This is a genomic window from Niallia oryzisoli (assembly GCF_036670025.1).
Classification (GTDB): Bacteria; Bacillota; Bacilli; order Bacillales; family Cytobacillaceae; genus Bacillus_BD; species Bacillus_BD oryzisoli.
On record NZ_CP137640.1, the window covers coordinates 455001 to 512671 of the forward strand.

A 57671-nucleotide genomic window follows, 5' to 3' on the forward strand; every position below is an offset into this window, starting at 1 on the left:
CTGAAAGCATCTAAGCATGAAGCCCCCTCGAGATGAGATTTCCCATAGCGTCAAGCTAGTAAGACCCCTGAAAGATGATCAGGTTGATAGGTTTGGGGTGGAAGCGTGGTGACACGTGGAGCTGACAAATACTAATCGGTCGAGGACTTAACCTAATTGAAATGCGGAGGCGCCTTGCCCAGGAGCGACAAGCTTAAGACGGGGCGGCGAGAAGGTTGTTCTTTAACCTTCTTGACGGCACGGCTTAAGACTCGAGCTCCTAGGCGCCGCAGCTGGACAGAACAATGTTTATTACTCAGTCTTTTCTTCAGCATTATCTAGTTTTGAGGGAACAATTCTTCAGACCAAATAGTTTGGTGACGATAGCGAGAAGGTCACACCCGTTCCCATCCCGAACACGGAAGTTAAGCTTCTCAGCGTCGATGGTAGTTGGGGCCTTGCCCCTGTGAGAGTAGGACGTCGCCAAGCAGATAAAAAGAGTATCCAAAAAGGGTACTCTTTTTTGTTATTTTAACGTCCGAAAGCGGTAATTATAAAAAATGGTTCTTTAAAATGCAAAATATAAAATGTAATTGAAATCTATCGCAAATAAGGCTGATTGGAGCTCGAAAAGGAGCAATCTGCAAAAAAAACTATCACCAATAAGCCCTATTGAAGCCCGAAAAAGAGGATACCCCAAAAAATCATTCACCAATAAGCCCTATTGAAGCCCGAAAAAGAGGGTACCCCAAAAAAAGTTCACCAATAAGCCCTATTGAAGCCCGAAAAAGAGGGTACCCCAAAAAATCATTCACCAATAAGATGTTAAAATACTGAAGACAGCTGAATAAACAAATCAAGTATTCAGTTTGATAGTGTTTACAGCAATCCTCCAGCGCACCGTCCTTCCATCAAGAACCAATTGAAAATATTTTTTCTTTCACCTTGTTCGTCTTCATTCATCTTATCAGTGATATACTTGAGATATAGGGGTAACATACAATAATTTATTAACCCCGGAACAAAGTTCAATCTGTAAGTCATCTCGAACTTCCGCAAGGCATCAAAAGAAGTTGCCCCGACTAAAAATAGAAGGGAATGACCGCCGTGAACCCGATAAAAAGGCTTTTGAACAGGTTTAGAGGTTTGGCCGATGCTATTGCCCGCTATCCGTTGACGTCCATATTTCTTTCGTTAGCTGCTATCGTGAATGCGGTAGATATCAGTTCGGAAAAGGATTATTCAAAGCTTCTATTAACATTCGTGGTGGGAGCATTTATTAGTGCGGTTTTACAGATCACCTATGAAAGATTTTTTTTAAGACAATCCAGCCGCCTCCTATTAATAAGTGCCGCCTCCGTTTTAACAGCTGGATATTATTTAATTATCAAACCAGCCCCACAATTAAGCATGGAGATTAACATTAGAACTTCAGTTGCACTGTTTGCCCTTCTTATCGCCTTTATTTGGGTACCTGTCATAAAAAACAGGGTAACTTTTAACAAAAGCTTTATGATTGCATTTAAATCCTTTTTTCACTCTTTGTTTTTCTCTGGAATCTTATTTGCCGGAATTTCTATTATTATAACTGCGATTGACCAGCTGATTTTTCAGCTTGAATATACGGCCTATTCTCATTCGGCAAATATTGTCTTTATCCTTTTTGCACCGATGTTTTTTCTATCGCTGATCCCTGTTTATCCAGGTGCAGCAAACACCGAGGAGAATATGGAGGATCAGGAGAAAATCATTAACAAGGCAGCCCATTGTCCAAAATTTTTAGAGGTTCTCTTATCTTATATAATTATTCCACTAATAGCGGTGTTTACAGTTATCATGCTTACTTACATCCTTAAAAATATTACAGGCGAGTTTTGGACGGATAATCTATTAGAGCCAATGCTGGTATCCTACTCAATTACCGTCATTGTTGTTTATATATTAGTCAGTGAAATTGAAAATAAATTCACCTTATGGTTTCGACGAATTTTTCCTAAAGTACTGGTGCCAATCGTACTTTTCCAGATTGTCGCCTCTATAATGAGCGTGTCGGAAACCGGGATTATGCATACCCGCTATTATGTAATTTTATTTGGTATTTTTGCTGCAGCAGCAGGCATTCTGCTTAGTTTTATAAATGTACGTAGAAACGGGATCATTGCCCCGATCTTAATCATCTGTGCTGTTATTTCAATCGTACCGCCAGTGGATGCCTTTACAATCAGCCGCAGCAGTCAGGTAAGTCTTTTGGAAGAGGTTTTATTGAAGAACAATATGTTAGAAAATAATAAGGTTAAGCCAAACGCAGCTATCTCTGATCAGGATAAAGAGGTAGTTACGAAAGCGATGAATTATCTGCTTATGATGAACTATCAGAAGGATGTCGAATGGCTGTCTAAAGATTATAATTATGATGACTTTTATCCTACATTTGGATTCTATGAGTATTATGAACCTGGGGATAACAAGGAGATGTACCTTGCTCTCTCACTACAAGAGAAAAGTACTGTTGATATCGCTGGGTATGATTCTTTTATCCAATACCATCTAATCATGGAAAATGACAATAATGAAAAGATCGCTGATTTTGTAAAAGAGGGGAAAAACTACTCTCTTATAACAAAAGGGAATAATGATCAAGTAGATATGATCCTTACAGGTGAAAATAACGAAGAACTGCTGAGCATTGAGGCAAATGAAATTTTTAAAAAGTTTTATGGTTATCAATCAAGCAAATATACCATAACACCTGAGGAAGCAACTTTCTCAAAGGAAAATGACAAGGCTAAAATGACATTTGTAGTACAGCAAGTTAATATTCAAAAAGATCATGAGGAGTATAACAGTGCAGTACTCTTTATCTTTGTTAAAATAAAATAGCAGGAATGACTAATCAGTCTAAACTTAAACAAACGAGCAATGCCTCGTTTGTTTTTCTCTGCTTTTGTTCATTATGAATATAATAGATGCTTTTGCTCTGCAGGGTAAAATCATGTAAACTGTTAAAAGGATAATAGGAATAATTGGATCGTTTGCGTGTTGTTGAATCTTTATGATGGCTGAACGATGCAAACAGTAAGGTGATATACATGAGTGAATATGAAATGATTTCAACTAAATTAGAGGATACACAGAATTTTTCCAAACGCTTGGCCTCCTTTCTTCGGCCAGGGGATGTGATAACGCTTGAAGGGGACTTAGGTGCGGGAAAGACTGCTTTTACAAAAGGATTGGCTATTGGTTTAGGTATCCAAAGAAATGTGAACAGCCCAACATTTACGATTATCAAAGAGTACCAAGGAACCATGCCATTGTATCATATGGATGTATACCGTTTGGAGGATGCATACGAGGACCTGGGTTTTGAAGAGTATTTCAGCGGAAACGGAGTTACAGTAGTTGAATGGGCTCATTTAGTAGAAGAGCAACTGCCGCATGACCGTTTAGATATTTATATCTATCATCAGGGAAACGATACCCGAAAATTGGTGATTAAACCGATTGGTGAACGATATGAGCAATTATGTAAGGAGATATTTTCATGAACGTTTTAGCAATAGATACATCAAATTATGCATTAGGCATTGCTCTCATGAATGAGGAAGGCGTGATTGGCGAGTACATCACCAACATGAAAAAAAATCATTCCATTCGCGTAATGCCCGCCATCGAAAAGCTGTTGTTTGATTGTGAAATGAAACCTGCTGATTTAGATAAAATTGTCGTTGCAAAAGGACCAGGCTCTTATACCGGAGTTCGAATCGGGGTAACCATCGCTAAGACGCTGGCTTGGACACTTTCAATCCCGTTGGTAGGGATCTCAAGTCTCGAAGTACTGGCTGCAGGTGTAGGACGTTATTTTAACGGCTGTGTTTCTCCTTTATTTGATGCCAGAAGAGGGCAGATTTATACAGGTCTTTATCAGTATCAGAATGGAAAGCTGGAATCGCGAATAAATGATCAACTGATTTTATCAAAAAACTGGGCAGACGAATTAAGCCAGTATAATGAGAAAATATTATTTATTGGTTCGGATATTAAGCTTCATCAGGATGTTTTGCAGCAGGTGTTGGGCGAAAAAGCCATTCTGGCTGCAATAACAGAGCATAATCCACGTCCATCCGAGCTGGCATTATTAGGATATGATAAACCGGGAGAGGACATTCATTCCTTTGTACCCAATTATATTCGATTGGCAGAAGCTGAAGCAAAATGGTTAGAAGCGCAAAAGGAATTGAAATAGAGTCAGAAGAAAGATAGGAAGTTGTCAAAATGGAAAGTACATATTCTTTTCGAATGATGAATATTGAGGATCTTGATCAAATAATGGAGATTGAGCATAAATCGTTTACGGTTCCTTGGAGCAGGGAGGCCTTTTACAATGAGCTCACACAAAACCAGTTTGCTGTTTATCTTGTTATTGAAGCGGATAACAGGATTGTCGGTTATTGTGGGGTGTGGATTGTTGTAGACGAGGCTCATGTAACGAATATTGCAATTCTTCCCGAATATCGCGGCATGAAGCTGGGGGAAGCTTTAATGAAGAAAATGATTGAAACAGCAAAAGAATACGGGGCACTTACGATGACCCTTGAAGTAAGAGTATCTAACATGGTTGCTCAATCCCTCTATCGAAAATTTGGTTTTCAAGGGGGAGCCATTCGAAAGAATTATTATACAGATAATCAAGAAGATGCGTTAGTGATGTGGGTGAATTTATGAAAAAAGATCTATTAGTGATGGGGATAGAAACGAGTTGCGATGAAACAGCTGTTTCTATTGTAAAAAATGGTAGAGAAATTGTATCCAATATTGTGGCTTCACAAATTGACAGTCATAAACGTTTTGGTGGAGTTGTTCCGGAGATTGCATCTCGTCACCATGTCGAGCAAATCACGATCGTACTGGAAGAGGCCTTAAAAGAAGCAAATGTTTCGTATGAAGATATCGATGCTGTAGCAGTAACAGAAGGACCTGGCCTGGTGGGAGCTTTACTGATCGGCGTAAATGCAGCAAAGGCTGTTGCTTTTGCACATGGAATCCCGCTTGTTGCCGTTCACCATATTGCCGGCCATATTTATGCAAACCGTCTGGTTACGGAAATGAATTTTCCATTGTTAGCCTTAGTTGTATCCGGAGGGCATACAGAGCTGGTTTATATGAAGGAACACGGGCATTTTGAGGTAATTGGTGAAACGAGAGATGATGCGGCAGGAGAAGCTTATGATAAAGTGGCAAGGACACTGCATCTCCCATATCCGGGCGGACCGCAAATTGACCGACTGGCCCATGAAGGGGAAGCTGTTATTGATTTACCAAGAGCTTGGCTTGAAGAGGGCTCCTATGATTTTAGCTTCAGCGGATTAAAATCTGCAGTTATTAACACTGTCCACAATGCTGAACAGCGCGGGGAAACGATAAAACCGGAGGATCTTGCGGCAAGTTTTCAAGCAAGTGTTATTGATGTATTAGTAACCAAAACGCTGAAGGCTGTCAAGGAATATGACGTGAAGCAAGTGTTACTGGCCGGCGGTGTCGCCGCAAATAAAGGCTTACGATCCAAGTTGACCGCAGCTTTTACTGAAATGGAGGACATAGAGCTTGTCATCCCTCCGTTACAGTTATGCACAGATAATGCGGCCATGATTGCGGCTGCAGGAAGTGTTATGTTTGAAAAAGGACAACGGGCAAGTCTCGCATTGAATGCAAATCCTGGTCTCGATATATCTATCCACAATTAAGTATAAGACTCTCTGATTTTTCAGGAGTCTTTTTGTCATTTTATCACCAATTGTTGATAAAATAGCAGAGATATGAACAATCGTTAATCATTACAAGGGTAATATAAACTGAAAATTTCTAAAAATGTGGATAAGTTTGTGGATAATGTTGATAATGTGGATAATTAAATGGTTGAATTGTGGATAATGTGGAAAACCTTGTGGAAAGTTGAAATAATGGGTATCCAGCTGTGGTTAAAAATGTGGAAAAACGAAGCATAAAAAGGTTATGCTTCGTTTTTTTGTGGATAACTTAATTGACGCTAATTTTATTCTTCTGCTAACAAAGTCCATTCATCCATCAGCTGCTCCAGCTCTTGTTTGAACCTTTCTACTTCCTCATGAATTTGAAGAGACCTTTCGTGATCCTGAAAAACCTCCGGATCGCAGAGAAGCTGCTCATTGGCTTCAATCTTTTGCTCAAGGTCCTCTATTTTTCCTTCAATTTCTTCGATTCTGCGAAGGCGTTGTCTTTCTAATTTTTTTGCTTCTTTATCCTGTTGATAACTTGTCTTTTCCTGCTTGACCGGCTGGGCGGCCTCCTTTTTTTGTTCATCCAGCTCTCTTAATTCTTCCTGCTCGAGTTTCTTTTCAACATAATAATTATAGTCGCCTAAGTACTCGGTAGAACCGTCTTTCGAAAGCTCTACCACTTTTGAAGCAATCCGATTGATAAAATAACGGTCATGGGACACAAATAGAATGGTTCCCGGATAATCGACTAATGCATTTTCCAGAATCTCTTTACTATCTAAATCAAGATGGTTTGTCGGCTCGTCCAATATCAATAAGTTCGCTTTTTGCATCATTAATTTGGCCAGTGCCAAGCGCGCCTTTTCACCGCCGCTTAATGTGGATACGATTTTTAATACATCGTCACCTGAGAATAAAAAGTTTCCAAGAACGGTTCTGATTTCTTTTTCACTTTTTAAAGGATAGTCATCCCAAAGCTCATTAAGTACTTTTTTATTTGAGGTTAGTTCTGCTTGTTCTTGATCGTAGTAACCAATTGTTACATTTGTACCGTATTGAATCTCTCCTTTCAGTGGAGAAAGCTTCTTCATGAAAGTCTTTAACAAGGTGGATTTACCGATTCCATTTGGTCCGACAAGGGCGATGCTCTCCCCTCTAGTGAGACGGATATCTATGTTTTGTGAAACGGCTTCATCGCTATAGCCGATAGACAGCGAATGAACATGTAAAACTTCATTACCAGATTGTTTTTCAATGTCAAAAGAGAAGGAAGCTGATTTTTCACTGCCTAAAGGACGGTCCATCAATTCCATTCTTTCCAACTGTTTACGGCGGCTCTGGGCTCTTTTCGTCGTCGATGCACGGGCAAGATTACGTTGAATAAAGTCCTGCAGCTTGCTGACTTCGTCCTGCTGTTTTTCATATTGCTTCATTTCCCGCTCATAATTCTCGGCCTTCTTATCTAAATAAGAACTATAGTTTCCTATATATTTGGTTATTTGCTGTCTTGAAATTTCATACACTTGATTAACAACCTTATCAAGAAAATAACGGTCATGGGATACAATGAGGATAGCGCCTTCATAGCCCTGCAAATATTGCTCAAGCCAGGATAATGTATCAATATCAAGGTGGTTTGTCGGTTCGTCGAGGATTAAAATGTCAGGCTTTGATAAAAGCAATTTACCAAGGGCGAGTCTTGTTTTTTGCCCTCCGCTTAAAGACGATATTTTTGTATCATAATCAAAGGATTGAAAATTTAGTCCATGCAAAACAGAGCGGATATCTGCTTCAAATTGATAGCCGCCTTTTTCCTTAAACTCGACCTGCAGGACATCATATTCCTTTAACACTTTTTCATATTCAGTCTCATTTTGGAGGACAGCCGGATCAGACATTTTAGTTTCTAAACTGCGCAGCTTTTTTTCCTGTTGTCTTAGCTCGGAAAAAACGGACAGCATTTCTTCCCAAATCGACAAATTTGATTCAAGACCCGTATCCTGTGCTAAGTAGCCAATTTTGACTTCCTTTGGTTTAATGATATCTCCTGAATCGTAGGACAGGTGACCTGCAATTATTTTTAATAAGGTGGATTTTCCTGCACCGTTTCTGCCTACTAAAGCAATTCGATCGCGTGTTTGAACTTCTAACTTTATATTTGACAAAATAATATCTGCACCATAGTATTTACATAATTGATTAATTTGTAATAGAATCATGTTTGTTCACCTCTATACTAATAGATTAACCGATAAAGGTTTGAACAGCAATACATAGCGAAATGGGCTTCTATAGACATAATCACTGGATGTTGTATATTTTATTAAAATAGGAAACACTATTTGTGAAGGAGATTACAAACTAAAGACAAATACCTATAAAATAGTGTATCATTTATAAAGAGGGGTTTTTTTATGCCAGAGTTTACTCATTTTAATGAAGAAGGCAGAGCAAAGATGGTAGATGTAAGTGAAAAGCCTGAGTCCTTTCGAACGGCAATTGCGATGTCAAGTATTACAGTAAATCATGTAATTTATGATAAAATAACAAATAACCAAATGAAAAAAGGAGACGTTTTAGCGGTGGCGCAAGTTGCTGGGATTATGGCCGCAAAAAAGACGTGGGATATTATTCCTATGTGTCATCCCCTTTCATTAACTGGTGTTGATATCACATTTTCATGGGAAATAAAGAATGAAGATTATGAATTGTTTATCAAGGCGTTCGTCAAAACAAAGGGAAGCACAGGAGTAGAAATGGAAGCCCTTACTGCGGCGTCTGTATGTGCTTTAACGGTCTATGATATGTGTAAGGCGATTGATAAAGGAATGGTGATAGGCGAGACATATTTAGTGGAAAAAACAGGCGGGAAAAACGGGGATTTTAAAAGGAACGATAAATGAAAGTGTTTACAAGCAAATGCTAATCATAAGCTGCCCTTTTATGTAAAAAAATAAAAGAATAATGAAGGGAATGGGGGATTCGAATGGCAAATGAAACGACCAAGATACCACAAGCCACAGCAAAGAGATTGCCTTTATATTATCGCTTTTTAACAAATTTACATGCGTCTGGAAAACAAAGAGTATCCTCAGCAGAACTAAGTGAGGCTGTGAAGGTAGACTCAGCAACAATCCGAAGAGATTTTTCTTATTTTGGTGCATTAGGTAAAAAAGGTTATGGATATAATGTTCAGTATTTGCTCTCCTTTTTCCGCAAAACATTGGACCAGGATGAATTAACTAAAGTTGCTTTAATTGGAGTCGGAAATCTTGGTACGGCCTTTTTAAATTATAATTTCTTGAAAAATAATAATACAAAAATTGCCGTTGCGTTTGATGTACAAACGGAAAAAGTGGATCAGAAGATTGGAAATGTACCTGTCTATCATATGGATGATCTTGAAAAAGTCATCGAGGAGCAGGGAATCGAGGTAGCCATCCTAACTATTCCAGCACCTGTTGCCCAATTTGTGACAGATCGTCTTTTAAAGGCGAATATTAGAGGAATTCTAAACTTTACTCCTGCGCGGTTAACAGTGCCTCCGCATGTTCGTGTACACCATATCGATCTGGCGGTGGAGCTTCAATCACTTGTATACTTTTTAAAGCATTATTCAGTAGATGAAGAAATAGAAGAATAATACAAAAAAATGAGCCTTTCTAAAAGGGCTCATTTTTTTGTTTGTTGTTTTTTTAGTTGAAAGTGTAACAGTATCATCCGAATGCCGGATCCAAAGTCAAAGGTAGCAAGGATAACGAGCAGAATGGTAAAGAATCCCCAGCCTCCATCCTCATTAATGTTTCGAATGGCAAAAAAGGTAAATAACGAGCCAAGAAATATATAAATGATACCCGAAAAAAACGGTGATTGTCTCAAAGCTAATCCTCCAGTGATAATTTCTTATAATTGTTGAATCAAATCCTGATTAAGCTGCATCAGCACGACGATGGTATTCATCGAAACATGAGCAAAAATCGGGACAAGAATTCTGTTTGTTTTTACATATAAAAAAGCAAAAGTGAACCCCATCGCTGCATACAAAAGGATGTGTTCCGGTTCCCCGTGGGCAAGGGAAAAAACAAGTGAGCTGATCAGTCCGGCGAGAAAGAAATTTAACCGCTTGTATAAGGCGCCGAAAAGGATTTTTCGAAAGACAATTTCCTCCAGTATCGGTCCAAGAATAGAAGTAACAAGAATGACTATTGGAGCTGTTTTAATCAGATTAACAATTTGCTCTGTATTCTCAGAACCCATTTCAATGCCAAGCCAATATTCAATATTGGCTGCGGCAATTTGAGCAAAGAATGCCAAAAAAATTCCCCCAACGGCCCAATAGATTGACTCCCTTGGTAACAAGGCCTTCTCGCTGCGAACAGGTTTTATCCATTCTTTCCGCAGCAGAATCAGACTGATGATAAAGGTAAGAGAGAAGCTGATGACAATCCATAAAGAAACGGATAATTCGGCCATCTCATGATAGCTTTTCCCAAATAAACCGCCAATATAGATGAGAAGCGGCACCCCGACAAGGCTGGAAAGCTGCATGGCTATATATGCAATTAAAATAAACCAATATTCTTTTTTCAAAATGTTAGTTCTCCTTTATTATGTATCAACAAGTACATCTATCCCATTTTATCAGTAATTATCTAAAACCATCAAATGATAACCCTCTATAGAAGGAACATGGTATAAGCATAAGGGTTCATGGTAATAAATAGTATTTGTTGGAAAAAACATGTCAGCTGGACTATTTACCGAACTGTTAAAATTTTTAATGAAAATTTACATGTTGTTACTTGCAAAAGGAAATCAAATTTATTAATATAATAGATGTGTTAGCACTCGATGGAGATGAGTGCTAATAAAAAAACTTACATATTATTTGAGGAGGTTGTTTCAATTGTTAAAGCCACTAGGTGATCGCATTATCATTGAACCTGTTGCATCAGAGGAAAAAACTGCAAGCGGTATCGTATTACCGGACACTGCAAAAGAAAAACCACAAGAAGGTAAGGTAGTCGCTGTAGGTACTGGTCGCATTCTTGAAAATGGTGAGCGTGTTGCTCTTGAAGTATCTGCTGGCGATCGCATTATCTTCTCAAAATACGCTGGAACTGAAGTGAAATACGAAGGCACAGAATATTTAATCATTCGTGAAAATGATATCCTTGCTGTAATTGGATAATGATATTTTCCTGAGTCTGGTTTCAAGGCTCATGGCTTGTGCCTGCCACCGATAGGCAGACACCCTATATTTTTTATTTTAGTATACACAATTTCAAGGAGGTAATTCATAATGGCAAAAGAAATTATGTTTAGTGAAGATGCCCGCCGCGCTATGCTTCGTGGGGTTGATGCTCTTGCAAATGCAGTTAAAGTAACTCTTGGACCTAAAGGACGTAACGTGGTTCTTGAGAAAAAATTTGGTTCACCACTTATCACAAATGACGGTGTAACCATTGCAAAAGAAATCGAACTTGAAGATGCTTTTGAAAACATGGGTGCGAAATTAGTTGCTGAAGTAGCAAGCAAAACAAATGATGTTGCTGGGGACGGTACTACTACTGCAACAGTTCTTGCTCAAGCAATGATCCGTGAAGGTCTTAAAAACGTAACAGCTGGTGCAAACCCAATGGGTATCCGTAAGGGTATGGAAAAAGCAATTGCAACAGCTCTTGAAGAATTAAAAGCTATCTCAAAACCAATCGAAGGAAAAGAGTCTATTGCACAAGTTGCTGCCATTTCTTCTGCTGATGAAGAAGTAGGTAAGTTAATTGCTGAAGCAATGGAACGCGTTGGTAATGACGGTGTTATCACAATTGAAGAATCAAAAGGATTCTCAACTGAGCTAGATGTGGTTGAAGGTATGCAATTTGACCGCGGATATGCTTCACCATACATGGTAACAAATTCAGATAAAATGGAAGCTGTTCTTGACAATCCATATATCTTAATTACAGATAAGAAGATCACTAGCATTCAAGAGATCCTTCCTGTTCTTGAGCAGGTTGTTCAACAAGGCAAGCCATTATTATTGATTGCTGAAGATGTTGAAGGCGAAGCACTTGCAACAATCGTTCTTAATAAGCTTCGTGGAACATTCAATGCAGTAGCTGTTAAAGCTCCTGGATTCGGCGATCGTCGTAAAGCGATGCTTGAAGATATCGCTATCTTAACTGGCGGTCAAGTAATCACAGAAGATCTTGGACTTGATCTTAAATCAGCACAAATCGGTCAATTAGGACGTGCAGTTAAAGTTGTAGTTACAAAAGAAACAACTACAATCGTTGAAGGCGCAGGAGATAGCGCGCAAATCGCTGGCCGCGTTAACCAAATCCGTACTCAATTAGAAGAAACTACTTCTGATTTTGACCGTGAAAAATTACAAGAACGTCTAGCTAAGTTAGCTGGCGGTGTAGCGGTAATCAAAGTTGGTGCTGCTACTGAAACAGAATTAAAAGAACGTAAATTACGTATTGAAGATGCATTAAACTCTACTCGCGCAGCTGTTGAAGAAGGTATCGTAGCTGGCGGTGGTACTGCATTAGTTAATATCTACAATAAAGTAGCTTCTATCCAAGCTGAAGGCGACGAACAAACTGGTATTAACATCGTATTACGTGCGATCGAAGAGCCAGTCCGTCAAATCGCTCACAACGCTGGACTTGAAGGTTCTGTTATCGTTGAGCGCTTAAAGAATGAGGCAGTAGGTGTTGGTTTCAACGCTGCAACTGGCGAATGGGTAAACATGGTTGATGCTGGTATCGTTGACCCTACTAAAGTAACTCGTTCTGCACTTCAAAACGCAGGATCTGTAGCTGCAATGTTCTTAACAACTGAAGCAGTTGTTGCTGACAAGCCAGAAGAAGGCGGCGGCGGTATGCCTGACATGGGCGGAATGGGCGGAATGGGCGGCATGATGTAATTTAACCACTCTTAACTGAGAACTGGTTAAGTACAATTTCCGACCAAACTGAGAACTGGTCACGTAAATAACTTTTTTCTAAAGTATAGACTACCTCCTAAAAATAAGGAGGTAGTCTTTTTATGTTGTTGAAATTTACTTATCAAGATTTCTTGGAGGACAGACGGTTTAAAAATACAACAAAGACCAATATCAAAAAATATGAAATACTCTTAGGTAAATTTATGGACTATTGTATCGAGAATGAAATTGTAAACGTGGAGGACACTAATTACAGTGGAATACGGAAGATTGCGACAAATCGCTTTACTCCCATGGTTCAGAAAATGAATGGATAGTACTTATATAATTAGAAAGTGTTAATAGTTTAAAGGGTAGCTACTAACTAGTTTTATCCTTTTAAATCTTCCATAAATTGAATAAAGGCAATAAACGGGCAAGTACTACACAGGCCCGTTTATTTTGTTGTTGCCACTTACCAATTTACTCTTTGTTTCCCTTCTTGTATATAAACATGTTCAATCTTTCTAGGATTTAATAATATTATACTGCCTTTTTTATAAGCATTAACAGAAATTAACTTGATTGTATTAAACTCATCGTTTACCAAATCAGAAACAGTTTGCATACTATCTGACTTTACATAACGGGTAAATTTCCTCTGATCCATGCTCCAATCTTCCATGCCCCCACCTTCTACAACTGTTGTAAAATAAGTTATTGTAAACCACTTTTCCTCCATTAATGTCACCTCTTCTATGTATTTGTACTTTTAGAATATATGAGGTTTTATTTATTAATATGTTAGACTTGAAGGTGATAATCACAAGGATGATTTATGAAATTCAACTATATTTTTCCACCTGAATAACGGGCAAGCATTACACAAGCACAATTATTTTACTACTGATCCAAGTAGAAAGCATATAACATTAGATGAACGGACAGAAGAAGCGATTTTATCAAGTGTTAGTCTATTATTTGAAGCTATTAAGCAAGATATTAATTCAAGTGATCCCAATTTATCTAATGTCCTTTCCATTATTCTGCAAAAAAATGCATTCTCAAGATATCACAGTTCTTTGAAAAACAATTTCAAGTTCTGTTACAGTCTAATTGGTTACAGATGAAAGATGGTCGTATAATAGTTCCGAAAGATTATATAAAAAGGTCCAGTTTTTTGGATGATGCTGAGTGGAATTGGATACGTCAACATACGCCATTAAAATATTCTTGGCCAAAAGTACATGAGGAAGCATTGAATATTTTAGATAGTTTTATAAGACAATATGCGAAAGAATCTTACTCAATTAATAAATGGATTACTATGCTATCCGATGGAGTGTTTGTAGTTAAATTACCAGACTCGATTTTAATTAAGTTGTACGCAAACTTAATTAAGCAGATCCGTAATAAAACTATAATCACACATGAAGAATTTAATATGAGTAGCTGTTACTTCAAAAAAAAATAATGTTCTGATTCGCATATCTGATGCTCCTAAAGAAGAGTTATACATGCTGTTATTAGAAATTAAATCACAGTTAACTTATAGTGAGATTGAATGGTTTTTAAAAATTTATAACCTTTAAAATATTGAGGGTAAAGATTCAATTAAATCAGGTGTATCTTTATCTGATTTTGGAAGAAGTAAAACTACATTTAATTTTTCAGAAACTGAAAATGTACAATCAAACCGCTATTCGGAACAGCTAAATGAAATATCCCGAATTAAAAAATCTATTACACGTTGGCGAGCAGCAGAAAACCAATGTGAGAGTTTGAAGAAATGGAAGGTAATAAAGCTAAAGATGTTAGTAAGCAAAACTTAGGCTCCGATGTTGTTAGCGTAACACCAGATAATCAGGAAAGATATATAGAGGTAAAATCTGAGAAAAGTCGTGGAGATAAAATTTCAATGACGAATAACGAATATACTGCTGCTCATATTAATGGTGACAATTATTTTCTTTGTATTATATAATATCGTTAAAGATATTACACACTCTCATCTTACGGGCGGCAGGATGTAATAAACATCATTGAACCCTTATATATCAAGGTGTTAAAGGTCACGAGTTGTGCTCGTGACCTTTTTTGACCTTATTTATCAATTTCCAAAACTCTTATCATTGGATTTTCATACTTTTCAGCATCTCTTTTATAGACAGCATCGGTTGTGTGTAAATATACTTGTTCTAATTATTATAGACTAAAATCTATACACGCATTAATGCACCATTAGGCTCTGGTAGCTCTTCTTCCCTGATCTGATTCATTCTACAAAAATATTCAAAAAAGTTCTGTGCTAGTTCTCGTTCCTGTATGTCACTTTTCAAAGAAACAATATCAAGTAGCATTTGAGCCATCCATATATTATCAAAATAACGATATTTACCAGTATTCCAAGTCATTTTGTGAGGAGATTTTTCATTTAAATAATATTTCCAAAAAAACATCCTATCAGATTCCTGTTCTGTAAGTTGTAGTCTGTATTCTGAATGAGCAGGAATATATCCATCTTCACAAAACTTACCGATAAAATCCTCATTCACCATATAAACACCTAAGATACGTCTGTCTTTTTCAGGCATACTGGAATCTCTTGCTGTTAAAAGGCAAACACTGTTTGGGTATATGCGGGTAGGTTTGTTTGGCTTTCCTTTGTTATTACCGTTTTTTATTACGCCAGTAAAAACTTTCCACTCTGTAAATATCTTACTTAGTTCTTCGACGTCACACCAAAAAACGATTTGTGATGCGGGATGCAGTTTATGATTCTTCATTAGTTTTTCGTATTCCAAGCGAAGTTGCTGCTCTTTACGTTGTCGGTCTTTCTCTTCTTCCTTTTCCTGTTCTGCCTTCTCCCGTTCTAATTCCTGTTTTTGTATAATCTTTTCAAGTGAATTGGCAGCACTTTTATCCTGTAGCTTTAGGTGTTCTCCAAATGCATCGGGAAAAACAAACTTTTTATTTTCCGTTGCGAAATGTATTTCTATGAAAGAATCATTATGTTTCACAACACTTCCTTTGCCAAAACGCTTGTGTGTTACTTCTTTATTGATTAGATTCATTATTTTTGTCCTCCTTGTAATACTAATACTTGGTTCACTCTATTAGAGTCTCTTGTTAGTCCCATTCAACTAACTTGCATTTCGAGATAAACTCTCTTATTGATTGAAGCCGAGGTTTCTGCAGTGCCTTCTCCTATCTAGTTGTGGTGACTTTCAATATTTAAACTATTAGTTCCATTACAACTTTCATTTTTCTTTAGTTGCTTCGATTTGAAGAAGGATAAAAAAAACGCACCCATATTCTATCTGCAAAAAAATTACATAAGAATTTGAAATGCGATTTAAAAAATAAATGTAATATTATTGTAACATTTTTTGGAGAATATTACAAGTTTTATATTGACAACATAATTTATTGTGGTGTAAAATAAAATTTTATTTTATTTTTGCGTTTATGTTTTCCTTCATATTCGAGTAACAGGTTTAAAAAACATATACATTAGTAGAGGTAGATAAGAAGTTAAAAGAAATGGAGAAAGTAGTAGGAGAAGGGTTGAAATCTTACTTACCTATACTGCACTTTTTGCATCTATTGTTAAAGATATTTCATACTCTCATCTTATGGGTGGCATGATGTAATAACGCCTTTACCCCCTTGATATGAGCGGGTTTTTGAGTAAGATGAGAGTGAAATGCTAACGTTTTGCTAACATATAGGATATTAACGGAGGCTTCTCATGAGTTCATTGAACTTTTGAGAGGCTTCTTTTTTCATTTCTTGAGTGACGTGGAGGTGCAAATTTTTTGTAATTTGATCATTAGTATGACCTAAACGATCCATGATTTGTTCGAGAGTGACACCTGCCTCGGCAAGAAGTGACGTGTGCTTCTTTTTTCATCGATAATATCTAGGAAGTGTCCAAGTTCCTCCAATTCAAGGAACTTTGGAATTATCTTGTGTTTTTAAAGTCTTAGATAAAATTCTAAAGATCGTGGGGTGATGAAGTAATCTTATGGGCCATGTTACTTGGGACACTGATATTCCTATTTCTGGGTTTTATGCATTCATCGGTCATTTTATCGAAAAAACCGAAAATGGATCAAAATAAAAAAATACGGAATGATGAGTTTATTCCGTATACAACACTTTGGGTTAGTGCTTGTTATTGTGATTATTTTACAAGCAGCACACGCCTCTTATTACAGCTATTGCTATATCTTTGTACAGGAAATCCATGCACCAAAGTACTTGATTGGACTAATTCTTAACATTGCAGTATTTGCAGAGATCATATTCTTTTCCATTGTCGACAAGCACTTCCGGGGGTTTTCAGTTGGCTCCTTGTTGGCACTGGTGGCACTAGGAATTCATTGGCAGAATAGGACCACTTACTTTAGCCTTTGCATTATTAGCTAAAGTGAAGAAAAAACTTCCTAATAAATATGCGGAAGAAAAAATTATGATTGGTTAAAAAGTTCTCCTTAAGAATTAATTCTCAGTTTCTTCGTATTTAATATATAAATAAAAAAAGTAAGAAATACGCATAAAAATGGTTAAAATGGATAAAAAGGTTAGAGGGGAAACACCCCTCCAAATGCTCATAATATTGCTCATATATTTTTTTTCTTCTATTTTAAAATATTAAATGTAATTTGAAACTCATTAAATCAATGATTCTATAAATCTATTTTATTACTTGGTGAATGGGCAGCATGATGTAATTATGGCTTTAAAACCCTGTTATATCACCGTTTTAAATGATATTATTCTTTTCTTGCCCTCGGATTTGTCCTCGTGTTCCAAAAACACGAACAACCGATGATAAAGAAAGCTAACTATAAGAGAAGGTCTTTCAAAAGTTACTGAACTGGTGCGAAACCCTTTTCTTCCATTTTGGCTGTCACATGAGTATAGTAATTTAGTCATCCTCTTGAGTTAATTTAGTTTCCATCTTTTTAATCTGTCTGCTGTTTTTCCATGAATTTATAAGGTGTGAGAATGCACTGCGGAAAAATGGGAGCGGGTCATCCCAGGCAAAAAGGGCATATTCTTTTTTACCTTTCAAACTTCTTAACCATTGATACCAAGTCAGCTTTTCTCTTTTTCTTTTTTCCCTTGAGGATAAATAGTGGCGAACAAGATAAATCCATTTAATTCCTTCTGTTTGCGTAAGTTTTGGTTCCGGATTTTGTTTTGTGAGCAATAAATAATATAAATAGGATAAATCAACTCCGCAGCGACCTGATAAGCTGTGCCACAGCCACGTTCTTGCATTGATTTCAATAAACTTTAACTGACCGTCACGCGGATCCCGTTTAAACTCTGCCACTGATATCCCTTTAAAGCCAAGTGCTTTTAAAAAGGATACTCCCTTTTCAATAACCTCCTCATTTCTTACGCTTTTTACAAGCGCACCAGCACCGAAATAAGCAGGAAATTGATTTAGCTTTTGTCCCATAAATAAGCCTATTAATTGTAAGTTATCATCAAATAATGTGCCTACCTGATATATTCGTTCCTCTTGACCTGGAATCAATTCCTGTAGAAGTAATTCACCAAATTGCTGATAGAAAGGAAACTCCTTTCTAAGTTGGTCAGCATTTTCCATTATGATCGCCTTTTTGCTTAATTTTTTACGGAACTCATGTCCAAATACTGGCTTTAAAATGCAGGGAAAGCTCATATTATGAATAAGTTGATCAAGTTCAGCTTCATTGTTGACAATGAAAGTTTTTGGACTTGGGATTTGATGTTTTTCCGCTAATTTTGCTGTTAACCGTTTATCCAATACAGCCTCAATTAAATCATGTTCAGGTAGGAGAAAATGATAGTAATTTGAAAGCTCATGACGGTGCTTTGAGATGAAATATACAAACTCGTCCGATCCTGCAAAGAGAACCGGCTTCTTTGGCAAGCTCTCACTTAATTGTATGAGTAGCGCTAGTAAATCCGACTCTCCCGTTTTAGGATCGGGACAAATACCACAATTTGCATAACGAGTTTTCCCAATTTTGTACTTCCTTTCCGTATCAAAAGCATAGAGGGGTATTCCTCGTCGTCCTAAACTGCGGATGATGCCAATTCCATTTGCACTTAAATCTAAAACAACAGCTACGGTATCATGATTCATGCTACTCCCCTTCCTTGAAAAGATTTGAAAACTTCAAGAACCTTCGTTACCATTCTTTTTGTTGTCAAATGTTTATATGCATATTCCTTTGCATGATCTTATTTTGGTTTATAGTATTTAAAAGTTTCGCTTAACCCGGCTTGCAAATCAAAGGAAGGCTGCCAGCCTAGAATAGATGCAGCTTTAGTATTATCCAATTGACTATACCGGATATCTCCCTCCCGTGCAGGCATGTAGACAGCTGGAATATCTTTAGCAATTGTTGTTATCATCTTGTAGAGGTCGTTAATGCTTGTTTTAGTATTACTGCCAATATTAAAGATTTCATTTGCGCCGTTATTAATGGCTAATACATTAGCCAAAGCAACATCTTTTACATACACGAAATCTCTGGTCTGTTCTCCATCTCCAAAAATAAATGGAGATTTGTCATTAATTACTTTCTTGAAAAATATCGATATGACTCCTCCCTCACCTTTTGGGGTTTGGCGAGGACCATAAACATTGGCATATCTTAGAATGGTGAATGGGACTTGATGTAGGTTATTAAAGGCTTGGATATACATTTCTGAAGAAAATTTCGAAATACCATAATAAGATAGAGGCTGAATGGGGGATGTCTCCTTAATACTTATATCATCTTTTTCACCGTATACAGCACAAGACGAGGAAAAAATAAATTTTTTCACGTTGTACTTATGGCTGCAGGTCAGTAAGCGAATCGTACCAAGAATATTTTGATATGCATCCCATACAGGGTCTTTTATGGAGCGGGAAACATCCACTTGAGCAGCGAGATGGATGACAACATCCGGTTTTTCCTTCTTAAATACATCTGATATTTGTGAAGATGTGATGTCAACTTCATATAGCCGGATATTTGGTGGAACAAGTTCCCTTTGACCCGAGAGAAAATTATCTACTATAACCGTTTCATAACCGGTTTGAGATAGTAAATCGACAACATGAGAACCAATGAATCCAGCTCCCCCTGTAACGAGTACCTTCATAGGTTCTCACACCCTTTATGACTATCAGAGAAAGACCATAGCTTCTTTCTCATCATTGCAAAAGGAGCCTCTACTTTTTCTCCGATAAACTTTTTAACCATTCTCTAAATGTCATCTCCTCATCTCTTTGTTTTTGATGAAATAAAAGAAAATCACGAACCTAATAAACCCATGTGAGGAGGAAATTGATCTGTAGTGAAGTTAGATCGTTCATTTCCTCTTTTTCATTTCCAAACCTTCCTAATAATTTCGAAGGACTCTGCATATTCCACTCCTACTGTCATTCCTCTTACACGTGCTAAATATTTTACTCCATCATACGAACGTGGATGTGGAAATGGTCTCATCTCAACATCATAAGCCTTGAGTGACTCAATTTTTTCATCTATGGTGTCGGAAATATCAACAAAATAATTTGGTTTAAATTCTTTATCATTTGTATGTTGACTCCAATCACTAGAAGAAACCGTTTCAAAACAAAGGATTTCAACCGGCCTTTTACCGGGGAGCGGACGCGCTGCTGTTAATACCGCTTGAAATAGTATTTGGTGATCACGGTTGATATCCCCATAATGATGTGTAAAAATCATGGATGGCTCATTTTTGATTAGCAGATCTTCAATTTTTTTATTGATTTCAACAAGAGGGACTTTTTCCAATAAAAGATTAGGATATTCCCAAAAAACTATATTTTTAATCCCTAGGTTCTCATTTGACTTTAAAATACACTGCTTAATGTGTTGCTCTTCTTCCTTTCGTCCCTTGGCCGCTATAACAGTCGTAACTTCATATCCCTGATTTATTAATTTTTTAATTGTTCCGCCACATCCTAGAATTTCATCGTCGGGATGTGCAGCGATTACTAGTACATTCTTATTCATAAATCTCTCCTCCAAAAAAATAGTTTCGTACATGGACAAGATATGAAAAAGACTTTAAGAGGAAACGGCATTTGTTGAAATTGTGTTCATTAAGGATTAAATAGGCTACATTTAGTTGAACATCCGAGCAACTTTTTTTGACAATCATAATATACTCTTGTAGAGAGGGGTAATGGGATACAAGTAGGTCTAACTTGCCTTTTGTGACCCATTAACCCGTAGGTGATTACAACCCTGATTCAACATCAAAAGCAAGCCTATAGGCTCTCCAGGAGGAATGAGAAATACATGGAAATTGAAGTTACAATCATCATGCCCTCATATAACCGCTATCCCCTTAATCTGCTTAGCCTTTATGCGTTGGAGAAACAGAACTTTGATTTATCCAAAATGGAAGTGATATTGATTGATGATGCTTCTACCGACCAGACCCCAAAAATTAAGGAGTACCGTCCACCCTACCATTTTCAATATATTCGCAATAGCACCAATGTTGGGGTTGCTACTTCAAGAAATATCGGACTTAGGCATGCGAGGGGAGAGATTATTATCCTTTTCGATGCAGAAACGATCGTTCCCCCTAACTATGTTGCCCTTAACTATCAGCATCATCTAACTCAGGAGAAAGCAGTTGTTTTTGCTGGAAGCAAGCGCGGCCGTGTGTATACTTTTTTATTCCCGGATTTTACTGATAATCAAATCAAAGCGATTTATGAGTGGAAAGAAGAAAAATCCCTCCTCAATCAACGCCTTAAAGAGGTGGTATCGCAGGAACTGACACTTTATACCCTAACGAATCATATTAGGCATTTACAAGAACCCCAACAAGTGATTAAGAGGGAGGATATTGACGATATTGAAAAATTACGTTCGATCGGAAAATACAGGAGTTATGCCGATCATTTATTAAAATACCTTAGGGTACACGAACATTCTGATAGCAGTCCATTGCGTTGGATGGCTTGTTTAGGTTTTCTTTCTATTAGAAGAAGTTTTATGGAGCAAGTGGGCGGTTACGATGAGAATTTCAAAGGGTGGGGACCAGAGGATGCTGAATTTGCATATAGATTATATAAGGCAAATGCTAACTTTATTATCGAAAATGATTTAGAATCGTATCATCAAGAACATCCACTGTTGCCAACAATAGAGGAAGATAAGCACAGAAATCGTCTGTTGTTTGAACAAAAGCACCTGGTTTTTGATGTATGCATTAGAGCTCTGCACTCTATTCAACAGACGGATTATGAACTCATGGAAAAGATTGTTTTAGAACATCAATCCCTTACTGCAAGCTTTCCCAATGAGTTTCATGAATTTAACCGTGCTATCATAACCTTACTTCATCAAATTCGTATCAATTTTGCAGAAAACCGGCCCCCTGTTAACCTAATTCAAAATACCGAGTTCGGCAATGATCCAGCTGCAATGGAACGTATCCTGGCTGAGAAAGATCAAATAAAATCCTATGGCAAATACAATCATCTTGTATGGTTGTTCGATAAACTAAGTACGACTTAAAGATGGTGGCAGCCATATAGGTATCGGAGAGACCGCTGCGGTCCGCCTTATTGGCGAACTAAGTGATATTCGGAGGTTCAAAAATCATAAACAGTTAAATGCCTATGTAGGAATTGATATTATGCGGTATCAATCAGGGCAAACCCTTTTATAAAGATTAAATTAATAACGATGAATGGAAGGTATGATGTAAAAGGCCGCTTCATCCCTTGATATATAAGGGTTTTATGTAAAATGAGAGTGAAATGCTTACATTGAGGATATAAACGGAGGCTTCTCATTTGAGAAGCCTCTTTTGTGATTTCTTTAGTTACAAGAAGATATACATATCTAATCATACAGTAAGACATTTCGTTCTACTGTCTCATATTCATTTGCTCCTTAATAAAGGTAAGGTACAGCAGCGAAAAGAGCCGCCAGATTTAATAATTTCTGTAATGTCGACTTCAATGACTTCAAAATTCCGTTTTCGTAGTTCAGCGTTTACTTTTTTATTTACTGGCAAACTCAAAATACGGTTATTCCCAATTGACAACACGTTTGTACCAAGCGTAAATTGTTCTTCTTCTGTTACCTCAATTAATTCATACCGAGACTGAAACATTTCAATGTCTTCTTTTTTTAATGCTTCTGGATAACATAAGGCAACTTTTTCAGAGACGATGTTAAAAATGCAATCCAGGTGCAAAAATTTCTCTTGAAAATCAATTGGTGTGACTTTAAATTGTTTATCCAACAGATCAGATAAATGATTGATCGCTTCCATATTTGTGCGGTTGCTTAGGCCTATATAAATGGTATCCCGGTCGATAATGACATCTCCGCCTTCAATCATAACGCCAATGATGTTGTAATAAGAAATCCCTTCATCCTCAAGCCATTGCTTTAATACATTTTCTTCTCCTTTTCGAACGTCATGTGCCATATCAGCTACAAAAATGGTTTCACCAAGTGTAAATCCAATATCCCTTGTAAAAACCTGTTCGGGAAATTTCTTGTGATATGGCAGTAAATAGACTTCTACCCCATTTTCACGTAACGTTTTGACGAAATGATCGTGTTGTTCCAAAGCAACTTCAATATGTATCCCTTCATCTTTGAAATGTTTCTGAGTTTCATTTATGACGTCCCTAATCGTCATATATTGAGGCTGACATAAAATGACTTTCTTTAAAGAATCATATTCATTAAAACAACTTATATTTGTATGACTTTGACTTTGTTGAGTATTTTGCATATTTGTCTCCTTATTTTTACTTATATTATCTGCAAACAAATGGTGGAATATGTTGATTTTTATGAACCTCCACCAAAGCCATGAGAAAACTTGAAAAAGAAGCTAGCCATAAGTTGTTGTGTACTCGTTTTTACATTTTTTGAAGCGGGTTCAGAGAACTAGCCAAACACTTTTTTTTATTACAAAAAGTGTCCTGCCGGTTACAGATGCTATAATAAAACTTGGACAAATTTCACAACTGAAGTGGAAGTGTATTTGGAGGGACCTCTTTGATTATCACACTTACTATGTTCTTATTGGGTATTTTATTAGGGTTTATTGGTGCAGGAGGATCCGGTTTTATCATTGCTCTTTTAACCGTTATTTTTGGGGTGCCAATTCACACAGCGTTAGGAACTTCTCTTGCTGCTATGGTGTTTACCACTTTGTCCGGAGCTTACAGCCATTACCGTCAGGGAAATATTGATATAAAAACAGGAATAACAGTAGGCGCATTTGGGGCGATTATGTCTTTTGTTGGTTCCAAGATTGCGGTATGGATTCCGGTAAATTCACTGCATTGGCTCACTGCGGGAATGCTGTTCCTATCCGCGGTTATGCTGTTGATCCGCCTTTTTATTGTGAATAGGCTAAAAGAGACAAATAAAAGGGAAACGAAATTTACTGCCAGCTTTCTAGTTAAAGCGGCATCTGTCGGTATTGTGACTGGTGTTTTATCTGGTACGTTTGGTATTGGATCGGCTCCATTCATCCAGCTTGGGTTGATGATGGTGTTGGGCCTTTCTGTACAAGAATCAGTCGGCACGACCATGCTGGTTATTCTACCTATTGCAATGACTGGAGGGACTGGCTACTATTTTGAGGGCTACTTCAACGTCTTGCTTCTGATCCAGGTACTGGTTGGAACGATGATTGGTTCTTATATTGGAGCTAAATTCACCAACAATGTTCCGCTGCCAATTTTAAAAAGTGCTATGGTTCTCACTCCAATAATGGCGGGTGCCATTTTGCTAATTCAATGAATGATAATAGAGGCTGCTTAAACTCTTCTTATGAGCTTAGCGGTCTTTTGTCATTTAATGGTAGTATTTGCGGTAGACGATAATGGTACATCCACTCGATATATAGTAAAAAGTCCTGCTCAATTGAGAAGGACTTATTTTGTTATTCAGTTGGATTTAATACTAACAGCAAATTAAAACGCATAAAGTTTTATAATACATTGCTAAATCAAATCCATTTAGATATAGGAGGGAGTTTATGTTTAAATACTTTTTCTTTAAAAAAAAACAAAAAGAAAAACACATAAACTCTTTGGTTTTAACGAAATTGGATCGAATTATTGAGTTATTAGAACAGAAAGAAAAGGGAAGTGCAGCAAAAACAATTCAGATTGAGCATGTTCAAATTGATCATTTAGAAAACCTTACCTTTCGGTTAGATAATCTTGATATTGACGAGTTAAGCGGAAAGCTGATGATTGGAAATAACATTATGAGTAAGGAGAATTTGTCTGAATCACTTAATTTAAAGGTTAACAGTGATTTGTTGAAAAAAGATTCTTTGTCAGAAACATCCGCCCACCAAGAAAAGATTGTGAAAACCTCTAAAGGATATCGCTTCCGAAACGATCTTTAGGTGAATGATTTGCAAACTTCAATGATTGTCACATTGGTTCGTTATGTTCAATGTTTGTAATTTTTATATCTTGGTCATTAATATTTCCATCCATCACATCCTGGTCATATACGAAATTTACATTATGTTTAATCTGATTTTCATGCCCAAATAGATTACCTATAGAATAATTTATTTTGTCATTAGCATCTATTCCATTTATATGTCCTTTTCCAATACTAATGGTGTTACTATGTGTCATGGTATTAACATTTACACTTTCAAGGGTAAGATTGGTTGTATGATGGTCATTTGGTTGTTCAACGTGCAGATTTATATCACGGTCATCAATGGGGGTATCTACAATATCAGGATCATTTAAAATTAACATATTATTAAGGAGCAGATTCGACTGTCCACTGATACTTCCAATTACACGATTCTCTTTTCCATGGGTACTCCAGCCGATCGCTGAGTTCCGCTCTCCAATAAATATGCCTGATTGCCTTTGCATCGTTTGTACTTGTATATCGCCGGTAAATTCAATATGTTTGGATCTTATCATCTAAGGTTCACCACGTTTGATCGATTTTCTAATTCACTTATTGTACTGTATGTTTAAGAAATTAGAATGTTGATATGGTCCGAAAAAAAGAGAGTGACAATCCACTAGTAATTTGAATATCCTACATAAGAAAAGTGGGCGAAAACCGTTATATGAAAAGATTCCAGTTTCAAATGCTGCCGTGCAATCAGGATCTATATAACCTTCAAGTAAAAGGAGTAAAAAATCAAATGATCAAATTAAAGCTGGGGAACATTACAGTAACGAGTCTCGGTGATTCTTCTGGTTTTTTCATAGGTGAAACGAATACACATAAAAATTTTTGTTCAAATAAAGTGATTACTGATATTGTTGGGGACATATCTGGAAAGGAAAATACAGTGATAAACAACAAATGGGTTAAAGATAATCTAGAATGGAAGGAAGAATAAATTCATGAAATCAGCTACTTTATCTCCAACTTTCCAGATTGGTACGATTAATATTGGAGTCATTGAAAGTGCCTCATGCTTTAGCATCGGTAATAATTTTATTGAAGACTTTCAAAATAGTAAACAGCATTACCAGGGACTTGGAAATATTCATGGTGATAAAAATAACCTTGCTCATATGAAAGCATCGCTATCCAAATCTGAGCAAAGCCCGACATCAAAAAAACAACAGGAACAAAAGATAAACCCAAACCCGAACCCTCATAAAAATATAAAAAAACAACAAACCCTTGGTTGATGAGAGGGTTTGTTGTTTTTTAGATTCGATGAATAAATGTATATTTCATACAGCTTAGATATTTCCTCCAAAATTAGGTTTAATATCTTGGTCAAAGATTACTCCGTCCATTGCTTCAAAGCTATCTGAAATATTATTGAGATTTCCAATGGTGTTATTGGCAATTCCATACATACCACCAAGGTTTAGATTTTGTTTTCTGTTGGCATCCATACCATTAACGACTAGTTCACCAACTTGCACGACTGCATTTGGCTGGGGAGAATTGACATTGAACACTCCTAAATTAATGACTGAAGGCACATTTTTTCCTCCCATTCTTTCCATCCTTCTTATAAGCCATCTTATGTAAGGATAAATATCTTGTGACGACCTTAGTAGAAAGGGCTAGGAACATGGGACCCGCGGTTCACACTTTGAGAAGCCTTTTTTTATTCTTTGAGTTACTCTGGAATGATTTCATATGCCATCTTCAATATTACATCTTTATGTTGAGGATATTTTAACAAAAGTTCGTTTTGCGTAAATAATTCAAAATCCTTATATTCAAAACCTGGAGAAACCATACACCCAACTAAAGAGAATGTATCTTCATCCATAACAGATGATCCAAAAATAGAATTTTTTGGAACAAACGCTTGAGGGACTTCCCCTTTATCCAAATTCAATCCTAACTTAATTTCTTTATAATCTCCATTTTCATCAATGATATGAATCGTTAGAGGGCTTCCTGCATGATAATACCATAATTCATCGGATTTCAAACGATGAAAATGGGAAATGTCATTGGAAGTTAAGAGAAAGTAAATACTCGTATAAAGCTTGCGCTTCCCTTCGAAATTCACGCTTAATTCCTGATCAGAAGTCATTTCTGTAGATTGAAAGGTTTCTTTATAATATCCACCCTCTTGATGTGGAGTTAGTCCAAGTTTTGTTACATAATATTGTGGGTCATTTTTATACAAAGTGAAATACCTCCGATGATATAAGTAAAGTGTTTTTAAGGGTTAAAAAAATTTAATTCCACCCCTAAACTAGTAAAGCCACTTCATTGTACAAATTAGTTAAAGATGCTACAACTTTTCATAAAGTTTGTTTTGTTTTTATCATTAAGACGTGAAGATTGGGATACACTATGTATAAGTAAGTACATGTAGGTTCTTATTTTGGTCAATAATACGGACTTTACGCATAATTTCCGAACATTAAAGATTATTTTTAAAAAGGGATTCGTATTACATTGACAGTGGTAACCTCTGATGTTAGTATGAAGCAGTAAAAATAAATACTGTTCTCGTATAATCCTGGGAATATGGCCCAAAAGTTTCTACCAAGCTACCTTAAATAGCCTGACTACGAGGTTGTGTACATAAATATGGAAATAAACTCATACTTTATTTCCGGTATCTACTACCTAAAGTCAAGCTCCGGTGCATCTCGGGGCTTTTCCTGTTTTTTACAAGAAACAATTTCATCATGATTATCATAGGAGGATTATTTAATGAAAAAAAGTACTAAGAAAATAGTAATGATCTTATTCATTGCTTTAATGACTGTTGTTATGGCAGCATGCGGTGGAAATGACTCAGCTAAAGAAAATGATGCTAAGTCAGATACAGGTAAAGATGGATTAAAAATTGCTATTGTAACAAGCCCTTCAGGCGTTGATGATGGCAACTTTAATGAAGATAACTATAACGGTATATTAAAATTTATTGAAAATCATCCAACAGCGACAGTAAAAGCTATTAGAGAAGAAACGGGTGATCCTGCTGCAGCTGTACAGGCTGTTGCTGATATTGTTGCAGATTATGATGTTATTGTAACACCTGGGTTTCAATTTGCTGGAGTTTCTAGTATTGCTGTAGAAAACCCTGATAAAAAATTTATTATCAATGACTCTGAGCCAGCTCCTGTAGGTGACCAAAAAGAATTTGATAATATATATGCCATGAATTTCGCTGAACAAGAAAGTGGCTTTTTTGCAGGAATGGCTGCAGCGCTTGAAACAAAATCAAATAAAGTAGCGGTTGTAAATGGTATAGCTTATCCTTCAAATGTAAATTATCAATACGGCTTTGAATCCGGTGTGAATTATGCTAATAAAGTTTATGGGAAAAAGGTTGAAGTTGTAGAATTATCAGGTTATGCAGGAACGGATGTAAATGGCGCCGATGTGGGCGGTAACTATGCAGGATCTTTTGCAGATGCAGCAACGGGTAAGGTTATTGCGAATGCATTAATTGATAAAGGTGTTGATATTATCTTCCCAGCAGCAGGTGGTACTGGAAATGGTGTATTCACAGCAGCTAAGGAAGCGAAAGGCGACGTAAAAGTAATTGGTGTGGATGTTGACCAATTTGATGATGGTGTAAATGGTTCTGAAAATATCGTATTAACATCTGCGGTAAAATTCATGAGTATGAATATTGAAAAGGCATTAAATTCTGTTGTTGATGGAAGCTTTAAAGGTGGAAACGTTGTTCTTCACGCAGATACAGATTCAACTGGTTTTATTAAAGAAGAAGGCCGTCATCAATTATCAGAAGACACATTGAAAAAGCTTAATGATGCATATCAATTGGTTAAGGAAGGAAAAATTGTACCTGCATCTAATTTTAATGGCCATACTCCAGAAAAGTTTCCAGGGTTATAATATATAGATAGAACAAAATTAAAATGAACCATTAGAAGTTTATCATTTCCCAAATTAAGAAAAACTAGGGAATGATGAACTTCTTTTAAATTTTTCCCTATTATTAGGATAAAGGAGACGAAAGATGTCTGATTATATTGTAGAAATGAAACATATAACCAAACGATTTCCTGGAATAGTGGCAAATGATGATGTATCCATTGGTATTAAAAAAGGAGAAATTTTTGCCTTACTTGGAGAAAATGGTGCGGGTAAATCAACTTTAATGAGTATTCTTGGTGGTATGTACGAACCGGATGAAGGGGAAATTTATATTCGGGGAGAAAAAGTGCAAATAAGTTCACCCAATCATGCGGCAAAGCTTAACATTGGAATGGTTCATCAGCATTTTAAGCTCGTCGCTGATTACACAATTACAGAGAATATTATATTAGGTATAGAGCCAATCAAAAAATTTGCAGGTCTCTTCCCATACGTCGATATTCGAAATGCTAACCGAAAAATTGAAGAACTTTCTAGAAACTTTGGTTTAGAAGTGGATCCTACGAAAAAAATATCCGATCTCACTGTTTCGATGCAGCAACGGGTGGAAATTTTAAAGGTGCTTTATCGTGAGGCGGAAATCCTTATTTTTGATGAACCAACGGCTGTCTTAACGCCGCAGGAAATTGAATTCTTGCTCGGTATTATCGAAGGCCTGCGAAACGGTGGAAAAACAATCATTTTAATTACACATAAGCTGGAAGAAATTAAGAAAGTAGCCGATCGATGTGCTGTATTGAACAAAGGTAAATTAGTAGATGTGTTGGATGTAAAGTCAACATCGGTTAAACATATGGCTCAATTAATGGTGGGTAGAGAGGTAAACTTCGAATCTGAAAAAGCGGTTGCTCAATTTAAAGAGGAAGTATTAAAGGTAGAACATTTAACCGTTAAAAATGAAGATGGATTTGAAGTAGTCAATGATGTATCCTTTACCATCCATAGTGGTGAAATATTTGCTATCGCTGGAGTTGCAGATAATGGCCAAGTTGAAATAGCTGATGCTATTGCTGGATTAACAAAGGTTAGTGGTGGGAAAGTGCTTCTCCAGGGTATGGACATTACGAATGAAAGTATAAGAAAAAGAACTGAAATGGGAATATCTTATATACCTGAAGATAGACAAAGTTTTGGACTCGTATTGGATTTTGATTTATCCACTAATTTAGCATTGAAGCAGTATTATAGGGAGCCCTTTTCTAGAAAGGGAATCTTAAATAAAGAGGAATTTGAGCAGTTTGGCAGTAAGATGATTGATAAATATGATATTAGAAGTGGACAAGGTATTAAGACGCAAGTTCGTTCGATGAGTGGTGGTAATCAACAAAAAGCCATTATAGCTCGTGAAATTGAATTACAATCGCCGCTTATGATTTTTGTACAGCCAACACGGGGAGTAGATATTGGTGCGATTGAAAATATTCATAAAATGATGATTCATGAACGAGATCAAGGAAAAGCGATCTTACTTGTTTCATTGGAGTTAGATGAAATTATGAATGTAGCGGATACCATTGGAGTGATATATAATGGCCAACTTCAAAAAATTGCAAGTAGTGAATCATTAACGACCAATGAAGTCGGCGAATATATGATGGGGGCAAAGCATGAGTAAAGATAATAAGAAAAATATCTTAAGTAATAGTCTTATTCGACCAATTAGTAATGAGAAATGGCAGCCGATCTCGATTCCATTATTCTCGATAGTAATAAGTTTTATTGCTGCGGCTATTGTCATACTTTTAATTGGCAAAAATCCTTTACAGGCATTTTATAACTTATTTCAAGGAGCAGGAATCTTGCCTAAGCCTACTTATGCTGGCTATAAGAGCATACTTACTGATTTTTTGAGTTTGCTAAATGCCATGACACCGCTTGTGTTTGCCAGCTTGGCAGTTGCAGTTGCTTTTAAAGCGGGTCTATTTAATATTGGGGTTTCCGGTCAAATGCTCGTCTCCGGTTTTTTAGCGACGATTATTGTTGGTTACAGTGGATTAGATGCCGTAGTTGCAAAGCCGCTTGTTTTGTTAATCGGAATTGTTGCTGGAGGATTAATGGGAGGATTAGTTGGGTGGTTAAAATATAGATTTAATATTAATGAAGTAGTATCTACGATTATGTTAAATTATATTGCTCAGTATGTCATAAGCTTTTTTATTCAAATGTATTATATTGATCCTGTTTCAAGACAATCCAAATATATAGCAGAAGCATCAAGATTAACTTTAGTAAATGTCGAAATAACCAACTTGAAAATGGATATTCCACTTGGCTTTATATTAGCTATCATTATCGCTATTATAATAAAGTTTGTTATGGACAAAACAGTGGTTGGCTTTGAAATTAAAGCGGTAGGGAACAACCGTAATGCAGCAAAATATGCCGGAATTAACGTTGGAAGAAATACAGTCTCAGCCATGGTTATTTCAGGAGGTTTAGCTGGTCTTGCTGGTGTCACTTATTATTTAGGTTATTTTTCTTCCATCCAACCAAAAGTATTATCAAGTATCGGTTTTGATTCCATTGCTGTATCACTATTAGGAAACTCGCATCCAATTGGTGTTATTTTTTCATCATTTTTAGTATCTATTATTGATCAGGGAAGCACGTATATGAGTTCACAAGCTGGAATTAGACAAGAAATATCTTCTGTTATCATCGGGTTAATCTTATTGTTTAGCGCATGTGGCGAGTACTTAAAACATAAGGTCAGTCAGGTGAAGGAAAAAGAAGTGGATCGAAAGGAGAGTGAAGCATAATGGAAACAATTATTATTGATGGATTATCCTTTGCTCTGCCTCTTTTTATTTTGGCAATTGGTGGGATTTATAGTGAAAAGAGTGGGATTATAAATCTAGCGCTTGAAGGCTTTCAAGGTTTTGGAGCTTTCGTCGGAGCGCTATCAGCTGTTTTAATCGCAAATGCCTCTGGCACAGATATTCAAGATTTATTTTACGTGGCATTAATATTTTCGATGCTTGGCGGGATGATTTTTTCCATTTTGCATGCTGTATTAAGTATTAAATTTAAGGCAAATCAAGTGATCAGTGGTGTCGTGATAAATATTTTGGCTTTAGCGCTAACCACGTTCTTAACGACGCAAATAAATTCGCTTGTGTTTGGTACGGCTTCGGACAAGTTTCAATTAGGTGTATCGGAGCGGTTTACGATTGAAGGTTTAGCCAATATACCAGTGATTGGTGCGGTCTTTACGAATGTGTATCCGTTCGAAGTAATTATCATCGTTATTGCCTTTTTTGCTTGGTATCTTTTATATAAAACAAAATTTGGCATGCGCTTAAGAGCGAGCGGGGAAAATCCTCATTCGGTTGATGCAGCAGGTGTAAATGTATCGAAAATTAGATTCTCTGCAGTTCTAATATCGGGTCTATTATCAGGTCTAGGCGGCATGTGTTTTGCCTATTCCATTTCAGCTAACTTTTCTTCAAGTATTTATATGGGATATGGATTCTTAGCCATTGCTGCATTAATTTTTGGTAATTGGAGGATTCTCCCTACTTTTGCGGCCTGTCTTTTATTTGGTTTCGCGAAATCTGGAGGAACGTTTATTGCACAGTTAATGGAATTGCCAAGTAGTTTCACCGATTTGTTCATGACTTTACCGTATGTATTAACGTTATTGTTATTAATCTTTTTCTCTAAGTCAAATCGTGCTCCGAGAGCATTAGGTGAAATTTATGATAAAGGAAAGAGATAGGTGAATTTTCACCCTTATTAAAGATAAAACAAAAAGCTAACTCTAATTTAAGATCATTAGAGTTAGCTTTTTGTTATCATTATTCCTTTACGACAGTATCTAAAGCAACCTCGATCATTTGGTTAAAGGTTGTTTGTCTTTCTTCAGCTGAAGTCGCTTCGCCTGTTAAAAGATGGTCACTTACAGTTAGGATGGACAATGCTTTTCTTCCATATTTGGCTGCTAATGTATAGAGGGCAGCTGTTTCCATTTCTACAGCTAAAATACCATATTGGGCCCATTTTTCGTGTTCTGCATATTCATCGTAGAAAATGTCTGCACTAAATACATTTCCAACCTTTAAACTAAGTCCTTTTTCAGTGCCGATGTCATAAGCCTTTTTCAATAATTCAAAATTAGCTGTTGGGGCATAATCCATCGTTCCAAAGATTTTTCGGTTCATTTGTGAGTCGGTTGAAGCACTCATTGCGATAATGACATCGCGGATCTTGACACTCTTTTCAAAAGCTCCGCAAGTGCCTACGCGAATTAAATTTTGAACGTTATAATCTTTCATTAATTCTGTTGCATAAATGGAGATGGATGGAATCCCCATACCTGATCCTTGCACTGAAACCTTTTTACCTTTATATGTACCTGTAAATCCAAGCATATTTCGAATTTCATTATAGCAAACGACATTCTCTAAAAAAGTTTCAGCAATATACTTTGCCCGTAAAGGGTCACCTGGAAGTAAAATCGTTTCGGCGATATCGCCTGATTTTGCTCCAATATGTGTACTCATAAATAACACTTCCTTATTTTATGTTTTTGAATTTAAAAAGAAACGAGAGAGGAATATTTCGATGTTCACTTAGTAGTTTTAGGAAACAGTGAAAAAAATATTACATATTTTTTAATGCCGACATATGTTAGCTGTCTTTGGTCAATTCAATTCTCTTTTCTTCCCTGTGTTATTTTTCTAAAAGGAAATAATATCATGTAAGTGAACGTTTGTAAAAGAAATTGAAATTATTTTCGTTCACAAAAATTTAATAATTTAGGCTTATATTACTTAATATCTTGAATTAAGGGTTTTCTACTATAATTGTTATAGTAAAATTATATGATAAAAACAAAATGTTCTATTTGTATAAAACAATATGTAAATGATAGGAGCATTGAAAAGTGAATTTTTATAAATCAAGATCCCCAAAACAAACAAAATGGATCCATCTGTCAAACGATCAGGACGTCTTATTGTCAATATCCGATAGTAATATTTCTAACCAGTTTAAGGCACTTGGCTTGTCTTTAGAAGAAATGAAGATTGCTAAAACCATTCATGAACTTGTCAAAAACCATTCGCAAAATATTGCAGGTGATTTTTATCATGCTATGTGTAATATTCCAGAATATAAGCACATTGTAAATACTTACTCAAATAAAGACAGATGGATCCAAGTTCATGCTGCTTTTATCGTTATTATTTTTGAGGGCCGGTATGATGATGCTTATATAAAGAGACTTCAAACAATCACAAAAGGGCATCAATCGTTAGGAGTCTTGCCTCAATGGTATGTGGCTAGTTTTCAAATAATACTCCAGAATATTCTAAGCTGCTTATATCACTCAAATTGCGAGTTAGAGGAATTCTTTAAGATATCAAATAGTGTTTCAAAAATATTAAATTTTCATCAACAAATAATCATTGAGTCATTAGAGAAAGTTAACATCGAGAAAAAACAAGAAGAATTTCAAAAGATAAAAGAGGAATTAAAAAATAAAATATTTGAGACAAGCAGGTCATTAGTTGCCATTACTGAAGAAACAAGTGCTGGTGTGGAGGAACTGCTTCAAAAAAGCAGATTGGTAAGTATTCAAGGGCAACAAACAGCAGATAAATCAAGGGCGACACAGCTGCTGGCGGAAAATGGCCAAGAACAACTACAATCATTAGGGGATCAAATTCAATATATCTATCAAAGTACAATGGCCATGAGAGAGGCTGTAGGCTCGCTTAATGAATTATCGTCAAAAATAATAGAAGTGGTTGAAATGGTGAAACGTATTTCAAATCAAACCAACTTACTTTCATTGAATGCAACAATTGAAGCTGCTCATGCTGGTGAGCATGGAAAAGGCTTTGCGGTGGTAGCAAATGAGGTAAGAAAGCTATCAGAACAAACGAAAGAATCAGTGGAGTCCATTCAAACACTCACCGAACAAATAACGAAACAAAAAGACAATGTCAGCTTAAGCTTACAGGAGGTTGAGGAGCTTATTGAAAAAGGAAAAGATAAATCAGCTATGACGAGAGAAGCCTTTGATCGTATTGTTAGCGCAGCAAACGAAAATCTGGACACTGTCCAACAAACAGAATCTGATATAAAGAATCTCGTTGAAATCATTACGGAGATTGGAAATGATACACAAAAAATTGTTGAATCCACGGAAAGGTTAAATGAAGCAGCACATCTTGCATAGGAACCTGTCCCTTCGACCCGCTTTTGCAATAATATACTATAAGTCAATTAACTATAAGATGTATATTTATATGAGAAAATCTTGAAAGGGGCTTTTCTTATGAATATTACATCTTTTTTAATATATTGTTTTATTGTTACCTTTACACCAGGACCTACTAATATTGTGATCTTATCCACAGTACATAATTTTGGGACAAAAAAAGCTATGCACTATACGTATGGAGCAACGATTGCTTTTGGATTATAACTTATTATTTCTGCGATGTTGAATACAGTGCTTATAACAATCATACCTAAAATTTTAATGGTGATGCAGATAGTCGGTAGCATATATATATTTTATCTCGCTTATCAAATCTATAAAATGGATACATCAAAGCCAACTGTAAATCAAACGGGAACCTTTATGTCCGGATTCCTTATGCAGTTTTTAAATCCAAAAGTTGTACTATTTACAATGACTGTCATTCCTAGCTTCATTTTACCCTACTATACCGCGATGCCTGCAGTGACAATTAGTGTGGCAGCTATAACAGTTATTGGATTTTTAGCATTTATTACATGGGTACTTTTCGGTACGATATTTAAAGAGCTTTTACAGAAGCATGAAAGAATCGTAAATGTAGTAATGGCGTTATGTTTAGCCTATTCTGGTATAATGATATGGTTATAAGGTAGCTAAAAGAGGTGAATGTAATGGATAGATTTATCTATAAAAAATCAGCAGGTATTACGGCTTTATCTGCCAGTATTACTGATTTTGCATATAAAAAGCACTGTCACCAGGAGTATGCGATAGGTGTAACGCTACGTGGTATTCAACATTATAACTTGGACGGCAATTTACAATTATCCTATCAAAATGGTGTTATGCTTTTCAATCCAGAACAGGCACACGACGGAATGGCACATGATGCGGCTGGGCTTGATTATGTTATGCTTTATATAGAGCCGCAATTGCTTTTAGAGGTTATGGAGAAAAAGGATATCATACGTTTTTCAACTCCTGTTGTGTATGATGATGGACTTGAACAAAGTATCTTAAATCTTTCTCATGCCATTTTAAACGAAAAAGATGAGGCTTTGTGTAGTGAATTACTCATATCTCTTACAGATAGCCTTATTGAAACGGATTTTTCAATAGAATATAAGAAAGATAACGTGCTTATTGGAAAAGCAAAGGATATGATACATGCCAATTTAGAAAAGGTGCTTAAACTTGATGAGATATGTAACGAACTCAATTTATCTAAATTTCAGTTTATTAGATTATTTAAGGCTAATACCGGGATTTCACCATATCAATACTTTCTTAACTGCAAGGTAGAACGGGCAAAGCAGTTAATTGAAAAAAGTGGAGATATTTATTCAGCTGTTTCTGAATGTGGTTTTGTTGATTTAACCCATTTAAATAAACACTTTAAAAGCGTATATGGAACAACTGCATTTGAGTATATATCACATTTAAATTAAACATGGGGAAAGGTTCATCGACCCAATTAAAAAATTGAAAAGCATAAAGACATGGTGCAATTTAAAAACAAAAAAGAAAAGTTCTGCGAGGATTCAACTTTCTCACAGAGCTTTCCTTCACTTTTCCTACCGGGATCTGTCACTCTGTAGGAATTCTCTTTTCCGTATTTTTATCAAAGAAATGTAATTTGTTAATATCCAGCGCAAGTTCTAATTTGCTTCCTGGTGCGATATGTGCACGTGAAGCAATGCGGGCAACAAGCGGCTGGCCTTCCAGAGTGGAGTAAATCATCATTTCTGCCCCTGTCAATTCTGATACATCAACATTTATGGTGATCGTTGTATTTTTGTGAGTATCGATATATATTTGTTTATCATGGAAATCTTCTGGCCGAATGCCAAGAACGACCTCTTTTCCAGCATACCCTTCCTCGCGAAGCACCTTCATTTTTCCTTTAGGAATCATAATGTTTTTGTTTCCAATTAAAAACTTTCCATTTTCAGCTGTTCCATTAAAGAAGTTCATGGCAGGGGAGCCGATAAAGCCGCCGACAAATATATTTTCCGGTTTTTCATATACCTCTTTCGGTGAACCTACTTGTTGGATGATGCCATCCTTCATTACAACTAGGCGGGATGCCATCGTCATTGCCTCTGTTTGGTCGTGCGTCACATAAATCGTTGTTGTATTCAAACGGCGGTGAAGTTTGATGATTTCTGTACGCATTTGTACACGAAGCTTTGCGTCAAGATTGGATAACGGTTCGTCCATTAAGAAAACCTTGGCATCACGTACAATTGCACGGCCTAAAGCTACACGCTGTCGCTGCCCGCCAGAAAGAGCCTTTGGCTTGCGCTTTAAGTATTCCCCTAGCCCTAGTATTTTTGCTGCTTCCTTCACACGGTGGTCAATTTCACCCTTTGGAAATTTACGGAGTTTTAAGCCGAAAGCCATGTTATCATAAACTGTCATATGTGGGTAAAGAGCATAGTTCTGGAAGACCATTGCAATGTCACGATCCTTAGGAGCTATATCGTTCACACGTTGACTGTCAATGTAGAAATCCCCCTTGGAAATATCCTCAAGGCCGGCAATCATTCGAAGAGTCGTTGACTTTCCACACCCGGATGGACCGACAAAAACGATGAATTCCTTATCTTGAATATGAAGGTTGAAATCATTTACAGCTGTTACTTTATCGTTGTATATTTTAAAAATATGTTCTAGCTTTAGCTCTGCCAAATTAAATGAACCCCCTAAATGTAAAAGGTTTATAATAACAATTTAACAGTTAAAGGCTATTTACGCATTTAAAAAAGCTAATGAATAAAAGGTAGCGCCCATTTTCATTAGCTTTCTATCACTTTTTCAACTCTATTCACTTTGTGCATTTAAAACATATAAAATCTCATTTTCGCCGTTTTCATTGACTACAAGATTTCCTTGAAGCAGTTCACCTTTTTCACCGTAGGTCTCATAAATATAAGGAAAGCTGTTAGAATCAGAAAGAAGATATTAGTAAATTTGCAGCTGGTGAAAAAGTAACCGGACTTATTACATTTGCTCTTACAAATGAAGAATATCAGTCGTTAACGACCGTAAATCCGAAATTTGTGATCGCGGGCGGAGCAGCCGATAATGATTCATTCGAGGGATCATTTAAGGGTGATGCCGCTTATGATTTCATATACAGTGATGAACAGAAAGAAAAATTAGCAGGTCAGCCTGATTTCTATCAGGATAAACTGTTGACGCAAGATATGGCCGAGAAAAAGATGATTTTTGAGAAAAAAGATATTGGCCAAACACAAGTGCTTGTTGATGTGAATATTACGCTTGATGGAATTCAATATACAGAAGTGATTCCAACAGAAGCATACAAAGAAGCGTTTGTTGATTTTGGTGATAGCGGTATTGTGGCGATTACCATGAAGTTTATTATCGACAATACATCACAAGAGTCACTAAGTGCATACTGGACATCCTCAAAATTAATCGTTGATGATACAAGAGCAACGTACTTAAATACTGGTCAGTTAGAGCCTGAGCTTGTCGATGAAATTAAACCGGGCGAAAAAGGTGAAAAACTGGTAGTATACTTGTTGCGTAAGGATGAATTTGGAATCTATAAGAAGTTTGACCTGGAATTTGGACCGCTACGCAGCATGGATAACCAAGACCTTGCAAAAGGCTACACCGTAACATTTGAATTACCAAAAGAATAGAATCATAGATTCGTCTTCACCTTCGATGTGAGTGAAGACATAGTAGATAAGGCTTCTCAAGTGTTCATTGAACAGTTTGGGAGGCCTTTTTATATGGGCTATTGTATCATCCGCAAAATACAGGTTATTTTCTATTATTTTAAAAAAGTTATATTATTTATCGAAATTTCCAAAAGTTATCCCAATACTTATTGACATTGAGAATCATTCTCCATATAATCAAAATTGTAAATGAAAATCAATATCAATTAAGTAATTATTTATTCTATTATTTTTTAACACAGAAGAGGGGTAACAGGATGAAAAAGAGAGAATTAAAAGGTATTTTTGCCTCCTTTATAATGGCTTCAGCTGTATTAACAGCCTGTGGGGAACAAGAAACAGCAGAAAAGCCAAAAGAGGAGAAACAAGAAACAGTAGAAACTGAGAAAAAGTCTGAAGTGAAGGAAGAAGTAAAAGTTGATGTTGCTTCAGTTTATAAGGAAGCAATTACAGAATTAGATAAGGCTAAAGAAGATAAAGAAGTAGATTTTGGTTTGGTTACCGATATTTATACGAAAAATCTGCAAAGTCTTGTACAAGAAAGAGATGCAGAGTTTGAAGCACAAAATGATCAACATATTTCAGCGGCACTACAAGCTGGTCAAGAAGGTTCAATGGATCCTGTCGTTGTGAGACAAATCTTTGATAAGTTAATGCAAAAGGTTTTCTATACAACGATTAAACATGAATTTACTGAAATTGATGAAAACTGGGGTAATAAGGACGAAGTAAAAGAAGAAGTTAATGAAGCAAAGCAATATTATGCAATCCTTCAAACAACTGTCGAAAAACGTGATACGGCAAATGGTACTAATATGGTTTCCGTCATTGCCGGAGGATTTGAAGAGATTGAAAAAGCTATCGAGTCAGATGATAAGCTAGCATTCCAATTAGGTAAACAAGTCGTGGATAAAACATTAATGAAGACGTTCTATCTAGCTACTGGAGCGATTCCAAATGGATATGCAACAAAAGCTGCTGCTGAAGCAAAAGAAAACCCAGAAGTGGCTAAAATCGAACAAGCAGAAGGCTGGGCATTTTATCAATCTATTTTCAGCTACTTAGATAAACATTCCGCAGAGGAAGCCGCTTTTATTGAAAGTCAGTTTAATTTAGAAACGGATGTTGCAACCCTTGATCCTGCAGCGGTCAATAAAGCATTTGTACGTGGTTTCTCTAAAATTGCTTTAGATGAATATGCGGAAAGTATCGAAGCATGGGGAGAGGACAAGTCGCCTATTACCGCTTTAGAAGGTGCGTTGTTTATCGATGTTATTGGTAATGATATTAAAGCAATCATTGGTGAACAAGAGTATCAAACATTAACTGAACAGGCTCAGAAATACCTTGAAGCAGCAAAAGCTAAGGATAAGGAAGCAGGAGAGCCAATCTTAGCAGAAATCCAAGCTACATTGCAAAATGTGATCGAACAAGCGAAATAAGCAATTTACTCTAATGGGAGAAACCTTGTCATCAAACAAGGTTTTTCCTTTTGGATAAAACGTCTATAATTGGAATGATGAAGTCCAATTAAATAGATAGAGGTGTTATGTTGAAGATTATCATTACGGGTGGTGCAGGCTTTATTGGCAGCCATCTAGCAAGAAGACTGATGTTAGAAAATCATGAAGTATTGATCGTCGATAGTCTGCATCCATATTATTCAATTGAAAGAAAAAGGCAGCAATTGAGTACCATTGATTTATTAAGAAATGATCAATTTTTTTCATTAGATCTTTTAAATAGGGAAGAAACGATTTCTCTTTTTCAATCCATTTCACCTGACGCTGTGATCCACCTAGCGGCCTTACCTGGTGTGGCTTACTCAATTGAAAGACCACTAGAGTATGTGGATTATGATATTAAAGCTACTATCAATGTGTTGGAGGCCTGTGGGCAAAGTAACGCAAGTCAAATCATTTTTGCTTCTTCCTCATCTGTTTATGGAAACCAAGAGGGACCATTAAAGGAAGAGATGGCTAACGGAAACGTAATTTCGCCGTATGCAGCATCCAAATATTCCGCAGAGTCCTTTTGTCATGTCTATAGACATTTATATGGATTTGAGACTAAAGTTTTAAGGTTTTTTACCGTGTATGGACCATGGGTTCGTCCAGACATGGCCATAGGCATTTTTCTAAAAAGGCTGCTTAAGAACCAAGAAATCATCCTCTTTGGTGAAGACCGAGTTAGGGATTTTACGTTTATCGATGATATTGTCGATGGGATTTATTTATCGTTAACACAATTACATACAAGCGAAGTAATCAATATTGGTTCAGGTAAGCCCATATCGATGCTCTTCTTATTGGATGAATTTAAAAAATACTTTCCTGAAATAAAAATAAGGAAGGAAAAATCTCGCACAGGGGATGTTTTACAAACATGGGCTGATATTCGAAAAGCAAGAGATTTATTCGGTTATTGGCCGAAAATAAGTTTTGAGAGAGGCTTAGCTGAAACTGTAAAGTGGGCGAGGGAAAATGAAGCTTTCCTTTAAAATGATTAAGTTTTTATGTTCCCTTATGATTATGATTTTCTTTTTCTATCTAACATTTTATTATTTTGATGGGAGATGGATTTTAAACGGGATAGTAGCCATTATTCAATCACCAGTCAACCTTATGACTATGTTAACGGTATATTTATTATCTTTTTGTCTGAAGGCCCTTGCCTGGAAATGGTATTTACATGGCCGAACTAGGTTTTCAACTTGCTTATTGGGAGTTTTATATAGTTTATTTGTTAATCATTTATTACCCATTAAAGCGGGAGACCTTGTCAGAATGAAAATTATGAGCACCAGGGATGGTATAAGCGGTGAGGATGCGGCCCATTCTGTCATTGTTCTCAGACTTATTGACATGATTTGTTTAATTGTTTTTTCAATAGTTGGTTTTTGCGTCCTAGGAATAGATTTTCAAATACCTGTTCTACTCATCATGATTGGATGTATTATATTTGTTCTTTCAATGGTCGTAGTAGTACAGTTTTTTCCAGCCTTTTTAAAGAGACAGTTGGAATTATGTAAAAGAGCGTTTAGTGGGAGAAATGGCAGGCTGATCTTTATTGCTGTAGCGTTCAGTTGGATTTTAGAATGTGCTGTCCTTTATGGAACGGTTATCATCTATAATGGAAACTTATCGATTTTGGAGGCTGTTTTTGCTAACAGTGTTACCGTTTCAGGACAAATTTTTCAAGTAACACCGGGGGGAATTGCCAACTATGAAAGTTTTCTTGTCTTTGCCCTAGGATTGTTTGGATTTTCCATTCAAGAAGGTTACACAATTGCTATTGTAACTCATGCTGTCAAATTCTTTTTTTCCTATGCAGCAGGGGTCATGGCTATATTCATATATCCCATCCCATTTAAGACATTATTGAGTTGGAGCAGAGTGAGAGGAGTGAGGGAAAAATGAAAAGTGCATCAAAGTTTGAAAAGGTAGCTGCACGCTGTTGGAATTTATTAAATGAGGGGAAACCTTTTACACCAATCTTTGTCGTCGGCACCATGCTGTTATTTCACATTAATGTTTTGAGCGATTGGGATTCTGCGTTAGCATTATTACAAGCGTTTTTGTATGTAATCCCATTATTAGCTCTATATTATGTTTTTGATTTTCCGCTTTTTTTACGGAATTATCTTTGGGTCCCGTTTGTGGTCTATTTAATCATTTGGAATTATACAAATATAGGTCTTTTATTTTTTTCAATCGGGCTGTATTTCTTTTTTACCGTATTCTTTTGGGGAACGCTTTATTATCATTTGAGAATTGGGACATCATGGTTAAACTTCACTCGTTTCTGGAAGTTAGTGATGAAAAATAGTGATTCAACTAGCGGAAACGCTCAAGAACAAATTCCTAAGTTTTTGCTTGTGTTGTCGCTTTGGGAATTCTTTTTTGTCAAATTAGACTCTGGCACATCGATAGAAATAGTATCAACTGTTATCTTTTATCTATTTGTGCTTGTTTTTGCTTATATTCTTCATCGTAATCTATTTGATTGGAAGCCAAAAATGTATAGCGGCTTTACAAGAGATCATTTTGCCAAGCCGGAAAAAAGCATTTCTGATAAAGCGATTGTGATTGTCATTGATGGTATGCGCAAGGAACGTTTTTATGAAGCGGATACCCCATTTCTTGATTATTTGAAGGATAATGGTACAGAATACATGAACATGGAAACCGTCTATCCAGCGAGAACCGTTGTCTGTTTTTCTTCGATGTTTACTGGAACCTATCCGATGGAGCATGGAATTCACTCCAATATGGTTTGGAAGCTGGGGATTAAAGTAGAGAGTATTTTTGATTCGTTGCGGAAGGTTGGCAAAAAAGGGAGGTTGTTCGGATGTGCCCATCTGGTTGACTCGATGGGGAGCGACGTTGAAACCTTTACGGCAGTTATGCATAATGACCAGGTAGATTCTGCTATTATGGAACGGGCAAAGAAAATTATGAAGGAACAGGATCCGGATTTATTTATTGTCCAAATGATTGCGACGGACCAAACAGGTCATAGTCGTGGTGTGCTCTACGATGAATACCTGCAAAAAATTCACGAAGCAGACCGTCTCATTAAAGACTTTGTTGATTGGCTTACAGAAGAGGGGAAAATGGACAATACGACTCTTTTTATTTGTGCAGATCACGGTCAGGCGGATGGGATCGGTGGTCATGGCCATTTAGATGAAGGAGAAAGATATGTCCCCTTCTTTATTCATGGGCCGAATATTGCAAAAGGAAAGAAAGTGGAGGAAAAACACAGCCTTGTCTCTTTAGCTCCTACATTAGCTCATTTGCTGGGCGCGCCTTTTCCTAGTCACAGTAGAGGAAAGGTTTTAATAAATGCCATTGAAAAGAAGGATGAGATTTGATTATGGATAAACTTAAAGTGATTGTGTTTTTACCTGCCTATAACGAAGAGAAATCTATCGGTAACGTGATTAGAAAAATTCCGAGAGATTTTCATCACAAAGTTAGTGTGAAAGTATTAGTCATCAATGACGGTTCAAGTGATCGAACCGTTGAAGTTTCAAAAAAAGCTGGTGCAGACTATATTGTCAGTTTTACGAAAAACCAGGGACTTGGTGCAGCGGTTCGGGCTGGGTTACATGAGTGCTTCCAAAGGGGTGCAGACATTGGGGTAATGATTGATGCAGATGGCGAATATCCTGCTGATCACATTCCTAGACTATTGCAGCCCATTTTCCAAGGTGAGGCCGACTATACAATGGGGTCTCGTTTTTTGGGTACGATAAAGGGGATGAAACTTCATCGCCGTTTAGGAAACTATTGTTTCACCTTTCTTCAGAGCTTGTTGCTCAGGAAATGGATTTATGACGGACAATCTGGAATGAGGGCTTTTACTAAACAAGCCCTTCAGCATGCTGAGATTATTCATGACTATAACTATGCACAGGTTCTGACGTTAAACCTCGTTAGAAAAGGGTTTCGAGTGAAGGAAGTACCCATTCCATATCAAGTCCGTTCAACTGGGACATCTTTTATCACGTTTAGAGGATATCTATCGTCAGTACTTCCCGCAATATGGAAGGAGTGGAATCGAAAGGTTAACAAAATTGATATTAAAAAAAATGTATGCAACCCAGAAATGTTAGATAAGTCTGATTTAAGTGAAAATACTTACAAAAAAGAGCTTCTTATGGCAAAATAACATTGACATGAATAATGATAATCATTATCATTGACGATAGGAGGAGTAATTTATGAAAAAACAAATGCTTTTATCTTTAACAGTCATATTTCTGTTTACTCATTTGTTTTCTATTACAGCTAATGCTTATACATATGGTGATCCAAATAAGGAAGAATTAGCTGAAGCATACAAAGAAATGTTAATTGAATTAGATAAAAATCCTCCAGACTTTAGTACAGCACGAAAACATTATGAAACCGTAAAAGAAGAAGTAGACATGCATATGGGACCAGATCCATCTAACATTATTCTCCAAAATATAGAGGATAAAGATAAGGAACAAACGATTGAAAATATGGATGAGCTTCTAGTATTAAATATTGCTCGGCGTTTAGAAAACGTCGAAAATAATTTTTCGGAGTTTGATACGAGTAAGAGATTGTTGGCAAAGGGGTTTGCCACCTATGAAGCACTGTCTCCAAAAGTTGAAGCAAAGAACCCAGATCTTGATAAAGAAATCAAAGCAGAATTTGATAAAGCTTTAGAATCATTGGGAAATCCTGGACTTTTTGGTGTGGGGCAAAAAGAAGCAGACTTAGAGGGATTTAAGGCAAGTAAAGAGACAATTCTTTCAAGGCTTCAAGCGGAATTTAATATAAAAAGTTTAGAAGTAGGTCATTTTTCTGAAAGTGCCACAGAAAAGGAAAAAGCTACAGGTAATAAAGATTGGACCGATTTATCTAATCTTCGAAATTGGATACCAATCATTATCATAGTCGCCGTTATTATAGCTGTCGTTTTTGTAGCATTACGAAAAAGGAAAGCAAAGAAATAAAGTTTTTTTTTTCAATAGGGGAGAGGTGAAATTTAATGGAAATACAAGCACTGTTAATTACATTTCGTGAGGTACTAGAAGCATTACTGATTGTAGGAATTATCACGACTTATTTGAAAAGAACCAATAACAAGAAATACACAAAATACGTTTGGCTAGGTGCCGGACTTGCCGTGTTGGCAAGTGTAGGAGCTGCCATGTTATTTCAGCTTGTGTTCACAGGCTTTGCGGCCATGGTCAGCGAAATGTACTTAAAAATAGGTATTATGATTATTTCTGCTCTCCTATTGACGCAAATGGTATTTTGGATGGCAAGTCATAGCAGGGACTTAAAAGGAAATACGGAAGACAAAATGAGTAAATTCATTTCAACAGGAAATGTTGTTGGAATGGTCATTCACTCTTTCTTAGTTGTCCTTAGGGAAGGGATTGAAACCGTCTTTTTCTTTGCTGCGATTACGGGTGGAAATATTGGTGCTGCGATGCAAGGATGGGGAGCCATTACCGGTGTCATCATTGCGGTGATTGTCTCTTACCTATTCTTTAAAGGAACAATGAAAATATCACTTAAGACTTTTTTCAGAGTCACTGGGGCGTTTATCATTTTAATTGCTGCTGGTTTATTGGTACAAGCCATCTCCATGATGCAAGATTTAGAGATTATCGGGAGTATCATACCGCATCTATACGATTTGACTTGGTTCCTTCCGGAGCATCCGATTGATTATGATCATTATCTGCGTGATCATGGTACCGCACCTCTCTTATCAGGGGAAATTGGAATCTTTTTAAAAGCATTGTTTGGCTACGCATCAATGCCATCTATAGAGGAAGTCATTGCCTATCTTGGCTATTTTGCCGGAATCTATTTATTAACTTCCTTCCGAACATCTGACAATCAAAAACAAAGCAGTAAAGAAGAGATGAAAGATTTAAAAACTGTAGTAAGCAATCAAAAAAGATAAGTATATATATGAAAAGTACAAGGAATTTCCTTGTACTTTTTTCGTAGAAAATAAATATGGAGTGGTCTAGCTTCAAAGCGTAGAATGGTGGTCATATGGAGAGTAAACATAGACATAAAATAGTTAATTGGTATCACAAAATTATTATCTTAACAAGTATGGCGTCCATATTCATTTTATTGTTATCCCAATTAAGGCATATTAATGCATTTGCAGCCACTTGGGATCAAGTTGATTATTCACTGGCTCTTGAACGATTCGATATCTTGTCCATGCAGCCTCATTTTCCCGGCTACCCTTACTTTATTCTTGGGGGATTATTTATTCATCAATTTCTAGGTGATAAAACGGCTGCATTAACCGTATTTAATATCCTTTTTTATTTTAGTTCCGTCTTTCCAATCTATAAGCTAGCGAGAGGGTATATTCCAAAGACATTCAGTTTCTTAATCACTGCCATTATATACTCCTCCTCTTATGTGCTTATAACCGTAAACCAACCGATGTCTGAAGGCGCAGGCTTAGCTGCCTTATGGTGGTATTTTTGGAGCATTGAGAGGGCCCTTCAAAAAAATGGCCTTCGCGAGGATTTGCTGCCACTCGTTCTTTTTAGTGTGCTACTGGGAATTCGTCTGTCCTATTTACCATTTGGTGTCGGACTTATTTATTTGTTCTGGAAAAAGTGGAATCAAAAAGAATATACACTAAGGCAGCTCAGTATGCGAATTGTGATGGCAATACTTTTTCAACTCATATGGGTAGGCGGCCTTATTTTTTCAGAAGGAAGTATTCAAGGATTTGTGAAGCTTGCGCTTGCTTTCACAAGCGGCCATTTCAATGATTGGGGGAATACAGCAGTCTCAAGCAATCAATCTGTTTTTGATCGGTTGTTCACATTGCTTTTCAAAAATCTTTTTTTTCATGGACTTTCATCGTTATCCATTTTGATTGCTGTTATCATGATTGTATTTATTCTACTAAGTTTATCTAAATTTAAATGGAGCTTAAAAACCCTTTCTCTCGCTTATGTAATGGCCCTAAGTTATTTTATTTGGGCTCTTTTGGCGCAAAATATAGAGAAGCCTCGGCATATTGTTCCTGTTGTCTTGTTTATTCTTTTTATTGTATTCGTGACAATCCTAAAGAAATTTTCTCATACAATTATAACCATTGTCTGTGTAGTTTTGCTTATTTCTTATTCGAATAAATCGATTCAAATGATTAATGAGCAAGCTACGCATCTACCTGCTAGTTATCAATTGGCACAATACACACAAAAAATGGAGAAAAACTCTATTCTTTATACCTGGGAAGAAACAAGGGTTTTAGACTACCTTAATGTTTCAATTCCTCATAAAAGGATTATGACATACGAGGTTTTCTTGCATGATATGACTTACTACGAAAACCATCAAATCTATGTGACAAATAAGGTAGTTGAAGGATTTTTGGAACAAGGGATTGATCTTTCAGACAAAATAAAAAAAGTTAAAACGTTTCAATCCAATCCGATTTATGATCCTGTTTATCATGAGATTACGTTGTATGAATGGGTAGAATAACTTAAAAAACTGGGAACAAGAAAGAGAAATTTATGGACTTCATGTTGAGTTTGGTATCTAAAAAGTTTGACCTTGAACTTGGACCGCTACGCAATATGGATTACTAAGACCTTGTAAAAGGCTACACAGTTACATTTGAATTACCAAAATAATAGAACCATAGATAAGTTTTTGCACCTGGTTTTGAGTGCAGACTAACGGAATAAGGCTTCTCAAGTGTTTTCGGAACAACTTGGGAGGCCTTTTTTATTTGCTATTTTGAGAGGATATTGTTTTATTACTTGTTATAATGGCCGTTAGCAGCAAGAGGGATGGATGAAGGGGATGCCTATATAAAAGCTGTGAATAAAATCCTGCCTTCAAAGGTTAGCGGTCATCCATTTTTAAAAAAAGAATTGAAAAATAGTCTTGGCTTATCTAGCTCTGATGTACCATATCTTTTTTCTTCGGCCGTACTGGAGACGATTGATAGCAATCAGGCAAGAACGGAAAAGACGGAAATAGAACTTTCTAGAGAAGATTGGCGTGTTGAAGTAAAGTCAGTTGTTCAGTTTGAATCGATTTCAAGATCAAAAATTTATCACTACATTTTTAAGTGATATTCCGCAAATCGGCTATGGCCCGACGCTTGCTTATTTAGAAAATGTTTACAATTGATTCAAAAGACGACATTAATCTGGTCGAAATATTAAATTTTTCTGTCAATTATGCAATTAATTTAAGCAAATGACTCGATAATGTAATATTCCTGTAATCAAAAGACCCCCTTTCGTATGTTATAAATAATAATAAGAAAGGGGTTGTCTTATGCGTTTCTTTAAAAAAATCGTTGCCGCATCATTAACAAGTGTTATCTTACTTTCGACAACGATTATGGCAAATGCAGAAACAAGTCAATTACATAACAGTGAGGCTCAATTACAAGAGAATGCTGAATTAATTGAGCAAAAACAAGCTGAAAAAGAAACTCTATTAACAGAGGTTCATAACCTTCAAAGTGAGTTACAAGCTTTAGAGAATGATATTGCAAGTAATAAAGAAGAAATGACTGGCATAGAACAAAAAATTTCTGAAATAGAACAAACGATTGAAAAGAAAAAAGAAGAAATTGTTGTATTAGAGGATAAAGTGCTTGCGCGAAAAGGGGTTATGGAAGAACGCCTTGTTTCCATGCAGCATAATGATCAAGCGAGCTTAGTAATTGAAATTCTTGTAAACTCTGACTCGTTGTCAGAGCTTGTCCAACGTGCTACAGCCGTTACGACGATTTTAAGTGCAGATAAAAGTTTACTTGAGCAGCAGAAGGCTGACTTAAAGAAGATTGAAGATGAAAAGGCTGCGATCGATGAACAAGAGAAGTTGCTGCAGGAACAATATAAAACGCTTTCAAACAATCAAGCTGCTTTAGAGGGAAATATGCAAAAAAGACAAGAGGTTCTGACGGCAGCACAAGAAAAGTATGATTCAGTTGTTAGTGAGATTACACTGGCTGAAGAGGAAAATGCAGCGATTCAAGAACAAATAAAGCAAGCCCAGGCAAGCCTGGCAAAGGATCAACAGGAAGCGGCAGCGAGAGCGGCGACTATTACACAGCAAGCTGAAGCAGTTCCGGCACCGGCACCAGCACCAGCACCAGCACCAGCTCCTAGTACAGGTTCAACAAGCAATACAAAAAGCAATACTACCAGCACTACGAACAGTGGAAAAGAGATTTATGTCTCAGCAACTGCATATAGTCATGAAGGGTCTGCAACAGGTCTAACAGCGACAGGTATTAATATCAAAGCAAATCCTAATATGAAATTAATTGCGGTTGATCCTTCTGTTATTCCGCTAGGATCAAGAGTATGGGTAGAAGGCTATGGTGAAGCCATTGCAGGTGACACTGGCGGAGCGATAAAAGGACACAAAATAGATGTACTGATGCCATCAAATGCTGCATGCATCGCATGGGGACGGAAGACGGTAAGGGTAGTCATCTTAGATTAATACAGTGAAGGCTTGAATCACAGTACACAACAGTGTTGTGATTCAAGCCTTTTTTATTTTAGAAAGATAAATGAAACCATTGATAAGAATAATAGTCAGTAGTTAAGTGGTGCATGTCTCTTTAGTAGTTTATAATAAAGCGAAAAAGAGACAGCACCATTTTTTTGCAATTATTTTACAAGAATATTAAACTATGGATAGGTATAATTTACAGAATAGAGCGAATTTATTAAATAGAGCATAATTATAAGGGAACATTTATCGATGGGGAAAAGTTTGCATCATCATTTAGACAATGGTGGGAGGAGAGAACGTGACAAATCATGTCATGAATCCAATTGTAGAGAGGATTTTATACAATATTGAAAAAGTAATGATTGGAAAGCGGAATGTAGCTGAATTAGGTTTGGTTGCACTGCTGGCAGAGGGTCATGTGCTGCTTGAGGATGTTCCGGGAGTAGGAAAAACAATGATGGTAAGGGCTTTGGCGAAATCAGTTGGGGCCAATTTCAAGCGGATTCAATTTACGCCTGATTTATTGCCTTCAGATGTTACGGGGGTATCCATTTATAATCCAAAGGAAATGGAATTTCAATTCATTCCAGGGCCTCTGATGGCCAATATTATTTTGGCTGATGAAATCAACCGAACCTCTCCAAAAACGCAGTCTGCCCTCTTAGAGGCAATGGAGGAAGCGAGTATTACGATTGACGGGATAACACACCGATTAGAAAAACCGTTCTTTGTTATGGCTACACAAAATCCAACCGAATATGAAGGAACCTATCCGCTTCCGGAGGCCCAGCTAGATCGGTTTCTTTTAAAAATGCGCATGGGGTATCCTGATCAGGATGAAGAAATCGAAGTCTTAAACCGGGTGCAGCAGAAACCGCCGATTGAGGACATAAATCCTGTGATTAGCTTGCAGGAATTAAGGAAACTGCAAAGTCAAATCAAGTATGTTCACGTTGATGAAACAATGAAGCGATATATTGTTGAGATTGCCAATCAAACGAGAAACCATGAAAAGATTTTTATGGGGGTCAGCCCCCGCGGATCGATTGCTTTAATGAAAGCAGCCCAAGCCTATGCATATATGTATGACAGGGATTATGTTTTACCTGACGATATTCAATTCCTTGTGCCATCCGTATTTTCTCACAGGATCATCCTTAAATCTGAGGCTAAATATACAGGTATTTCAGCCGAGGAACTATTACAGGAAATTATCGAGAATGTTGCGGTTCCCGTTCAGAGGGTGATGTGAAATGGGTGAAATCTTCCAGCAGGTCAAGTATTTCTGGAAGCTCTTTATGTTGCTCTTATTCATGATTATGACGTTTTCGTATGCCATGTTTCAAGGGGGATTTGTCAGCTGGTTTTTATTTTACAGTTTTCTCCCCTGTTCCTTCTATGCCTTATGTCTAGCATTTTATTCTTTAGATGATTTTATAGTTGAAAGAAGTCTGACAAGGTGGGAATATCATGCTGATGACGGCCTGACGGTGAAAATAACATTAAAAAGAAAGAGGTTCTTTCCTCTTTTATTTGTAATAGTAGAAGACTGCTTAAGTGAATCGTTGGAAAAGGCAATGCCTAATCGAAAACATAAAGCGTTTCTTTTTCCCGGATTTAATAAGGAAATTTCATATTCGTACAGAATCGAAAAACTGCCAAGGGGAGAGCATGATTTACAGGCTGTAAGAATTTTTACAAGCGACTTGCTTGGCTTAATGGAAAAAGAGAAAACGATCGAGTTGAATGAAAGTATATTGGTACACCCTGCCTATGAAAAATTAATGTTTGAATCAGGAAATTTTTATGAGCAAGGAATAAGGACCTCAAATAACCGAATCCAAAGAGAAGCCTCTATCGTAGTCGGGATTCGAGAATATCAACCGGGTGACCGGTTTTCTTGGATTAACTGGAAAGCGTCAGCAAGGCGCAATGGATTAGTTACAAAGGAATTTGAACAGCTTCAGTCCGATGACATGATGATCATAATGGATTGTTCAAAAGATCATCGGTTTGAAACGATTGTTTCGTTTACAGCATCGCTTGGACAGGCGATCTTTCAAACAGATTCACATGTTGGTTTTTTAGCTATGGGAACGGAGAGAGCAGCGATTCCGTTACATGGCGGTGCAGTCGGCAGGCAGCTGCTGTTTTACTATTTGGCCAAAGCTAAGGATGATTCTCCTATTCCATTCGATCGAGTACTGTGTACGGACAGCTTTTTACAGCAGCATAAGCTCAGCTACGTGCTTGTGACAGCTCAGCTAACAACTTCACTTATTGAGGCAGCCAGTAAATTTGCAGTAAGAAGGTGCCCAGTGACAATTTTTGTCATAAAGGACTTGGGAGAAGCCATTACTTCAGGCGAACAAGCAATCAAAGCAAAAGCACAAAAACATGGTATGAGAGTTGCCTTTGTCTATAAAGAACACTTCTCTGCCGGCCTGATGGAGGTGAACAGAGGATGAGGCAATGGAGAAATATTCCTTCTGTATTACTATATGTTTTGAGCTTTCTTTTATTGCTGGAATGGATTTGGCCGATAAAAGTCCTGTCGGAAACAGCGGATATCAGCGTATTTCTTTTGTTTATTCTTATCTGTTTCCTGATAAGTTTTTTACGAGTTCCCTTATATGTCAGTATTTTTATAAAAGGGGCCGTTATTGTTTACTTTCTTCATTCTCTTTATTTTGAAGGAAGTATTTTTCAAATCGATTGGATCCCCACTTTTATGGATGATATCAAATCGAATATGATTGATGTATTCAGTGCTAATTTTCTGGAATTATCACATTTATATCGAAGTTTAGCCTTTTTTATTATTCTTTGGATGATAGTCTATCTCCTTGAATTTTGGCTCTTTAAGCGAAAACAAATATTTTCATTTTTCTTTATGACACTTGTTTATGTCACCTTCCTGGATACTTTTACACCCTATAATGCTAGTGGGGCCATTGTACGTATTGTTTTAGTCGGTTTTTTGACTGTGGGTATTCTTACGTTTCTACGTCATTTAAACAAAGAAAAGATCAAAGCAGAGCATACAGCTTTTAGAAAATGGGTGTTTTTTTTATCGAGTTGGGTTTTACTCAGTGCTTTTCTTGGGTATATACTGCCGAAGGCTAATCCAATTTGGCCAGATCCGGTACCATATCTGAAGGTATTCAATGTAAATGGAACAATGAAAAAGGTCGGCTATGGTGAAGATGATACGCAATTAGGCGGCTCCATTGCCGGAGATTCTTCAGTAGTTTTTCAAACAATTGTGGCATCTCCTCATTACTGGAAGGTTGAGACGAAGGATGTGTACACCGGTAAAGGGTGGATTCAGTCTGAGGATGAATTAAGGAATATTGAATTTAGAGGTAATGATCATATCCCTATTACTTCGTTTGTTAAAGGGAGCAATTATGAACAATCTGTTCCGCAAACAAGTACTGTCCTCCAAATAAAAGGATACCCCCATCTCTTGTATCCTTTGGGTGTAACAAGTATTCAATCAGATAGAAGTTATTCCTTTGAACTGGATCCGTCCACTGAAAAAATATACTCCTTTAAAGGCGCAGAGTCCTTGCCGTTGGATAATTATTCTTTAACATATGAAGTTCCTTACTATACCGCTGATATGCTAAGAACCAATGGTAGTGTCAATAAGGCTGATTTAAATGGATCTATTATGTCACGTTACACACAATTGCCGGATAATCTTCCATCTCGAGTAAAAAGATTAGCTGCTAATATCACAAAGGAGAAAACGAATTGGTATGATAAAGCGAAAGCGGTAGAAGAATACTTTAAAACAGGCAACTATTCCTATTCCTTGAATGATGTAGCAACTCCTGATGAAGATGAGGATTATGTCGACCAATTTTTGTTTGAGACGTTGCAGGGCTATTGTGATAACTTCTCTACATCAATGGTTGTGTTATTGCGGTCACTTGATATCCCGTCAAGGTGGGTAAAGGGATACACGGAAGGGAAATATATAGGAATGGAAGGTGATCTGTACAAGTATGAGATCACTAATAATAATGCTCATTCCTGGGTTGAAGTGTATTTTCCACAGGTAGGCTGGGTTCCGTTTGAACCTACACCTGGATTTACCAATGAAGATGCAGCCAATACTGAAGAAGACGATGAAAGAATAGAAACAGAATCGTCTGTGCAGCCGGAACAGCAGGAGGAAAAGGAGATAAATGAGTCAAACCAGGCTATTAACAATGAGAAGAAGGAAAATAAGAATCATTCCGCTAGCAATAGAGGGAATATCGTGGAAGGCATGTTTTCACAGGGATGGATCTGGCAGCTTTTACTCGTATTATTGCTCATACTAACCGTCTATTATGCTTATCATATTCGTGTAAAATGGCTTCCTGCTTATTATATTAGGAAATTGAAATACTCAGATAAAGATGAATCCTTCCTTTATGCATATACCGTTTTATTAAAACAGCTGAATCGGGTTGGGCTGACAAGAGATACCGGACAGACATTAAGGGACTATGCAAAGAGGATTGATGAACGGTATTCAACCAATGAAATGACCTTACTAACGAGACGGTATGAACAGTATCTCTACGGGAATCAATTGAAACATGACACTTGGCTCGAAATGAAAGAATTATGGGAAAATTTAATAAAAAAGACAATAGCTTGACCTCAAAAATAACCTGTTGGTACAATAACATGCGTACCAATAATTTGATACTTCATATAAATTCGATAATATGGTTCGAGAGTTTCTACCAAATCACCGTAAATGATTTGACTATGAAGACAGGGAACTAGATCTTTTAGGAATTCTGCCTTCTATGCAGGGGAATTCCTTTTTTATGTGAAAAGAATGAACCAATTACAGAATAAAAATAAATATTTTTATTTTTGATGTGGAGATTTTAAAGTAATTAGTGAAGAATAATAGTATGAAAATAAACAATGAGGTGAATAGGCTGATGGGGAAGGCATTGCTTGATAATCAGGAAATGGTTATCGTACTTGACTTTGGAAGTCAATATAATCAGTTAATTACAAGAAGAATTAGGGAATTTGGAGTGTACAGTGAGCTTCATCCACATACCATCACAGCAGAGGAAATCAAACAGATGAATCCAAAGGGGATTATATTCTCCGGCGGTCCAAACAGTGTATATGATGCGAATGCTTTTGGCTGTGATGAAGAGATTTTCGAACTTGGCTTGCCAATTTTGGGCATTTGCTATGGCATGCAGTTAATGACCAAGCATTTTAATGGGAAGGTTGAGCCAGCAAAACAGCGGGAATATGGCAAGGCAAATATTTCAGTACAACATCAATCAAAGCTTTTTGCGGACCTGCCTCAAGAGCAAGTTGTCTGGATGAGTCATGGAGATCTAGTTGTAGAAGCTCCTGAAGGCTTTAGAATTGATGCAACAAGCCCTTCATGCCCAATCTCTTCGATGAGTGATGAGCAAAGAAATTTATATGCTGTTCAATTCCATCCAGAAGTGCAGCATTCCGTTCATGGTTCAGAAATGCTAAGGAACTTTGTGTTCTCTGTCTGCGGCTGTAAAGGCGATTGGTCGATGGAAAACTTTATTGAAATCGAAATGGAGAAAATCCGCCAGACAGTCGGCGATAAGAAAGTTTTATGTGCATTAAGCGGCGGTGTCGATTCTTCAGTCGTAGCTGTGTTAATCCATAAAGCCATTGGCGATCAATTAACTTGTATCTTTGTTGACCATGGTCTTCTTCGCAAAGGAGAAGCGGAAAGTGTTATGGAAACCTTTGCGGAAGGTTTCAATATGAATGTCATTAAAGTGGATGCGAAAGAACGCTTCCTTTCAAAATTGGAAGGTGTCAGCGATCCTGAGAAAAAGCGTAAAATTATCGGAAACGAGTTTATTTATGTATTTGATGATGAAGCAACAAAGCTTCAGGGTATTGATTATCTTGCGCAAGGCACTTTATATACAGATATTATTGAGAGCGGTACAGCAACAGCACAAACGATTAAATCACATCATAATGTCGGCGGGCTGCCAGAGGACATGCAGTTTAAGCTGATTGAGCCATTAAATACATTATTTAAAGATGAAGTACGCGCTTTAGGAACAGAGCTTGGCATTCCGGATGAAATTGTCTGGAGACAACCATTCCCTGGACCAGGACTTGGAATTCGTGTACTAGGAGCAATTTCTGAGGATAAGCTGGAAATTGTACGTGAATCAGATTATATTTTACGTGAAGAGGTTCGAAAAGCAGGCTTAGAACGTGAGATATGGCAATACTTTACTGTGCTTCCGGACATTCGAAGTGTTGGGGTTATGGGAGACGCCCGTACATATGACTACACAATCGGTATTCGTGCCGTAACTTCAATTGATGGGATGACATCGGATTGGGCACGTATCCCTTGGGATGTATTAGAGGTTATTTCAACTCGGATTGTCAATGAAGTGGCTCACGTCAATCGTGTTGTGTATGACATAACAAGTAAGCCACCTGCAACGATTGAATGGGAATAAATTCGTACTTTAACAGGCATCATTGTTCCTCCTGACAAGGGGGAGCAGTGATGCTTTTTTATTTCGTTTATGAAAAATAACCATATGTTTACCAAGCTCATCATTTTGTAAGTGCTAAAAGCGGATTCCTCTAAAAACGAAGCGAAATATATTGAATACGTATTCAAAAAAACTAAATAATATAGCAGAAATATATATAATTATCTGTGTTCCTTTCAGTTGTTTTGATATGGATGCGCTTTCAAAGTGATGATGCTAAATTTTGTTCGCATTGTCAAATGATTCTAAATATATTAGGAGGTTTGGAACCTAAATTAAAATCTAACTGAAAAGATAATGGTTAGATTGAGCAGAAAGCAGATAAAAATATGTGCTTGACAAAGCTCAAGTACCACTTTCAACTCGTGAGGATCTTGATGATGCTGTTGCTGTTGCAAAGGAAGCCTTCAAGACATGGAGCAAAACGCCGGTTCCAAAGCGTGCCCGCATTCTTTTTAAATACCAGCAATTATTAGTTGAGAATTGGGAAGAACTGGCTAAGTTAGTGACAATTGAAAACGGTAAGAGCTACAAGGAAGCTTACGGCGAAGTACAGCGCGGCATTGAGTGTGTGGAATTTGCTGCTGGCGCTCCAACCTTAATGATGGGAAAACAGCTTCCTGATATAGCTTCAAGTATTGAGTCTGGAATGTATCGATACCCTGTTGGAGTTGTTGGTGGAATTACACCGTTCAACTTTCCAATGATGGTTCCATGCTGGATGTTCCCGCTTGCCATCGCTTGCGGAAATACATTTGTATTAAAGCCATCTGAAAAACACCACTACTTTCCAATCGCTTAGCGGAATTATTTACGGAAGCAGGTCTTCCCGATGGTGTCTTGAATATTGTTCATGGTGCACATGATATTGTAAATGGTCTTTTGGAACACAAAGATATCCCTGCCATTTCGTTTGTCGGTTCGCAGCCAGTTGCAGAATATGTATATAAAACAGGAGCTGCAAATGGTAAGCGTGTTCAAGCATTGGCCGGGGCAAAAAACCATACAATCGTGATGCCTGATGCTAATTTAGATTTAACAGTAAAAGAAATCATTGGTGCTGCTTATGGTTCCGCTGGAGAAAGATGTATGGCATGCTCCGTTGTTGTTGC

At 36.9% G+C, this 57671-nt stretch carries 52 protein-coding genes, 2 rRNA genes, 5 pseudogenes and 2 riboswitches (2 of these 61 cut by a window edge); of the genes and pseudogenes, 44 read left to right on the forward strand and 15 right to left on the reverse strand.

Annotation, left to right across the window (positions count from 1 at the left end; genetic code table 11):
* From R4Z09_RS02295 to tsaD, 7 genes are all read left to right on the forward strand, one after another.
* Window positions 1–155, forward strand: a 23S ribosomal RNA gene (locus R4Z09_RS02295); it begins 2777 nt to the left of the window's first position.
* 197 nt (window positions 156–352) lie between these two features.
* A 5S ribosomal RNA gene (gene rrf, locus R4Z09_RS02300) occupies window positions 353–468 on the forward strand.
* Window positions 469–1086: 618 nt separating this feature from the next.
* Window positions 1087–2859: a DUF4153 domain-containing protein gene (locus R4Z09_RS02305; protein WP_338450795.1), complete on the forward strand. Its 1773-nt coding sequence runs from the start codon at window positions 1087–1089 to the stop codon at window positions 2857–2859.
* 209 nt (window positions 2860–3068) lie between these two features.
* Window positions 3069–3524: a tRNA (adenosine(37)-N6)-threonylcarbamoyltransferase complex ATPase subunit type 1 TsaE gene (gene tsaE, locus R4Z09_RS02310; RefSeq protein WP_338450796.1), complete on the forward strand. Its 456-nt coding sequence runs from the start codon at window positions 3069–3071 to the stop codon at window positions 3522–3524.
* Window positions 3521–4222, forward strand: a complete 702-nt coding sequence (tsaB, locus tag R4Z09_RS02315) for a tRNA (adenosine(37)-N6)-threonylcarbamoyltransferase complex dimerization subunit type 1 TsaB (RefSeq protein WP_338450797.1) — start codon at window positions 3521–3523, stop codon at window positions 4220–4222. The genes tsaE and tsaB overlap by 4 nt, the downstream gene beginning before the upstream one ends.
* A 29-nt stretch (window positions 4223–4251) precedes the next feature.
* Window positions 4252–4701: a ribosomal protein S18-alanine N-acetyltransferase gene (rimI, locus tag R4Z09_RS02320; protein ID WP_338450798.1), complete on the forward strand. Its 450-nt coding sequence runs from the start codon at window positions 4252–4254 to the stop codon at window positions 4699–4701.
* Window positions 4698–5720: a tRNA (adenosine(37)-N6)-threonylcarbamoyltransferase complex transferase subunit TsaD gene (gene tsaD, locus R4Z09_RS02325; RefSeq protein WP_338450799.1), complete on the forward strand. Its 1023-nt coding sequence runs from the start codon at window positions 4698–4700 to the stop codon at window positions 5718–5720. Before rimI ends, tsaD begins: the two co-directional genes overlap by 4 nt.
* A 308-nt stretch (window positions 5721–6028) precedes the next feature.
* Here the strand turns inward: tsaD and R4Z09_RS02330 are convergent, their stop codons facing one another.
* A complete protein-coding gene (locus R4Z09_RS02330; RefSeq protein WP_338450800.1) occupies window positions 6029–7951 on the reverse strand; it encodes an ABC-F family ATP-binding cassette domain-containing protein in 1923 nt (640 codons plus the stop codon).
* A gap of 195 nt (window positions 7952–8146) precedes the next feature.
* Here R4Z09_RS02330 and moaC point away from each other — a divergent pair, with 195 nt between their 5' ends.
* On the forward strand, window positions 8147–8635 hold the full coding sequence (gene moaC, locus R4Z09_RS02335) for a cyclic pyranopterin monophosphate synthase MoaC (RefSeq protein ID WP_338450801.1): 489 nt from the start codon (window positions 8147–8149) through the stop codon (window positions 8633–8635).
* A gap of 83 nt (window positions 8636–8718) precedes the next feature.
* On the forward strand, window positions 8719–9375 hold the full coding sequence (locus R4Z09_RS02340; protein ID WP_338450802.1) for a redox-sensing transcriptional repressor Rex: 657 nt from the start codon (window positions 8719–8721) through the stop codon (window positions 9373–9375).
* A 29-nt stretch (window positions 9376–9404) separates the two neighbouring features.
* On the opposite strand, the gene R4Z09_RS02345 is transcribed toward R4Z09_RS02340, so the two are convergent.
* Both R4Z09_RS02345 and R4Z09_RS02350 read right to left on the reverse strand, forming a co-directional pair.
* Window positions 9405–9611 carry a YdiK family protein gene (locus R4Z09_RS02345; protein WP_338450803.1) on the reverse strand — a complete coding sequence of 69 codons (207 nt, stop codon included), beginning with the start codon at window positions 9609–9611 and terminating at the stop codon, window positions 9405–9407.
* 24 nt (window positions 9612–9635) lie between these two features.
* Window positions 9636–10322 carry a type II CAAX endopeptidase family protein gene (locus R4Z09_RS02350; protein WP_338450804.1) on the reverse strand — a complete coding sequence of 229 codons (687 nt, stop codon included), beginning with the start codon at window positions 10320–10322 and terminating at the stop codon, window positions 9636–9638.
* A 316-nt stretch (window positions 10323–10638) separates the two neighbouring features.
* On the opposite strand from R4Z09_RS02350, the gene groES reads away from it, so the two are divergent.
* The 3 genes from groES (at window position 10639) to R4Z09_RS02365 (ending at window position 13001) form a co-directional block, all read left to right on the forward strand.
* Window positions 10639–10923: a co-chaperone GroES gene (gene groES, locus R4Z09_RS02355; protein WP_338450805.1), complete on the forward strand. Its 285-nt coding sequence runs from the start codon at window positions 10639–10641 to the stop codon at window positions 10921–10923.
* 111 nt (window positions 10924–11034) lie between these two features.
* Entirely contained in the window at window positions 11035–12663 is a 1629-nt protein-coding gene (groL, locus tag R4Z09_RS02360; protein ID WP_338450806.1) for a chaperonin GroEL, read from the forward strand.
* Window positions 12664–12785: 122 nt separating this feature from the next.
* A complete protein-coding gene (locus R4Z09_RS02365) occupies window positions 12786–13001 on the forward strand; it encodes a hypothetical protein (RefSeq protein ID WP_338450807.1) in 216 nt (71 codons plus the stop codon).
* 137 nt (window positions 13002–13138) lie between these two features.
* On the opposite strand, the gene R4Z09_RS02370 is transcribed toward R4Z09_RS02365, so the two are convergent.
* A complete protein-coding gene (locus tag R4Z09_RS02370; RefSeq protein WP_338450808.1) occupies window positions 13139–13405 on the reverse strand; it encodes a hypothetical protein in 267 nt (88 codons plus the stop codon).
* A gap of 384 nt (window positions 13406–13789) precedes the next feature.
* Between R4Z09_RS02370 and R4Z09_RS02375 the strand changes: the two genes are divergently transcribed.
* Window positions 13790–14137 (forward strand): hypothetical protein, encoded by a 348-nt coding sequence (locus R4Z09_RS02375; protein WP_338450809.1) that lies wholly within the window; start codon window positions 13790–13792, stop codon window positions 14135–14137.
* A 315-nt stretch (window positions 14138–14452) separates the two neighbouring features.
* A complete protein-coding gene (locus R4Z09_RS02380; protein ID WP_338450810.1) occupies window positions 14453–14647 on the forward strand; it encodes a DUF3883 domain-containing protein in 195 nt (64 codons plus the stop codon).
* A 235-nt stretch (window positions 14648–14882) separates the two neighbouring features.
* Here R4Z09_RS02380 and R4Z09_RS02385 read toward each other — a convergent pair whose 3' ends face one another.
* On the reverse strand, window positions 14883–15737 hold the full coding sequence (locus tag R4Z09_RS02385) for a malate synthase (protein ID WP_338450811.1): 855 nt from the start codon (window positions 15735–15737) through the stop codon (window positions 14883–14885).
* A 661-nt stretch (window positions 15738–16398) separates the two neighbouring features.
* A pseudogene (locus R4Z09_RS02390) lies at window positions 16399–16563 on the reverse strand (site-specific integrase); the annotation flags it as partial.
* Window positions 16564–16670: 107 nt separating this feature from the next.
* Here R4Z09_RS02390 and R4Z09_RS02395 point away from each other — a divergent pair.
* A pseudogene (locus R4Z09_RS02395) lies at window positions 16671–17052 on the forward strand (MFS transporter); the annotation flags it as partial.
* A 544-nt stretch (window positions 17053–17596) separates the two neighbouring features.
* Here the strand turns inward: R4Z09_RS02395 and R4Z09_RS02400 are convergent.
* The 3 genes from R4Z09_RS02400 to R4Z09_RS02410 all read right to left on the reverse strand — a co-directional run bounded on the left by R4Z09_RS02400 (window position 17597) and on the right by R4Z09_RS02410 (window position 20699).
* Window positions 17597–18808 carry a carbamoyl-phosphate synthase gene (locus R4Z09_RS02400; protein ID WP_338450812.1) on the reverse strand — a complete coding sequence of 404 codons (1212 nt, stop codon included), beginning with the start codon at window positions 18806–18808 and terminating at the stop codon, window positions 17597–17599.
* Window positions 18809–18906: 98 nt separating this feature from the next.
* Window positions 18907–19818, reverse strand: coding sequence for an NAD-dependent epimerase/dehydratase family protein (locus R4Z09_RS02405; RefSeq protein WP_338450813.1), 912 nt, complete (start codon window positions 19816–19818; stop codon window positions 18907–18909).
* 224 nt (window positions 19819–20042) lie between these two features.
* Window positions 20043–20699, reverse strand: coding sequence for a PIG-L deacetylase family protein (locus R4Z09_RS02410; protein ID WP_338450814.1), 657 nt, complete (start codon window positions 20697–20699; stop codon window positions 20043–20045).
* Between the two features lie 288 nt (window positions 20700–20987).
* Here R4Z09_RS02410 and R4Z09_RS02415 point away from each other — a divergent pair, with 288 nt between their 5' ends.
* Together R4Z09_RS02415 and R4Z09_RS02420 are read left to right on the forward strand one after the other, a co-directional pair.
* Window positions 20988–22220, forward strand: a complete 1233-nt coding sequence (locus tag R4Z09_RS02415) for a glycosyltransferase family 2 protein (RefSeq protein ID WP_338450815.1) — start codon at window positions 20988–20990, stop codon at window positions 22218–22220.
* A 46-nt stretch (window positions 22221–22266) separates the two neighbouring features.
* Window positions 22267–22365, forward strand: a pseudogene (locus tag R4Z09_RS02420) (transposase); the annotation flags it as partial.
* A gap of 225 nt (window positions 22366–22590) precedes the next feature.
* Here the strand turns inward: R4Z09_RS02420 and R4Z09_RS02425 are convergent.
* Complete coding sequence (locus R4Z09_RS02425) at window positions 22591–23457, reverse strand: dimethylarginine dimethylaminohydrolase family protein (protein ID WP_338450816.1); 867 nt, start codon at window positions 23455–23457, stop codon at window positions 22591–22593.
* A gap of 269 nt (window positions 23458–23726) precedes the next feature.
* On the opposite strand from R4Z09_RS02425, the gene R4Z09_RS02430 reads away from it, so the two are divergent.
* A complete protein-coding gene (locus R4Z09_RS02430; protein WP_338450817.1) occupies window positions 23727–24479 on the forward strand; it encodes a sulfite exporter TauE/SafE family protein in 753 nt (250 codons plus the stop codon).
* Window positions 24480–24717: 238 nt separating this feature from the next.
* Complete coding sequence (locus R4Z09_RS02435; RefSeq protein ID WP_338450818.1) at window positions 24718–25095, forward strand: hypothetical protein; 378 nt, start codon at window positions 24718–24720, stop codon at window positions 25093–25095.
* A gap of 28 nt (window positions 25096–25123) precedes the next feature.
* On the opposite strand, the gene R4Z09_RS02440 is transcribed toward R4Z09_RS02435, so the two are convergent.
* Window positions 25124–25639, reverse strand: coding sequence for a hypothetical protein (locus tag R4Z09_RS02440; protein ID WP_338450819.1), 516 nt, complete (start codon window positions 25637–25639; stop codon window positions 25124–25126).
* 152 nt (window positions 25640–25791) lie between these two features.
* Between R4Z09_RS02440 and R4Z09_RS02445 the strand changes: the two genes are divergently transcribed.
* Both R4Z09_RS02445 and R4Z09_RS02450 read left to right on the forward strand, forming a co-directional pair.
* Window positions 25792–26070: a hypothetical protein gene (locus tag R4Z09_RS02445; protein ID WP_338450820.1), complete on the forward strand. Its 279-nt coding sequence runs from the start codon at window positions 25792–25794 to the stop codon at window positions 26068–26070.
* 4 nt (window positions 26071–26074) lie between these two features.
* A complete protein-coding gene (locus tag R4Z09_RS02450) occupies window positions 26075–26368 on the forward strand; it encodes a hypothetical protein (RefSeq protein WP_338450821.1) in 294 nt (97 codons plus the stop codon).
* A gap of 54 nt (window positions 26369–26422) precedes the next feature.
* Here R4Z09_RS02450 and R4Z09_RS02455 read toward each other — a convergent pair whose 3' ends face one another.
* Together R4Z09_RS02455 and R4Z09_RS02460 are read right to left on the reverse strand one after the other, a co-directional pair.
* Complete coding sequence (locus R4Z09_RS02455; protein WP_338450822.1) at window positions 26423–26686, reverse strand: hypothetical protein; 264 nt, start codon at window positions 26684–26686, stop codon at window positions 26423–26425.
* Window positions 26687–26811: 125 nt separating this feature from the next.
* Window positions 26812–27333, reverse strand: a complete 522-nt coding sequence (locus tag R4Z09_RS02460; RefSeq protein ID WP_338450823.1) for a cupin domain-containing protein — start codon at window positions 27331–27333, stop codon at window positions 26812–26814.
* A 309-nt stretch (window positions 27334–27642) separates the two neighbouring features.
* Window positions 27643–27744: riboswitch (purine riboswitch) on the forward strand.
* A gap of 125 nt (window positions 27745–27869) precedes the next feature.
* Between R4Z09_RS02460 and R4Z09_RS02465 the strand changes: the two genes are divergently transcribed.
* The 4 genes from R4Z09_RS02465 to R4Z09_RS02480 all read left to right on the forward strand — a co-directional run bounded on the left by R4Z09_RS02465 (window position 27870) and on the right by R4Z09_RS02480 (window position 32784).
* Window positions 27870–29024, forward strand: coding sequence for a BMP family ABC transporter substrate-binding protein (locus R4Z09_RS02465; RefSeq protein WP_338450824.1), 1155 nt, complete (start codon window positions 27870–27872; stop codon window positions 29022–29024).
* Window positions 29025–29148: 124 nt separating this feature from the next.
* Entirely contained in the window at window positions 29149–30681 is a 1533-nt protein-coding gene (locus R4Z09_RS02470; protein ID WP_338450825.1) for an ABC transporter ATP-binding protein, read from the forward strand.
* A complete protein-coding gene (locus R4Z09_RS02475) occupies window positions 30674–31825 on the forward strand; it encodes an ABC transporter permease (RefSeq protein WP_338450826.1) in 1152 nt (383 codons plus the stop codon). The genes R4Z09_RS02470 and R4Z09_RS02475 overlap by 8 nt, the downstream gene beginning before the upstream one ends.
* On the forward strand, window positions 31825–32784 hold the full coding sequence (locus R4Z09_RS02480) for an ABC transporter permease (RefSeq protein WP_338450827.1): 960 nt from the start codon (window positions 31825–31827) through the stop codon (window positions 32782–32784). The genes R4Z09_RS02475 and R4Z09_RS02480 overlap by 1 nt, the downstream gene beginning before the upstream one ends.
* Before the next feature lie 79 nt (window positions 32785–32863).
* On the opposite strand, the gene deoD is transcribed toward R4Z09_RS02480, so the two are convergent.
* Window positions 32864–33568 (reverse strand): purine-nucleoside phosphorylase, encoded by a 705-nt coding sequence (deoD, locus tag R4Z09_RS02485; RefSeq protein WP_338450828.1) that lies wholly within the window; start codon window positions 33566–33568, stop codon window positions 32864–32866.
* A 383-nt stretch (window positions 33569–33951) separates the two neighbouring features.
* Between deoD and R4Z09_RS02490 the strand changes: the two genes are divergently transcribed.
* From R4Z09_RS02490 to R4Z09_RS02500, 3 genes and pseudogenes are all read left to right on the forward strand, one after another.
* Window positions 33952–35250, forward strand: coding sequence for a globin-coupled sensor protein (locus R4Z09_RS02490; RefSeq protein WP_338450829.1), 1299 nt, complete (start codon window positions 33952–33954; stop codon window positions 35248–35250).
* A gap of 99 nt (window positions 35251–35349) precedes the next feature.
* Window positions 35350–35925: pseudogene (locus R4Z09_RS02495) on the forward strand (LysE family translocator).
* A 23-nt stretch (window positions 35926–35948) separates the two neighbouring features.
* Window positions 35949–36725 carry an AraC family transcriptional regulator gene (locus R4Z09_RS02500; protein ID WP_338450830.1) on the forward strand — a complete coding sequence of 259 codons (777 nt, stop codon included), beginning with the start codon at window positions 35949–35951 and terminating at the stop codon, window positions 36723–36725.
* A 139-nt stretch (window positions 36726–36864) separates the two neighbouring features.
* On the opposite strand, the gene R4Z09_RS02505 is transcribed toward R4Z09_RS02500, so the two are convergent.
* Window positions 36865–37968, reverse strand: coding sequence for a sn-glycerol-3-phosphate ABC transporter ATP-binding protein UgpC (locus tag R4Z09_RS02505; RefSeq protein ID WP_338450831.1), 1104 nt, complete (start codon window positions 37966–37968; stop codon window positions 36865–36867).
* Window positions 37969–38240: 272 nt separating this feature from the next.
* Here R4Z09_RS02505 and R4Z09_RS02510 point away from each other — a divergent pair, with 272 nt between their 5' ends.
* The 16 genes and pseudogenes from R4Z09_RS02510 to R4Z09_RS02585 all read left to right on the forward strand — a co-directional run.
* Complete coding sequence (locus R4Z09_RS02510) at window positions 38241–38951, forward strand: DUF5068 domain-containing protein (RefSeq protein WP_338453182.1); 711 nt, start codon at window positions 38241–38243, stop codon at window positions 38949–38951.
* A 299-nt stretch (window positions 38952–39250) separates the two neighbouring features.
* On the forward strand, window positions 39251–40435 hold the full coding sequence (locus R4Z09_RS02515; RefSeq protein WP_422392241.1) for a hypothetical protein: 1185 nt from the start codon (window positions 39251–39253) through the stop codon (window positions 40433–40435).
* Window positions 40436–40542: 107 nt separating this feature from the next.
* Window positions 40543–41493: an NAD-dependent epimerase/dehydratase family protein gene (locus tag R4Z09_RS02520; RefSeq protein WP_338450832.1), complete on the forward strand. Its 951-nt coding sequence runs from the start codon at window positions 40543–40545 to the stop codon at window positions 41491–41493.
* A gap of 31 nt (window positions 41494–41524) precedes the next feature.
* Window positions 41525–42412 carry a lysylphosphatidylglycerol synthase transmembrane domain-containing protein gene (locus R4Z09_RS02525; RefSeq protein WP_338453184.1) on the forward strand — a complete coding sequence of 296 codons (888 nt, stop codon included), beginning with the start codon at window positions 41525–41527 and terminating at the stop codon, window positions 42410–42412.
* Window positions 42409–43869 carry an ectonucleotide pyrophosphatase/phosphodiesterase gene (locus tag R4Z09_RS02530; RefSeq protein WP_338450833.1) on the forward strand — a complete coding sequence of 487 codons (1461 nt, stop codon included), beginning with the start codon at window positions 42409–42411 and terminating at the stop codon, window positions 43867–43869. The genes R4Z09_RS02525 and R4Z09_RS02530 overlap by 4 nt, the downstream gene beginning before the upstream one ends.
* A gap of 2 nt (window positions 43870–43871) precedes the next feature.
* Window positions 43872–44669, forward strand: coding sequence for a glycosyltransferase family 2 protein (locus R4Z09_RS02535; RefSeq protein WP_338450834.1), 798 nt, complete (start codon window positions 43872–43874; stop codon window positions 44667–44669).
* Between the two features lie 52 nt (window positions 44670–44721).
* Window positions 44722–45486 (forward strand): hypothetical protein, encoded by a 765-nt coding sequence (locus R4Z09_RS02540; RefSeq protein ID WP_338450835.1) that lies wholly within the window; start codon window positions 44722–44724, stop codon window positions 45484–45486.
* A 35-nt stretch (window positions 45487–45521) separates the two neighbouring features.
* On the forward strand, window positions 45522–46451 hold the full coding sequence (locus R4Z09_RS02545) for an FTR1 family iron permease (protein ID WP_338450836.1): 930 nt from the start codon (window positions 45522–45524) through the stop codon (window positions 46449–46451).
* Window positions 46452–46546: 95 nt separating this feature from the next.
* Window positions 46547–48013 (forward strand): glycosyltransferase family 39 protein, encoded by a 1467-nt coding sequence (locus tag R4Z09_RS02550; RefSeq protein ID WP_338450837.1) that lies wholly within the window; start codon window positions 46547–46549, stop codon window positions 48011–48013.
* A gap of 311 nt (window positions 48014–48324) precedes the next feature.
* Entirely contained in the window at window positions 48325–48612 is a 288-nt protein-coding gene (locus tag R4Z09_RS02555) for a hypothetical protein (protein WP_338450838.1), read from the forward strand.
* A gap of 208 nt (window positions 48613–48820) precedes the next feature.
* Complete coding sequence (locus tag R4Z09_RS02560) at window positions 48821–50002, forward strand: 3D domain-containing protein (protein WP_338450839.1); 1182 nt, start codon at window positions 48821–48823, stop codon at window positions 50000–50002.
* 328 nt (window positions 50003–50330) lie between these two features.
* Window positions 50331–51269 carry an AAA family ATPase gene (locus R4Z09_RS02565; RefSeq protein ID WP_422392281.1) on the forward strand — a complete coding sequence of 313 codons (939 nt, stop codon included), beginning with the start codon at window positions 50331–50333 and terminating at the stop codon, window positions 51267–51269.
* Window position 51270: 1 nt separating this feature from the next.
* On the forward strand, window positions 51271–52485 hold the full coding sequence (locus R4Z09_RS02570; RefSeq protein WP_338450841.1) for a DUF58 domain-containing protein: 1215 nt from the start codon (window positions 51271–51273) through the stop codon (window positions 52483–52485).
* Window positions 52482–54674, forward strand: coding sequence for a transglutaminase TgpA family protein (locus tag R4Z09_RS02575; protein WP_338450842.1), 2193 nt, complete (start codon window positions 52482–52484; stop codon window positions 54672–54674). Before R4Z09_RS02570 ends, R4Z09_RS02575 begins: the two co-directional genes overlap by 4 nt.
* 32 nt (window positions 54675–54706) lie before the next feature.
* Window positions 54707–54808, forward strand: a riboswitch (purine riboswitch).
* Window positions 54809–54966: 158 nt separating this feature from the next.
* Window positions 54967–56520, forward strand: a complete 1554-nt coding sequence (guaA, locus tag R4Z09_RS02580) for a glutamine-hydrolyzing GMP synthase (RefSeq protein WP_338453185.1) — start codon at window positions 54967–54969, stop codon at window positions 56518–56520.
* A 382-nt stretch (window positions 56521–56902) separates the two neighbouring features.
* Window positions 56903–57671, forward strand: a pseudogene (locus R4Z09_RS02585) (CoA-acylating methylmalonate-semialdehyde dehydrogenase) (its annotated part continues 577 nt past the right edge of the window); the annotation flags it as partial.

Excerpts from the sequence above, each read along its gene's own strand:
- R4Z09_RS02365 (WP_338450807.1), top strand. The coding sequence starts at position 12,786 with ATGTTGTTGAAATTTACTTATCAAGATTTCTTGGAGGACAGACGGTTT.
- R4Z09_RS02550 (WP_338450837.1), top strand. The coding sequence starts at position 46,547 with ATGGAGAGTAAACATAGACATAAAATAGTTAATTGGTATCACAAAATT.
- rimI (WP_338450798.1), top strand. The coding sequence starts at position 4,252 with ATGGAAAGTACATATTCTTTTCGAATGATGAATATTGAGGATCTTGAT.
- R4Z09_RS02400 (WP_338450812.1), bottom strand. The coding sequence starts at position 18,808 with ATGAATCATGATACCGTAGCTGTTGTTTTAGATTTAAGTGCAAATGGA.
- R4Z09_RS02560 (WP_338450839.1), top strand. The coding sequence starts at position 48,821 with ATGCGTTTCTTTAAAAAAATCGTTGCCGCATCATTAACAAGTGTTATC.
- R4Z09_RS02465 (WP_338450824.1), top strand. The coding sequence starts at position 27,870 with ATGAAAAAAAGTACTAAGAAAATAGTAATGATCTTATTCATTGCTTTA.
- R4Z09_RS02380 (WP_338450810.1), top strand. The coding sequence starts at position 14,453 with ATGGAAGGTAATAAAGCTAAAGATGTTAGTAAGCAAAACTTAGGCTCC.
- R4Z09_RS02415 (WP_338450815.1), top strand. The coding sequence starts at position 20,988 with ATGGAAATTGAAGTTACAATCATCATGCCCTCATATAACCGCTATCCC.
- R4Z09_RS02470 (WP_338450825.1), top strand. The coding sequence starts at position 29,149 with ATGTCTGATTATATTGTAGAAATGAAACATATAACCAAACGATTTCCT.
- R4Z09_RS02330 (WP_338450800.1), bottom strand. The coding sequence starts at position 7,951 with ATGATTCTATTACAAATTAATCAATTATGTAAATACTATGGTGCAGAT.
- R4Z09_RS02455 (WP_338450822.1), bottom strand. The coding sequence starts at position 26,686 with ATGGGAGGAAAAAATGTGCCTTCAGTCATTAATTTAGGAGTGTTCAAT.
- R4Z09_RS02440 (WP_338450819.1), bottom strand. The coding sequence starts at position 25,639 with ATGATAAGATCCAAACATATTGAATTTACCGGCGATATACAAGTACAA.
- R4Z09_RS02405 (WP_338450813.1), bottom strand. The coding sequence starts at position 19,818 with ATGAAGGTACTCGTTACAGGGGGAGCTGGATTCATTGGTTCTCATGTT.
- tsaD (WP_338450799.1), top strand. The coding sequence starts at position 4,698 with ATGAAAAAAGATCTATTAGTGATGGGGATAGAAACGAGTTGCGATGAA.
- R4Z09_RS02480 (WP_338450827.1), top strand. The coding sequence starts at position 31,825 with ATGGAAACAATTATTATTGATGGATTATCCTTTGCTCTGCCTCTTTTT.
- R4Z09_RS02435 (WP_338450818.1), top strand. The coding sequence starts at position 24,718 with ATGTTTAAATACTTTTTCTTTAAAAAAAAACAAAAAGAAAAACACATA.
- R4Z09_RS02535 (WP_338450834.1), top strand. The coding sequence starts at position 43,872 with ATGGATAAACTTAAAGTGATTGTGTTTTTACCTGCCTATAACGAAGAG.
- deoD (WP_338450828.1), bottom strand. The coding sequence starts at position 33,568 with ATGAGTACACATATTGGAGCAAAATCAGGCGATATCGCCGAAACGATT.
- tsaB (WP_338450797.1), top strand. The coding sequence starts at position 3,521 with ATGAACGTTTTAGCAATAGATACATCAAATTATGCATTAGGCATTGCT.
- tsaE (WP_338450796.1), top strand. The coding sequence starts at position 3,069 with ATGAGTGAATATGAAATGATTTCAACTAAATTAGAGGATACACAGAAT.
- R4Z09_RS02570 (WP_338450841.1), top strand. The coding sequence starts at position 51,271 with ATGGGTGAAATCTTCCAGCAGGTCAAGTATTTCTGGAAGCTCTTTATG.
- R4Z09_RS02445 (WP_338450820.1), top strand. The coding sequence starts at position 25,792 with ATGAAAAGATTCCAGTTTCAAATGCTGCCGTGCAATCAGGATCTATAT.
- moaC (WP_338450801.1), top strand. The coding sequence starts at position 8,147 with ATGCCAGAGTTTACTCATTTTAATGAAGAAGGCAGAGCAAAGATGGTA.
- groL (WP_338450806.1), top strand. The coding sequence starts at position 11,035 with ATGGCAAAAGAAATTATGTTTAGTGAAGATGCCCGCCGCGCTATGCTT.
- R4Z09_RS02525 (WP_338453184.1), top strand. The coding sequence starts at position 41,525 with ATGATTTTCTTTTTCTATCTAACATTTTATTATTTTGATGGGAGATGG.
- R4Z09_RS02375 (WP_338450809.1), top strand. The coding sequence starts at position 13,790 with ATGAAAGATGGTCGTATAATAGTTCCGAAAGATTATATAAAAAGGTCC.
- R4Z09_RS02540 (WP_338450835.1), top strand. The coding sequence starts at position 44,722 with ATGAAAAAACAAATGCTTTTATCTTTAACAGTCATATTTCTGTTTACT.
- R4Z09_RS02475 (WP_338450826.1), top strand. The coding sequence starts at position 30,674 with ATGAGTAAAGATAATAAGAAAAATATCTTAAGTAATAGTCTTATTCGA.
- R4Z09_RS02410 (WP_338450814.1), bottom strand. The coding sequence starts at position 20,699 with ATGAATAAGAATGTACTAGTAATCGCTGCACATCCCGACGATGAAATT.
- R4Z09_RS02340 (WP_338450802.1), top strand. The coding sequence starts at position 8,719 with ATGGCAAATGAAACGACCAAGATACCACAAGCCACAGCAAAGAGATTG.
- R4Z09_RS02530 (WP_338450833.1), top strand. The coding sequence starts at position 42,409 with ATGAAAAGTGCATCAAAGTTTGAAAAGGTAGCTGCACGCTGTTGGAAT.
- R4Z09_RS02545 (WP_338450836.1), top strand. The coding sequence starts at position 45,522 with ATGGAAATACAAGCACTGTTAATTACATTTCGTGAGGTACTAGAAGCA.
- R4Z09_RS02385 (WP_338450811.1), bottom strand. The coding sequence starts at position 15,737 with ATGAATCTAATCAATAAAGAAGTAACACACAAGCGTTTTGGCAAAGGA.
- R4Z09_RS02425 (WP_338450816.1), bottom strand. The coding sequence starts at position 23,457 with ATGCAAAATACTCAACAAAGTCAAAGTCATACAAATATAAGTTGTTTT.
- R4Z09_RS02500 (WP_338450830.1), top strand. The coding sequence starts at position 35,949 with ATGGATAGATTTATCTATAAAAAATCAGCAGGTATTACGGCTTTATCT.
- R4Z09_RS02450 (WP_338450821.1), top strand. The coding sequence starts at position 26,075 with ATGAAATCAGCTACTTTATCTCCAACTTTCCAGATTGGTACGATTAAT.
- R4Z09_RS02520 (WP_338450832.1), top strand. The coding sequence starts at position 40,543 with ATGTTGAAGATTATCATTACGGGTGGTGCAGGCTTTATTGGCAGCCAT.
- R4Z09_RS02515 (WP_422392241.1), top strand. The coding sequence starts at position 39,251 with ATGAAAAAGAGAGAATTAAAAGGTATTTTTGCCTCCTTTATAATGGCT.
- R4Z09_RS02370 (WP_338450808.1), bottom strand. The coding sequence starts at position 13,405 with ATGGAGGAAAAGTGGTTTACAATAACTTATTTTACAACAGTTGTAGAA.
- R4Z09_RS02575 (WP_338450842.1), top strand. The coding sequence starts at position 52,482 with ATGAGGCAATGGAGAAATATTCCTTCTGTATTACTATATGTTTTGAGC.
- R4Z09_RS02555 (WP_338450838.1), top strand. The coding sequence starts at position 48,325 with ATGGATGAAGGGGATGCCTATATAAAAGCTGTGAATAAAATCCTGCCT.
- R4Z09_RS02565 (WP_422392281.1), top strand. The coding sequence starts at position 50,331 with ATGAATCCAATTGTAGAGAGGATTTTATACAATATTGAAAAAGTAATG.